The sequence below is a fragment of the Cellulophaga lytica DSM 7489 genome, assembly GCF_000190595.1.
In the GTDB taxonomy this organism is placed as follows: domain Bacteria; phylum Bacteroidota; class Bacteroidia; order Flavobacteriales; family Flavobacteriaceae; genus Cellulophaga; species Cellulophaga lytica.
In genome coordinates this window covers 115,344-173,014 of sequence record NC_015167.1, presented here as the reverse complement: position 1 = coordinate 173,014, position 57,671 = coordinate 115,344, and the positions used below count along the sequence as shown (strand labels likewise).

56 protein-coding genes and 1 riboswitch (2 of these 57 cut by a window edge) are annotated in these 57,671 nt (G+C 31.8%); of the genes, 30 read left to right on the top strand and 26 right to left on the bottom strand.

From position 1 onward, the window contains the following. Positions 1-747, top strand: the 3' portion of a protein-coding gene (gene mtaB, locus CELLY_RS00840; RefSeq protein WP_013619754.1) for a tRNA (N(6)-L-threonylcarbamoyladenosine(37)-C(2))-methylthiotransferase MtaB. 582 nt of this gene lie to the left of the window's left edge; the window shows 747 of its 1,329 coding nt (coding positions 583-1,329); its start codon lies beyond the left edge, outside the window; the stop codon is at positions 745-747. 88 nt (positions 748-835) lie between these two features. On the opposite strand, the gene CELLY_RS00835 is transcribed toward mtaB, so the two are convergent. Beyond that, positions 836-1,132, bottom strand: a complete 297-nt coding sequence (locus tag CELLY_RS00835; protein WP_013619753.1) for an N-acetyltransferase — start codon at positions 1,130-1,132, stop codon at positions 836-838. A gap of 199 nt (positions 1,133-1,331) precedes the next feature. Between CELLY_RS00835 and CELLY_RS00830 the strand changes: the two genes are divergently transcribed. Both CELLY_RS00830 and CELLY_RS00825 read left to right on the top strand, forming a co-directional pair. Further along, positions 1,332-1,964, top strand: a complete 633-nt coding sequence (locus tag CELLY_RS00830) for an alpha/beta hydrolase (protein ID WP_235183522.1) — start codon at positions 1,332-1,334, stop codon at positions 1,962-1,964. Positions 1,965-2,019: 55 nt separating this feature from the next. Further along, the gene (locus CELLY_RS00825) at positions 2,020-2,964 is read left to right on the top strand and encodes a lytic transglycosylase domain-containing protein (protein ID WP_013619751.1); all 945 of its coding nucleotides are present in this window, start codon (positions 2,020-2,022) and stop codon (positions 2,962-2,964) included. Positions 2,965-3,043: 79 nt separating this feature from the next. On the opposite strand, the gene CELLY_RS00820 is transcribed toward CELLY_RS00825, so the two are convergent. Next, positions 3,044-3,559 carry a membrane protein gene (locus tag CELLY_RS00820; protein WP_013619750.1) on the bottom strand — a complete coding sequence of 172 codons (516 nt, stop codon included), beginning with the start codon at positions 3,557-3,559 and terminating at the stop codon, positions 3,044-3,046. A gap of 7 nt (positions 3,560-3,566) precedes the next feature. Then, a complete protein-coding gene (locus CELLY_RS00815) occupies positions 3,567-4,454 on the bottom strand; it encodes a DUF6263 family protein (protein WP_013619749.1) in 888 nt (295 codons plus the stop codon). A gap of 166 nt (positions 4,455-4,620) precedes the next feature. On the opposite strand from CELLY_RS00815, the gene rpmH reads away from it, so the two are divergent. Both rpmH and carB read left to right on the top strand, forming a co-directional pair. Further along, complete coding sequence (rpmH, locus tag CELLY_RS00810; RefSeq protein ID WP_013619748.1) at positions 4,621-4,782, top strand: 50S ribosomal protein L34; 162 nt, start codon at positions 4,621-4,623, stop codon at positions 4,780-4,782. 117 nt (positions 4,783-4,899) lie between these two features. Beyond that, complete coding sequence (gene carB, locus CELLY_RS00805; RefSeq protein ID WP_013619747.1) at positions 4,900-7,752, top strand: carbamoyl-phosphate synthase large subunit; 2,853 nt, start codon at positions 4,900-4,902, stop codon at positions 7,750-7,752. Between the two features lie 143 nt (positions 7,753-7,895). On the opposite strand, the gene CELLY_RS00800 is transcribed toward carB, so the two are convergent. The 10 genes from CELLY_RS00800 to CELLY_RS00755 all read right to left on the bottom strand — a co-directional run bounded on the left by CELLY_RS00800 (position 7,896) and on the right by CELLY_RS00755 (position 17,339). After that, positions 7,896-8,525, bottom strand: a complete 630-nt coding sequence (locus CELLY_RS00800) for a DUF1266 domain-containing protein (RefSeq protein ID WP_013619746.1) — start codon at positions 8,523-8,525, stop codon at positions 7,896-7,898. 186 nt (positions 8,526-8,711) lie between these two features. Further along, positions 8,712-9,446: a LytR/AlgR family response regulator transcription factor gene (locus CELLY_RS00795; RefSeq protein ID WP_013619745.1), complete on the bottom strand. Its 735-nt coding sequence runs from the start codon at positions 9,444-9,446 to the stop codon at positions 8,712-8,714. Then, the gene (locus tag CELLY_RS16585; RefSeq protein WP_013619744.1) at positions 9,439-11,142 is read right to left on the bottom strand and encodes a tetratricopeptide repeat-containing sensor histidine kinase; all 1,704 of its coding nucleotides are present in this window, start codon (positions 11,140-11,142) and stop codon (positions 9,439-9,441) included. Before CELLY_RS16585 ends, CELLY_RS00795 begins: the two co-directional genes overlap by 8 nt. Positions 11,143-11,239: 97 nt before the next feature. After that, complete coding sequence (locus tag CELLY_RS00785; RefSeq protein ID WP_013619743.1) at positions 11,240-11,854, bottom strand: hypothetical protein; 615 nt, start codon at positions 11,852-11,854, stop codon at positions 11,240-11,242. A gap of 96 nt (positions 11,855-11,950) precedes the next feature. Beyond that, on the bottom strand, positions 11,951-12,496 hold the full coding sequence (locus CELLY_RS00780; protein ID WP_013619742.1) for an acyl-CoA thioesterase: 546 nt from the start codon (positions 12,494-12,496) through the stop codon (positions 11,951-11,953). Between the two features lie 3 nt (positions 12,497-12,499). Further along, positions 12,500-12,865, bottom strand: coding sequence for a hypothetical protein (locus tag CELLY_RS00775; RefSeq protein ID WP_013619741.1), 366 nt, complete (start codon positions 12,863-12,865; stop codon positions 12,500-12,502). 34 nt (positions 12,866-12,899) lie between these two features. Next, positions 12,900-14,231, bottom strand: a complete 1,332-nt coding sequence (locus CELLY_RS00770) for a DNA recombination protein RmuC (RefSeq protein WP_013619740.1) — start codon at positions 14,229-14,231, stop codon at positions 12,900-12,902. A 108-nt stretch (positions 14,232-14,339) separates the two neighbouring features. Beyond that, positions 14,340-15,038, bottom strand: coding sequence for an ABC transporter ATP-binding protein (locus CELLY_RS00765; protein ID WP_316931705.1), 699 nt, complete (start codon positions 15,036-15,038; stop codon positions 14,340-14,342). A 113-nt stretch (positions 15,039-15,151) separates the two neighbouring features. Then, on the bottom strand, positions 15,152-16,183 hold the full coding sequence (locus tag CELLY_RS00760; protein WP_013619738.1) for a FecCD family ABC transporter permease: 1,032 nt from the start codon (positions 16,181-16,183) through the stop codon (positions 15,152-15,154). Between the two features lies 1 nt (position 16,184). After that, the gene (locus tag CELLY_RS00755) at positions 16,185-17,339 is read right to left on the bottom strand and encodes an ABC transporter substrate-binding protein (RefSeq protein WP_013619737.1); all 1,155 of its coding nucleotides are present in this window, start codon (positions 17,337-17,339) and stop codon (positions 16,185-16,187) included. A gap of 68 nt (positions 17,340-17,407) precedes the next feature. Further along, a riboswitch (cobalamin riboswitch) is annotated at positions 17,408-17,615 on the top strand. A gap of 93 nt (positions 17,616-17,708) precedes the next feature. On the opposite strand from CELLY_RS00755, the gene CELLY_RS00750 reads away from it, so the two are divergent. Continuing rightward, the gene (locus CELLY_RS00750) at positions 17,709-19,574 is read left to right on the top strand and encodes a TonB-dependent receptor plug domain-containing protein (RefSeq protein ID WP_013619736.1); all 1,866 of its coding nucleotides are present in this window, start codon (positions 17,709-17,711) and stop codon (positions 19,572-19,574) included. A 78-nt stretch (positions 19,575-19,652) separates the two neighbouring features. Here CELLY_RS00750 and CELLY_RS00745 read toward each other — a convergent pair whose 3' ends face one another. After that, positions 19,653-21,176 (bottom strand): S41 family peptidase, encoded by a 1,524-nt coding sequence (locus tag CELLY_RS00745; RefSeq protein WP_013619735.1) that lies wholly within the window; start codon positions 21,174-21,176, stop codon positions 19,653-19,655. A 230-nt stretch (positions 21,177-21,406) separates the two neighbouring features. Between CELLY_RS00745 and CELLY_RS00740 the strand changes: the two genes are divergently transcribed. From CELLY_RS00740 to CELLY_RS17190, 6 genes are all read left to right on the top strand, one after another. Further along, positions 21,407-21,916, top strand: a complete 510-nt coding sequence (locus CELLY_RS00740) for an RNA polymerase sigma factor (protein ID WP_013619734.1) — start codon at positions 21,407-21,409, stop codon at positions 21,914-21,916. After that, positions 21,903-22,322 (top strand): hypothetical protein, encoded by a 420-nt coding sequence (locus CELLY_RS00735; RefSeq protein WP_013619733.1) that lies wholly within the window; start codon positions 21,903-21,905, stop codon positions 22,320-22,322. Before CELLY_RS00740 ends, CELLY_RS00735 begins: the two co-directional genes overlap by 14 nt. A gap of 9 nt (positions 22,323-22,331) precedes the next feature. After that, positions 22,332-22,865: a DUF4252 domain-containing protein gene (locus tag CELLY_RS00730; RefSeq protein WP_013619732.1), complete on the top strand. Its 534-nt coding sequence runs from the start codon at positions 22,332-22,334 to the stop codon at positions 22,863-22,865. Between the two features lie 66 nt (positions 22,866-22,931). Then, a complete protein-coding gene (locus CELLY_RS00725) occupies positions 22,932-23,477 on the top strand; it encodes a DUF4252 domain-containing protein (RefSeq protein ID WP_013619731.1) in 546 nt (181 codons plus the stop codon). Between the two features lie 162 nt (positions 23,478-23,639). Beyond that, positions 23,640-24,449: a mechanosensitive ion channel family protein gene (locus CELLY_RS00720; protein ID WP_013619730.1), complete on the top strand. Its 810-nt coding sequence runs from the start codon at positions 23,640-23,642 to the stop codon at positions 24,447-24,449. Between the two features lie 185 nt (positions 24,450-24,634). Beyond that, a complete protein-coding gene (locus tag CELLY_RS17190; protein ID WP_013619729.1) occupies positions 24,635-30,304 on the top strand; it encodes an endonuclease in 5,670 nt (1,889 codons plus the stop codon). 83 nt (positions 30,305-30,387) lie between these two features. On the opposite strand, the gene purB is transcribed toward CELLY_RS17190, so the two are convergent. Both purB and CELLY_RS00705 read right to left on the bottom strand, forming a co-directional pair. Continuing rightward, a complete protein-coding gene (gene purB, locus CELLY_RS00710; protein WP_013619728.1) occupies positions 30,388-31,731 on the bottom strand; it encodes an adenylosuccinate lyase in 1,344 nt (447 codons plus the stop codon). A gap of 120 nt (positions 31,732-31,851) precedes the next feature. Then, positions 31,852-32,415 carry a hypothetical protein gene (locus CELLY_RS00705; protein ID WP_013619727.1) on the bottom strand — a complete coding sequence of 188 codons (564 nt, stop codon included), beginning with the start codon at positions 32,413-32,415 and terminating at the stop codon, positions 31,852-31,854. Positions 32,416-32,450: 35 nt separating this feature from the next. On the opposite strand from CELLY_RS00705, the gene CELLY_RS00700 reads away from it, so the two are divergent. Then, the gene (locus tag CELLY_RS00700; RefSeq protein ID WP_013619726.1) at positions 32,451-32,924 is read left to right on the top strand and encodes a heme-binding domain-containing protein; all 474 of its coding nucleotides are present in this window, start codon (positions 32,451-32,453) and stop codon (positions 32,922-32,924) included. On the opposite strand, the gene CELLY_RS00695 is transcribed toward CELLY_RS00700, so the two are convergent. After that, a complete protein-coding gene (locus CELLY_RS00695; protein ID WP_013619725.1) occupies positions 32,887-33,579 on the bottom strand; it encodes an SIR2 family NAD-dependent protein deacylase in 693 nt (230 codons plus the stop codon). The genes CELLY_RS00700 and CELLY_RS00695 overlap by 38 nt on opposite strands. Positions 33,580-33,628: 49 nt before the next feature. Between CELLY_RS00695 and CELLY_RS00690 the strand changes: the two genes are divergently transcribed. Further along, complete coding sequence (locus tag CELLY_RS00690) at positions 33,629-34,288, top strand: TrmH family RNA methyltransferase (protein ID WP_013619724.1); 660 nt, start codon at positions 33,629-33,631, stop codon at positions 34,286-34,288. A 79-nt stretch (positions 34,289-34,367) separates the two neighbouring features. Next, on the top strand, positions 34,368-34,892 hold the full coding sequence (locus CELLY_RS00685; protein ID WP_013619723.1) for an SRPBCC family protein: 525 nt from the start codon (positions 34,368-34,370) through the stop codon (positions 34,890-34,892). 2 nt (positions 34,893-34,894) lie between these two features. On the opposite strand, the gene CELLY_RS00680 is transcribed toward CELLY_RS00685, so the two are convergent. Next, on the bottom strand, positions 34,895-35,551 hold the full coding sequence (locus CELLY_RS00680; protein WP_013619722.1) for a hypothetical protein: 657 nt from the start codon (positions 35,549-35,551) through the stop codon (positions 34,895-34,897). Between the two features lie 175 nt (positions 35,552-35,726). On the opposite strand from CELLY_RS00680, the gene CELLY_RS00675 reads away from it, so the two are divergent. From CELLY_RS00675 to CELLY_RS00665, 3 genes are all read left to right on the top strand, one after another. Further along, complete coding sequence (locus CELLY_RS00675; protein WP_013619721.1) at positions 35,727-36,605, top strand: PPK2 family polyphosphate kinase; 879 nt, start codon at positions 35,727-35,729, stop codon at positions 36,603-36,605. Between the two features lie 3 nt (positions 36,606-36,608). Further along, complete coding sequence (locus CELLY_RS00670; RefSeq protein WP_013619720.1) at positions 36,609-38,003, top strand: M28 family peptidase; 1,395 nt, start codon at positions 36,609-36,611, stop codon at positions 38,001-38,003. A 77-nt stretch (positions 38,004-38,080) separates the two neighbouring features. After that, positions 38,081-39,013 (top strand): peptidylprolyl isomerase, encoded by a 933-nt coding sequence (locus CELLY_RS00665; RefSeq protein ID WP_013619719.1) that lies wholly within the window; start codon positions 38,081-38,083, stop codon positions 39,011-39,013. 13 nt (positions 39,014-39,026) lie between these two features. Here the strand turns inward: CELLY_RS00665 and CELLY_RS17030 are convergent, their stop codons facing one another. Further along, entirely contained in the window at positions 39,027-39,167 is a 141-nt protein-coding gene (locus CELLY_RS17030) for a hypothetical protein (protein WP_156099824.1), read from the bottom strand. A 235-nt stretch (positions 39,168-39,402) separates the two neighbouring features. Here CELLY_RS17030 and CELLY_RS00660 point away from each other — a divergent pair, with 235 nt between their 5' ends. Continuing rightward, positions 39,403-39,948 (top strand): YfiT family bacillithiol transferase, encoded by a 546-nt coding sequence (locus CELLY_RS00660; RefSeq protein ID WP_013619718.1) that lies wholly within the window; start codon positions 39,403-39,405, stop codon positions 39,946-39,948. 1 nt (position 39,949) lies between these two features. On the opposite strand, the gene CELLY_RS00655 is transcribed toward CELLY_RS00660, so the two are convergent. Beyond that, entirely contained in the window at positions 39,950-40,504 is a 555-nt protein-coding gene (locus CELLY_RS00655) for a thioredoxin family protein (protein WP_013619717.1), read from the bottom strand. A 70-nt stretch (positions 40,505-40,574) separates the two neighbouring features. Between CELLY_RS00655 and CELLY_RS00650 the strand changes: the two genes are divergently transcribed. Further along, positions 40,575-40,913, top strand: coding sequence for a tRNA-binding protein (locus tag CELLY_RS00650; RefSeq protein WP_013619716.1), 339 nt, complete (start codon positions 40,575-40,577; stop codon positions 40,911-40,913). Positions 40,914-40,973: 60 nt separating this feature from the next. On the opposite strand, the gene CELLY_RS00645 is transcribed toward CELLY_RS00650, so the two are convergent. The 3 genes from CELLY_RS00645 to CELLY_RS00635 all read right to left on the bottom strand — a co-directional run bounded on the left by CELLY_RS00645 (position 40,974) and on the right by CELLY_RS00635 (position 45,777). Next, the gene (locus CELLY_RS00645; protein ID WP_013619715.1) at positions 40,974-43,490 is read right to left on the bottom strand and encodes a M14 family metallopeptidase; all 2,517 of its coding nucleotides are present in this window, start codon (positions 43,488-43,490) and stop codon (positions 40,974-40,976) included. A gap of 73 nt (positions 43,491-43,563) precedes the next feature. Continuing rightward, entirely contained in the window at positions 43,564-43,938 is a 375-nt protein-coding gene (locus tag CELLY_RS00640; RefSeq protein ID WP_013619714.1) for a PUR family DNA/RNA-binding protein, read from the bottom strand. Positions 43,939-44,019: 81 nt separating this feature from the next. After that, complete coding sequence (locus tag CELLY_RS00635; protein WP_013619713.1) at positions 44,020-45,777, bottom strand: ABC transporter ATP-binding protein; 1,758 nt, start codon at positions 45,775-45,777, stop codon at positions 44,020-44,022. A 171-nt stretch (positions 45,778-45,948) separates the two neighbouring features. On the opposite strand from CELLY_RS00635, the gene nusB reads away from it, so the two are divergent. The 3 genes from nusB to yajC are packed head-to-tail and all read left to right on the top strand — an operon-like array spanning position 45,949 to position 47,728. After that, positions 45,949-46,896 (top strand): transcription antitermination factor NusB, encoded by a 948-nt coding sequence (nusB, locus tag CELLY_RS00630; RefSeq protein ID WP_013619712.1) that lies wholly within the window; start codon positions 45,949-45,951, stop codon positions 46,894-46,896. Between the two features lie 45 nt (positions 46,897-46,941). Beyond that, the gene (locus tag CELLY_RS00625; protein ID WP_013619711.1) at positions 46,942-47,421 is read left to right on the top strand and encodes a DUF1573 domain-containing protein; all 480 of its coding nucleotides are present in this window, start codon (positions 46,942-46,944) and stop codon (positions 47,419-47,421) included. 4 nt (positions 47,422-47,425) lie between these two features. Continuing rightward, a complete protein-coding gene (gene yajC, locus CELLY_RS00620; RefSeq protein WP_013619710.1) occupies positions 47,426-47,728 on the top strand; it encodes a preprotein translocase subunit YajC in 303 nt (100 codons plus the stop codon). Positions 47,729-47,781: 53 nt separating this feature from the next. On the opposite strand, the gene CELLY_RS00615 is transcribed toward yajC, so the two are convergent. Further along, positions 47,782-48,390 (bottom strand): YdeI/OmpD-associated family protein, encoded by a 609-nt coding sequence (locus tag CELLY_RS00615; protein ID WP_013619709.1) that lies wholly within the window; start codon positions 48,388-48,390, stop codon positions 47,782-47,784. Between the two features lie 7 nt (positions 48,391-48,397). Then, positions 48,398-49,621 (bottom strand): peptidase T, encoded by a 1,224-nt coding sequence (gene pepT / locus CELLY_RS00610; protein WP_013619708.1) that lies wholly within the window; start codon positions 49,619-49,621, stop codon positions 48,398-48,400. A gap of 160 nt (positions 49,622-49,781) precedes the next feature. On the opposite strand from pepT, the gene CELLY_RS00605 reads away from it, so the two are divergent. Beyond that, positions 49,782-50,819, top strand: coding sequence for a quinone-dependent dihydroorotate dehydrogenase (locus CELLY_RS00605; RefSeq protein ID WP_013619707.1), 1,038 nt, complete (start codon positions 49,782-49,784; stop codon positions 50,817-50,819). Here the strand turns inward: CELLY_RS00605 and CELLY_RS00600 are convergent. Continuing rightward, on the bottom strand, positions 50,816-51,223 hold the full coding sequence (locus CELLY_RS00600) for a Dabb family protein (protein ID WP_013619706.1): 408 nt from the start codon (positions 51,221-51,223) through the stop codon (positions 50,816-50,818). The two genes, CELLY_RS00605 and CELLY_RS00600, sit on opposite strands and share 4 nt — an antisense overlap. A gap of 82 nt (positions 51,224-51,305) precedes the next feature. Between CELLY_RS00600 and CELLY_RS00595 the strand changes: the two genes are divergently transcribed. From CELLY_RS00595 to CELLY_RS00570, 6 genes are all read left to right on the top strand, one after another. Then, positions 51,306-51,932, top strand: coding sequence for a LysE family translocator (locus CELLY_RS00595; RefSeq protein WP_013619705.1), 627 nt, complete (start codon positions 51,306-51,308; stop codon positions 51,930-51,932). A gap of 31 nt (positions 51,933-51,963) precedes the next feature. Next, a complete protein-coding gene (locus CELLY_RS00590; protein ID WP_013619704.1) occupies positions 51,964-52,830 on the top strand; it encodes a hydroxymethylglutaryl-CoA lyase in 867 nt (288 codons plus the stop codon). A 127-nt stretch (positions 52,831-52,957) separates the two neighbouring features. Further along, complete coding sequence (locus tag CELLY_RS00585; RefSeq protein WP_013619703.1) at positions 52,958-54,166, top strand: DUF4856 domain-containing protein; 1,209 nt, start codon at positions 52,958-52,960, stop codon at positions 54,164-54,166. A 109-nt stretch (positions 54,167-54,275) separates the two neighbouring features. Next, the gene (locus tag CELLY_RS00580; RefSeq protein WP_013619702.1) at positions 54,276-55,397 is read left to right on the top strand and encodes an imelysin family protein; all 1,122 of its coding nucleotides are present in this window, start codon (positions 54,276-54,278) and stop codon (positions 55,395-55,397) included. Positions 55,398-55,460: 63 nt separating this feature from the next. After that, positions 55,461-56,840, top strand: a complete 1,380-nt coding sequence (locus CELLY_RS00575) for an HTTM domain-containing protein (protein ID WP_013619701.1) — start codon at positions 55,461-55,463, stop codon at positions 56,838-56,840. Next, positions 56,821-57,671, top strand: partial view of a TonB-dependent receptor domain-containing protein gene (locus CELLY_RS00570; protein ID WP_013619700.1) — the beginning only. 1,573 nt of this gene lie beyond the right edge of the window; only the first 851 of its 2,424 coding nucleotides appear in the window; the start codon lies at positions 56,821-56,823; its stop codon lies beyond the right edge, outside the window. Before CELLY_RS00575 ends, CELLY_RS00570 begins: the two co-directional genes overlap by 20 nt.

The following is a 57,671-nucleotide window of genomic DNA, read 5'->3' as shown; positions in this document are numbered from 1 at the left end:
GGTGTAAATATTGGCGATTATGGTAAAGGTGAGTTTGGAAACAAAAAACACCAACATACCTTTTTAGATTTGGTAAAGGCCTTGGATACTGTAGACGGTATACATAGACTTAGAATATCTTCAATAGAACCAAATTTATTAAAGAATGAGACTATAGATTTTGTGTCTAAAAGCAATTCTTTTGTTCCGCATTTTCATATTCCGTTACAGAGTGGTAGTGATACTATTTTAAAATTAATGCGCCGTAGATATTTAACCAATTTATACATAGATCGTGTAGCTAAAATTAAAGAAGTTATGCCGCACGCTTGTATTGGTGTAGATGTTATTGTTGGTTTTCCAGGAGAAACAGACGAGCATTTTTTAGAAACATATCACTTTTTAAATGAATTAAACATATCTTATTTACATGTTTTTACTTATTCTGAAAGAGATAATACGGTTGCTGCAGAAATGGATAATGTAGTGCCTAAAAACGTTAGGGCTAAGCGTAGTAAAATGTTAAGGGGTTTATCTGTTAAAAAGCGTAGAGCTTTTTATGAAAGTCAGCTTGGTAGCACCAGAACTGTTTTGTTTGAGAGCGAAAACAAAGAAGGTTATATTAATGGTTTTACAGAAAATTATGTAAAAGTAAAAGCGCCTTGGAACCCAGAGTTGGTAAATACGTTACATACAATAACGTTAACAGAAATAGACGAAGATGGTTTAGTACGTTTTGACTTTGTAAAAACTGAAGTTGTGGTGTAATTAAGAGAAGGAGTGAAGTACGTAATTATTAAAAAATAAAAAAAGGTGCTTTAAAGCAGAACAACTTTTAAAGCACCTTTTAATTTTTTTAGATACGTATACCAATAGGTAACATTTCTTTGTAGAGTCTTTTGTTTCTTCTTAAAAAGCTAGCAACATCTGGGCTAGTAGGTACTACTCGCATATTCTTTTCTTGAATATCGTTTAAAACAGCTTTAATAAAGTCTTCTTTAAATTCTGTTTCAATTATTTCCTCAGGAATAATTAGTTTTGTTAAAAACACTTTACGTTCTTGTGAAGAGTATTCTAATTTAGCTAAATGCCCATTAACTCTAGTTTCATACTGACGTAAAAAACTATTGTCCTTAATTTCTACTGCATTCATATAGTATATGGTTTTAAATTGAAGTTAAAATATGCGCTATTGTGTTCTAAAATAACGATATTTAGTATCGTGAAATCATTATATATTTTAAAAAATAAAATGATGACAACCTAACAAAGTTACGTTAAAAATACGTAAAAACCTAGTTTTCAATTTACTAAAGATTTAGTTGTTATAATATATGCTTAATGTTTACTTAATGCCCGGTATGGCGGCCAACCCATCAATATTTAAAAATATTAAATTACCAGAAGATACATTTCATCAGCATTTATTATCTTGGTTTATACCCAGTAAAGGGATGAGTTTAGAAGAGTACGCTATAAAAATGTGTACTAAAATTACTGAAACTAACGTTGTATTAATAGGTGTGTCTTTTGGAGGTGTTTTGGTGCAGGAGATGGCTAAGCACATAAAAGTTAATAAGGTCATAATTATATCTAGCGTAAAAACAAAGTATGAGCTTCCAAGGCGTATGCGTTTAGCAAAATATACTAAAGCCTATAAATTACTGCCAACAGGTTTGGTAACCAATATGGAAGTATTAGCAAAATATGCTTTTGGCGAGACAGTAACAAAGCGACTAGAATTATATGAAGAGTATTTATCTGTTAATGATAAGTATTATATAGATTGGTCTTTGGAGCAAATAATAAATTGGAATCAGGAAAAAAGTGATCCAAATTTAATACACATTCATGGAGATAGCGATCCTGTTTTTCCAATAAAACACATAAAAAACTGTGTGACAGTGCCAAAAGGAACTCATATAATGATAATAAATAGGTTTAAATGGTTTAATGAGCATTTGCCACAAATAATTTTAGAATAGAATAGGTATTTTAATACCTTTGATAACAATTGAATTTAAAAGAAATAGATAGAAGATGAAAGTAGTTAAAAGTATATTGATGTTTTTTGGAGTAGTTTTTGTTGCTGGTGCTTTAATGTTTGCAGTGCAAAGCAGTGCTGTAATACCACAAGAAACGGATGAAAACACAGAGGAGGTGTCTCCAGAAAACACATACAAAATTACATCTATAGAAATTCCGGAAGATTTAAATTTTGCAGGAGAACCTGTACCACTTACAGACCCTGAGGTTATGGAGCGTATAGATCGTGAGTTTTTGGTAAATACTTACTGGCAATCTAATGCTTTGTTATTAATGAAAAGAGCAAACAAATACTTTCCTATTATAGAACCAATTTTAGCTAAAAACGGAGTTCCGGATGATTTTAAATACCTAGCGGTTGCAGAAAGCGGATTGCAAAATGTAGTATCACCAGCAGGTGCAACTGGGTTTTGGCAAATTATGAGAGCTACTGGAAAAGAATACGGTTTAGAGGTTAATAGTAATGTAGATGAGCGTTACCATATACAAAAATCTACAGAGGTTGCTTGTAGGTACTTAAAAAAGTACAAAGAAAAATTTGGTAACTGGACGTTAGCTGCGGCTTCTTATAATGCAGGAGCAGGGGCTATAAATAAGTATTTAACGCAACAAAAAGTAGACTCTTATTACGATTTGCTTTTAGGGCAAGAAACAGGTAGATACCTTTTTAGAATTATGGCTATAAAAGAAATATTATCTGCACCAGAAAAATATGGTTTTGAAATTTCTGAAGAAGACATGTATAAAGCAGTACCTAGCTTTACGGTAGATTTAGATGTTCCTGTAGCTAATTTTGCAGATTTTGCTAATGAGTATGAGATTAACTACAAAATTTTAAAAAGACATAACCCTTGGTTAAGGGAGCCACATTTAAATAACAACTCTAGAAAAAAATATACTATAGAGATTCCTAATAAAGGATATTATAAAGTAGATTAAATTATTTATTATTAAATTAAAAAGCCCTTTAAACAATGTTTAAAGGGCTTTTTAATTTAATGTGTATTGTTAAAGTAAATTAGATTTTCTTCATTTGTTGCTTCATCATTTTTATTTGATCTGCAAGCATACCTTGTTTGTCTAACTTTTTAGCTTCGTTTAAAAGCATTGTAGCTTCTCTTTTACGTCTTTTTTGCATAGCAATACCTGCTAAGCTCAACTTAGCCATAGCAACGTCATAATCCATTGTTAAGCCTAATTTTAAAGCTTTTTTAAAGTACTTTTCTGCTTGTGTTAAATTTGTTTGCGAAAAAATAATACCATGCAAATAATTGTAATAGCCTTGTTGCTTAACAGTTAAAGCACTTTCTGGATTTTTTATTTTAGTTAACCATTTTTGAGTTCCAGCAAGATCTTGCTTTCTCATTCTTAAAAAGGCAAGTAAAATAATTTCATTTCTAAAATAAAGAAATACAAATACAAGAGAAAATAAGATAAGGGCAATACCATTACCTATGTTGCCTTCTATAAATTGATATACTGCGTATGCTATTATTAAGGCTGCTATACCTATTTTAATGTTTTTGTTGAACATATTGTTATTATTCTATTGTTTTATAAATAATTGTTGATGTAATTGTTGTTGGTATTTTTTGATCTCCTAGCATTGGTATTGTAGAGTTACCATCAGATGTGCCTGTAACTTCCATAGTGTTAATAAAACCAGTTTTAGCATTAGCTGTTACTTTAGTGGTTTGCGTACCTGTTAAACCCATATTAGCATTTGCATCTTTAACGGTCATTACAACATCTGCAGTACAGCTTAGAGTTGTTGTGTTGGCATCTTGCGCATCTAGTGTCCATTTGTTTTTGGTATTTAACTTTCCAGAGTATTCATTTTCCCAAGTATCACCAACAGCAACTTTGTTTGCAGCGTTAGGGTAAATGTATGTCATTTGTTTAAAGCTATTGGCTAAACCTTCTGTTCCGTATTCTTTTCCTAAAGAAGTTTTTATGGTAGCTAAAGTAGTTGCATCTGTAATACCAGAAGCATCCATCATTTTAGTTACTAATTTGTCTCCGCCATCAACATTTGTAATATTACCGTTACTAGCCAATGTGATTTTTACAGGAACATTTAAAATAGAATTAAACATTGTAGACTGTATGTCTCCTTCTTTAACTTCTTTAGCTTTTACATCCATTAAAACCCCTTGTAGGTTAGATGTCATTTTCATATTAAGATCTGTAAAAGACATTTCAATACTATAGGCACCATCTTTTTTTTCTAAAACTTTCATCTTATACTCGCCTGTAATATCATTGGTAAGCTCGTGAGACATACCTTGCATTTCTTGGGTAATAACTTGTTTAGCATTTTGTTGCACAATAAAAACATCGCCAACAGAAAGTTTGTACTCTAATTTAGTTTGTGCATTAATGCTTGTTAAACACAGTAAAACCGAAGCAAGGAAGAATAATTTTTTCATTTAAAAATAGTGTTATAAATTTGCAAACGCAAAAGTACTAAAAACAAACTAAAATATTTTATTAATTAGGTTTGCTATTGAAAAAACTCTTTGTATATTTGCGCCCAGCTTTTATAAAGCTAATTATTTAAGATTATATATTACACTATTATAAAGATATTCTATTATGCCGAAAAGAACGTTTCAACCATCAAAAAGAAAAAGAAAGAACAAACACGGTTTTAGAGAGCGTATGGCTTCTGTAAACGGAAGAAAAGTTCTAGCTAGAAGAAGAGCTAAAGGAAGAAAAAAACTTACTGTATCTTCTGAATTGAGACATAAGAAATAATGATTATATTTATCATAAAATAATTAAGGTGTTACTTTTTTAAAGTAACACCTTTTTTTTGACTATATCGTAGCAAAAAAAAACAAATTACACCCAACACAGTAAAAATTAGTTATAATGCCAAAAAGAGAAGACATTAAATCTATTTTAATAATAGGTTCTGGACCAATAGTTATAGGACAAGCGTGCGAGTTTGATTATTCTGGATCACAAGCACTGCGCTCTTTACGTGAAGATGGAATTGAAACAATCTTAATTAATAGCAACCCTGCTACAATTATGACAGATCCTACAATGGCGGATCATATTTATTTAAAGCCATTAAATACCAAATCTATTATAGAAATCTTAAAAAAGCACCCTAACATAGATGCTGTTTTGCCAACAATGGGTGGGCAAACAGCGTTAAACTTATGTATAGAAGCAGATGAAAAAGGAATTTGGGAAGATTTTAATGTAGAAATTATTGGTGTAGATATAGACGCCATTAATATTACAGAAGATCGTGAAAAGTTTAGAGAGTTAATGCTTAAAATTGGTGTTGGTATGGCGCCACAAGCAACAGCAACATCTTTTTTAAAGGGTAAAGAAATTGCTCAAGAATTTGGTTTTCCACTTGTAATTAGAGCTTCTTACACATTGGGTGGGGCAGGAGCATCTATCGTTTACAAACCAGAAGATTTTGATGAATTACTTAGTAGAGGGTTAGAAATTTCTCCTATACACGAGGTAATGATAGATAAAGCTTTATTAGGTTGGAAAGAATATGAACTAGAGCTTTTAAGAGATAAAAATGACAATGTTGTAATTATCTGTACTATAGAAAATATGGATCCAATGGGGATACATACAGGAGATAGTATTACGGTTGCACCAGCAATGACACTTTCTGATTCTACTTTTCAGAGAATGAGAGATATGGCAATTAAAATGATGCGTAGCATTGGTGATTTTGCCGGTGGATGTAACGTACAGTTTGCTGTTAGTCCAGATGAAAAAGAAGATATTATAGCCATAGAAATTAACCCTAGAGTATCTAGATCTTCTGCATTAGCTTCTAAAGCTACTGGTTATCCTATAGCAAAAATAGCGTCTAAATTAGCTATTGGTTACCATTTAGATGAGTTAGATAATCAAATTACAAAATCTACTTCTGCTTTATTTGAGCCAACTTTAGATTATGTAATTGTAAAAATACCACGTTGGAACTTTGATAAGTTTGAGGGGTCTGACAGAACTTTAGGTTTACAGATGAAGTCTGTAGGTGAGGTTATGGGTATAGGACGTTCTTTTCAAGAAGCATTGCATAAAGCAACACAGTCTTTAGAAATTAAACGTAATGGTTTAGGTGCAGATGGTAAAGGTTACACTAACTACGATCAAATTATACAAAAACTAACTGTACCAAGTTGGGATAGAGTTTTTGTAATTTATGATGCTATACAATTGGGTATACCGTTAAGCAGAATTCATGAGATAACTAAAATAGATATGTGGTTCCTACGTCAGTATGAAGAATTACATAATTTAGAAAAAGAGATTTCTAAATATACAGTAGAAAGCTTACCACGTGAGTTATTATTAGAAGCTAAACAAAAAGGTTTTGCAGACAGGCAAATAGCGCATATGCTAGACTGCTATGAGAGTGAAGTTCATAAAAAGCGTTCTGCCCAAGGTATAAACAGAGTATTTAAATTGGTAGATACTTGTGCAGCAGAATTTAAAGCTATGACACCGTATTACTATTCTACTTTTGAAGCAGAAATAGAAACTGCAGACGGTAAACGCTATGTACAAAATGATAGTGTTGTTACCGATAAAAAGAAAATTGTAGTATTAGGTTCTGGACCAAACAGAATAGGACAAGGTATAGAGTTTGATTATTGTTGTGTGCACGGTGTTTTAGCAGCGTCTGAATGTGGATACGAGACTATTATGATTAACTGTAACCCAGAAACGGTTTCTACAGATTTTGATACGGCAGATAAGTTATATTTTGAACCTGTTTTTTGGGAACATATTTATGATATTATTCAGCATGAAAAACCAGAAGGTGTAATTGTACAACTAGGTGGGCAAACAGCATTAAAACTTGCTGAAAAACTATCTAAATACGGTATAAAAATTATAGGTACTAGTTTTGAGTCTTTAGATTTAGCTGAAGATAGAGGTAATTTTTCTAAAATGTTATTAGAGAATAATATACCTTTTCCTAAATATGGTATTGCAGAAACGGCAGATGAGGCATTAACACTTGCAGATGAGTTAGATTTTCCTTTGTTAGTTAGACCTTCTTATGTATTAGGAGGGCAAGGGATGAAAATTGTAATTAACAAGCAAGAGCTAGAAGAGCACGTTGTAGACTTATTACGTAAAATACCTAATAACAAATTATTATTAGATCATTATTTAGATGGAGCAATAGAGGCAGAAGCAGATGCAATTTGTGATGGAGAAGATGTTTACATAATTGGTATTATGGAGCATATAGAGCCTTGTGGTGTGCACTCTGGTGATTCTAACGCAACATTGCCTCCTTTTAACTTAGGAGAGTTTGTAATGCAGCAAATTAAAGATCATACTAAAAAAATAGCCTTAGCATTAAATACAGTAGGTTTAATAAACATACAATTTGCTATTAAAGATGATATGGTTTATATTATTGAAGCAAACCCAAGAGCCTCTAGAACAGTACCTTTTATAGCAAAAGCCTACAAAGAGCCTTACGTAAATTATGCAACTAAGGTAATGCTAGGAGAGAAAAAAGTAAAAGACTTTAATTTTAATCCACAGTTAGAAGGTTTTGCTATTAAACAACCAGTATTCTCATTTAATAAATTCCCTAATGTAAATAAAAACTTAGGACCAGAAATGAAGAGTACAGGAGAAAGTATTTTGTTTATAGATAGTTTAAAAGATGATGATTTTTATAACTTATATGCAAGACGTAAAATGTATTTAAGCAAATAAAAATATTACATACAGTAAAAAATCCCTATTAGAACATTTTCTAATAGGGATTTTTTTATGGAATAAAAAGAAACCCCAAGAGGGAGAGAAAAATTCTCTTCCCTAAGTGGGGTTAGTGTAACGTGATTGTAACTGTTTGTTTTTTAATTGTGTAAAGGAAGTATGTTGTAGATTGATTTTTCTCCTTTTGTTATTGTTTTAGCCAGTTTTTGAAAATTTTCTTTCTCAAGATCATCAGGGTTCCATGCGTTACGTCCTTTTTCAAAATCACTATAATAAGTATCCCAGTCTTTGTATTTTTCCTTAGCTAGTGTTAATGTATTAGCCAAAATACTTAAGCATTCTTCTTTGGTTAAATAATCTGCAGCATACCCCATACTTACATTATTTGCAATTCTGGCATAATCCCATGATTTGTACTTGTATTCTCTAGTTTTAAGTTCTTCTGTAGTTTTTAATAAAGACTCTTTAGAATTAATGTCCCAAGCACTTTCTAGTATTCTTATAGCACCAGAGCTGTCAGACTTATCAAAAGGGAAAACAAAAATTTCACTATAAGCAGAAACCAATTCACTGTTACTAGTGTAACCTGCATTAGTCATCATAGTTTCTACATCACTTAAGCCGCCATAACCGTTAATAAAGTATATGCCTCCAAGCATAAAACTACTTAAGGTATCATCTTTTAAGTTCTTAGAGTCTGAGCAAGAAACGGTACTTAAAACTGCAATAAAACATAAAGAAAGCAATTTTAAGGATTTCATTATTTTCATAATTATAGGTTTTTATTAATATAATAGTGTTCTTTTATTATATGGGCTAAGGTATAACCTAGTTGTAAGCTTTATTAGAGCGGATGTATATCTGCTTTAAGTTAATATATATTCGTCTATAAACGTTATTGTTTTTGTGTGGTTTATTTTTATTTACGTGTAGTTCTGGTATATATTGTAGTAGTACTATTGGTTAAGTAAGCGCTCTACAAAATCGTTTTTACGTCGTGCAGAAACGGGTATTTTTTCACCAGATTTTAGAAAAATATAACCGTTTTTATCATACTTGTCTACAAAACTTAAGTTTACAACATAGGATTGATGCGTACGCATAAAGTTTTTTTCTGGAAACTGATTTTCAAATTCTTTTATAGGTTTAGATGCTATGTAAGATTTGCCATCATTTAAATAAAAAGTAGTGTAACCTTTGTCTGATTTGCAATGTGTTAAAAATTTAAATTCTATTACCTGTAGTCCTTCTTGTAAGCGTAAAACTAGTTTTTCTTTTTTTCGGTCTATCATTTCAGACTTTACAACTTGCAATTGTTCTTGCGCAACTTCAATTTTGGTCTCTATAGCTTTATCAATAGCAGCCTCTAGCTCTTCAATATCTACAGGTTTTAAAATGTAATCTACAGCTCCGTTTTTTAGAGCCTGTAAGGCATATTGCTCATAGGCAGTAATAAAAATTACATTATATTTTAAATTGGTAGTTTGTTCTAAAAAATCAAAGGCGTTGCCATCTAGTAAATTAATATCTAAAAAAATTAAATCTGGTTTACAAGCATTGGCAACAACCACAGCTTCTTTTACAGACTCACATTCACCTAGTATTGATATTTCTTTATTTAAGGACGTTATCATTGCTAATAGTCCTTTTCTAATATATAATTCGTCTTCTACAATTAAAGCTTTAAGCATCTTCTTGTTCTATTTTATATGGTAAAGTAAGTGTTACAATTGTACCTTGTTCATTAAACTCAGACCTGTCTTGTATAGTTAAACCAGTTTCTACATGCAGCTCTTTAGACATTATTTTTAATCGTTCTGCTGTAATTTGTGTAGAAACAGATTTTTTAGATTTTTTGCCGCTTTTAGACGCATAAATACCAAGGCCATTATCTTTTATGATGCAAATAAGTTTGTTATCTGTAAAGTTAATTTGATGTTCAATTTCTGCGTTTTCAAAATTAGTATTAAATCCGTGTTCAATAGCGTTTTCTACAAAGGGCTGCATTAGCATTGGAGGCACAGAAATACTAGATGTATCTATATTTTCATCAACTTTTAATAGATATTTAAAGCTATTTTCTCTACTCATATTTTGTAAGTCTATATAATTTTGTAGAGCTTGTAGTTCTTCTTTTAAAGGCACAAGTTTTTCTCTTGAGTTTTCTAAAATTATACGTAGTAGTTTAGAGAATTTTGATAAATAAATTATGGCTTTTTTATCTTCCTTATTTAAAATCATTCCCTGTATTACAGACAAGCTGTTAAATATAAAATGAGGAGTCATTTGTGAACGCAGCAGTCGTTGTTCTGTTTGTATTTGTACGTGTGCAGTTATAATGTTACGGTATTTAAAAATAAATAATACAGCCAGTAGTATTACAATAAGTACAACAAGTAAAAAAGCACCCCAAATTTTCTGTTTTTCAGCAAGAGCTAGCCTGTTATCTATAATTTTAACTTGCTTTTTTAAGGTAGTTTCTCTGCTATTTGCAAACTCTAATTGTTTTGATGATGTTTCTAAAGCCTTTATTTTTTCACTTATTTTTTGCTTAAAAATAGCTTCATTTACAGCTTCAATAGTATCTATATATTCTGCAGCCTCATCTAGTTTTTGCTGATTTTTATAGAGTAAAAAGTAGTTGCTATAAATATTTTTTTTATTGTAAAGTGTAGCGTTTTCATTTTTTGCTAAAGAACTAATAGCAGAATCTAAATAAATTTTAGCTTTTTTGTATTTCTCTTGTTTTAAATAGGCAAAACCAATGTTAGAATAGTTTACATTATTATTTCTGTTAGAAATTTGCATTGTTTTTTTTAAGTATGTAATTGCCTCATCCCATTTTTCTAACCCCATTAAAGTTAAAGCATAGTTGTTTGTAAAAAGAGGAAGTTTTCTGTACTTAGGTAGTGTAATTTTGTTGTAAGTTTCATGTGCTTTTTTGTACTCATAATTATGGTAGTACATCATTCCCCATTTAAAACAAAGCTTTTGAAATTCAATAGAATCTTTTTTTCTAAAAACAGGAGCTACTTTTTCACAATATTCAATACCTTTAGAAATATCATTAAGATCTATAAGGTTTTCTGCCATTAGGTTAAAAGCTCTAACCAGGTTGGTTGTATCTTTTAAGCGCATAGCTTCCTCTGTCATTTTATTAGAAAAAACCAATCCGTTAGAGTATTGCCTGGTTCTACCGTAGGATTTAGTTATATAAAATAACTCTTCTAAACTTAATTCTTTTAATTCACTTTTTTTGGTAAGTGTATCAATAACAGCCTCAAAATCTCTAGCCTCAAAAAGTTCTTTTGGAGATTGTTGAGCTTTTAAACCCGTGTATATAAGGGAGCACAACAAAAATGTGATAATAAACTTTAACTTCTTCATAAATAGGTAGGCTATTACTTTTTCTTTAAGTGATAAAAATAGAATTAATTTTTAGATACCTTTAGATTAATTATGGTGTTTTTGGTTTGGTGTTTAATTAATTATAAACTTCTTGGTCTATAACACTTTTTTTATAAGCTTTAAAAGCAAAAAAGATAAATACTAGCGTAATTAGACTACCTAGAATAAGACTGTTTGTAGCTCCTAAAGACTCAGAAATTGATAGAAGTATTCTTTTTAAACCTCTTCTAGAGCCAGATACAGTTACATTTTCACCAGCTTCTAGTTTTAGTGCACTATCATATAAAGCAAAAGTTAATAATGCAGCTACCAAACTGTATAAGGAAGGTTTTATCCAAGCTTTGGTTTTTTTCTGAACTTTGTTTTTAGAAAAGTTTGTTTTAGATACTAGTGTGTTTAATATACTTTGGTATTCTTCATCTGTCTTAAAATCTAAGTACGCTTTTTCATTTTTACCCTTTTCTGTAAAAAATACCTGAAAACCTAAATCTTCCTTAAACGGAACTATTTTTTGAATAGCAGTATACTCAAAAGTATGTTGTGTATTAAGTAATCCTTTTTTATCAGAATCTAATTCGATATTAAAAGCCTCAAGCGTTTTATAATCCTCATCAGACAATCTAACTTTAGAGTCTGTAAGTAGAATGTTTTTAATGTATGTAGCCTTTGTATTAATTATAAACTGTTGCATTAACCTAAATTTTTCAATTTAAGTTAAATGTATTGTTTACTACCTACTTACAATAGTACCAGTATATATTTGGAGGGTTTTAATATATATATGTAATTACTTTATAGCAATTTTTACGTTTTCTTTTTCTAAAGAATCTAAAAAATCTTCTACTTTAAAGTTTGATGACTCAAACGTGTTACTTCTTTTAAAGGCTTGTTCTTTACGTCTAATACTACGCGCAAACCTACGTATGCCTTGTTTGTCTTCTACCAATAAGCCAGGTACAACAAGACTTTTACCGTGTGCATCCTTAGCAACCATTGTAAAGTATGATGAGTTACAATGTTTTTTTACACCTGTAGTAATATTTTCAGATTCAACCCTTACGCCAACAACCATAGATGTTCTTCCTGTATAGTTTATAGATGCTTTTAAGGTTACCAGTTCACCAACTTCTATAGGATTTAAAAAGTCTACCCTGTTTACAGATGCAGTTACACAGTAGCTCCTAGAGTGTTTAGATGCGCAAGCAAATGCAATTTGGTCCATTAGGTTTAAAATGTAGCCACCATGTACTTTACCACCAAAATTAGAGTGAGATGGTAACATTAATTCTGTAATAGAAACTTTAGATTCACTTGCTGTTTTAAATGTACTCATAATTTAATTTCTTATGTGTGGAGATTGTTCTTTAGTAACCTCTGTAATAAAATATTTAGTATCTCCTAACCAAGCAAAAGTAGCATAACGCTCTACATAAGTAACCTTTACGTAGTTACCTTGGTAATCTTTAAGCTTTTCTATAATATCCTTGTCTTTGTCTAAAACCGAAAAAGAAAATATTTGTGCGCCAGAAATACCTTGACTAATTTCTCCTTCCCAAGTTTTAATAACCACACCTTTATGACTAAATTTAATAAGTTCTCCAGACCTATAACCTTCACTAATTGGTACGTAGTAAATAAATGCATAAATAGCAGTAAATACTGCAACAATAATTAATAATGTAATTGCTAAAGCTTTTTTCATTAGTAGTAGTTATATGGTTGTTAATTGTTTAGTTTTAATTGTCGTTATGGTTGTCTATAGCACGTTTTAAAATAGGTTCTGGAATAGATTTTTTAGCTTTTGCACCCATTTTTTTCAATTTTTCTATAGATGTAATAATGTTTCCACGGCCTTCTACCAACTTGTTCATAGCCCCTTTATATTCATTTTTAGCTTCATCCATTTTTTTACCAACCTTGGTTAAGTCGCCAACAAACCCCTCAAACTTATCATATAACGCGCCAGCTTGCCTAGCAATTTCTATGGCATTACGTTGTTGTTTCTCATTATTCCACATAGTATCTATAGTACGTAAAGTTGCTAGTAAAGTAGCAGGTGTAACAATAACTATGTTTTGCTCAAAAGCCTTATTATATAAATTGTTGTCATTGTTTATTGCAACAGCAAAAGCAGGCTCTATAGGTACAAAAAGCAACACAAAATCCGGACTCTCCATTTCGTATAAATCTTCATACTTTTTGGCAGACAATTGGTCTACGTGCTTACGTAAAGATACTATATGTTCCTTTAAAAATTGTTCTTTTTCTGTTTCATCATCAGCATTTACAAAACGCTCATAGGCAGTTAATGATACTTTAGAATCTACCACCATTTTTTTGTTATCAGGTAAATTTATAATAACATCTGGCAGTACTCTAGAGCCATCTTCTCTGGTAAAACTCTGTTGTACACTGTATTCTCTGTCTTTTTCTAAGCCAGATTTTTCTAATACACGTTCTAATACCAATTCTCCCCAATTCCCTTGCATTTTACTATCGCCTTTTAAAGCTTTGGTTAAGTTTTCTGCCTCTTGGGTAATTTTAAGGTTTTGACTTTGTAGGTTTAATAGCTGTTCTTTTAAGGCAGAATGTATACTGATGTTTTCTTTTTGACTTTCATCAACTTTTTTCTCGAACAACAGAATTTTTTCTTGCAATGGATGCAAAATGTTTTTAATATTTATTTGATTTTGTTCTGTAAACTTAGTACTCTTTTCATCTAAAATTTTATTTGCTAAGTTTTCAAATTCTTTTGTAAATTTTTCCTGAAGCTGTTCTACCTCTTGCTTTTGCTCTGTATTTTTAAGCTGAAGATTTTCTATGTCTGCTTGGTACCTAGTAATTTGGTTTCCTAAGTGCTCTTTTTCTTCACGCAATGCATTTTTTTCATCCTCTAAAGACAAAATTTTATTTTCTAAAGCAGTAAGGTTTTGGTTTAAAATAGATTCTCTTTCTAATATAGCACTTTGGCTAGATTTAGTTTTTAGGTTCTGAATGTAATTTCCTAAAAAATAACCAGCAACAAGGCATATTACAGCAACTAAAAAGTAAATTAAAAAATCGGTCATAATGTAAATAGTGTCTATAAAAAAGTAAAGATAAACGTTTTGTTTGTTGTTTTCTTTAAAGCCTAATAGAAGTAATTAACATCTAATAAATAATATTATATTTTATGCTTAAACAACCTTAAAGCTAGCACTTTTTGCATCAAAAATAATAGTGTCTTTAGGGAAAAGGGCATCAAATTTATTAGTGGCTATTAAGTTTTGTGGTGTGCCAAAATGACTTTCGTTTTTATCTAGAATTAAAATTTTATCACACAATTGTAAAGCAACTTCAATTTCATGAGTGGTAAACAAAATAGTTTTTTGGGTTTTGTGGGCTATGTTTTTTAATAGTTTTAAAATAGTTGCCTTGTGGTACAAATCTAGGTGAGATGTTGGTTCGTCTAACAAAATAATAGAAGTGTCTTGTGCCAAGGCCCTTGCAATCATTACTTTTTGTAATTGTCCGTCACTAAGTTCGTAACATTTTTTATGTTGTAACTCTTCAATTTGCACCAAAGAAATGGCTTCTGTAATTTTATCTTTATCTGTAGTTGTAAGCGTACCAATCCAATTGGTGTATGGCTGTCTTCCTAGGGCAATAACTTCTAAAACAGTTAAGTTTTTAGAAGCTATTTTTTCTGTTAACACAACACTTATTTTAGCAGCTAATTGTCCTGGTTTGTAGTCGTTAATTTCAATAGCATCAATACTAATAGTACCACTAAGTTTTGGTTGCACATTACCCAAAGTACGCAGTAAAGTAGATTTTCCTATACCGTTTACGCCAACAATAGCCGTTAACTCTCCTTTTTGTAAAGCAAAATTAATATCCTTAGAAATAACATTTTGTTGTTTTTTAGAGCTGTAACCAACACTTAGGTTTGTTACTTGTAGGGCTATATGTTGTTGTTCTTTTTTGATGTTTTTTACAATTTATAAATTTAAAATACCATTTTCTTTTTACGTACTAAAAGCCATATTACTACAGGAGCACCAATAATAGAGGTAATAGCGTTTATAGGTAATACATAGGCGCTAGATGGTAATTGTGCAATAGTATCGCACAGGAGCATTAAAATAGCACCGTATAACAGTACTGCGGGTATTAGTATTTTGTGGTTTGTAGTATTAAATACTTGTCTGGTTAAATGTGGAACAGCCAAACCTATAAAAGCAATAGGACCTGCAAAAGCAGTAATACCACCAGCTAATAAACCTGTAGCTGCAATAATTAAAAAACGTTGTTTTTTAATGTGTACTCCCAAACTGCGTGCATAATTTTCGCCTAATAAAAAAGCATTTAAAGATTTTATGGTAAAAACACTTATAAAAATTCCTATACCAACTATTGTTCCTAGCAAACCTAATTGGGACCACGATAAATTACCAAGACTACCAAAAGACCAATAAATATACTGTTGTAGTTGCTCTGCGTCTGTAAAGTATGATAATACACTAACAATAGCAGCAGTAATGCTACCAAACATTAAGCCAATTATTAAAAGAGCCATAGTGTCTTTTACTTTAGCAGCAACAACAAGTACAGATAATAATACTAAAAAACTACCAGTGCTAGACGCTATAGCTAAAGTTACATTATTTACAACGCCAAATGTAAAAACACCAGATAATACTGAGGCTCCCATAATTAAAATAGCAGCACCTAAACTTGCACCAGAACTAATACCTAAAACAAAAGGTCCCGCAAGCGGATTCCTAAAAAGTGTTTGCATTAATAAGCCACTTAAAGCCAAGCCACTACCTGTAAGTATAGCAGTTAAAGCTTTTGGTATTCTATAATTTTTAATAATATACCTCCAAGATTCTTTTTCTAAATCTCCACCAAAAATTACACTTAATGTATCTGTAAATGGTATGGTTACAGAGCCCAAACTTATACTAACACAAAAGCATATTACCAGTATTGCTAGTAATACTATAAAAGCTAAAGTATATTTTTTTTGATTTGGCACGTTATTGTAAAGGTTTAAAAAATGTAGTTTGGTAATTAGGCAAAACCTCAGGATGAAAAATAGAAATAAGGTCTTTTAAAACCAAATCTGGTCTGTTGGGAGCAAGCTCAAAAAACAATACTCCGCCAGTTTCTCCTTTAACTAACGTAATGGTATATATTTTTTTATTCTTATACGCATCAAACTGGGTGTAATGCTGGCTAGACTCTGCAACTTCTTTATAACTAGAGTTGCTAGATGGTGATATCCAAAAATCGGCTTTGCCAGCTTTATCAAAAACACTTTCTATACTTAAACCAACACCACCAGTTTCTTGCAAATCACTCCATAAATAATTAGCGTTTGCATCTTTTAAAAATTGAGCCATCCAGCTTTTTCCGCCAGCTACGTGCCATAAATCTTTATATAAACCGCCAGTTAAAACGCTAGGTCTATTGGTTGCTTTTTTAGCTAAAGCTTTAGCATTATTATAATCTGTTTCAATAGTTTTAAAAATTGAATCGGCTTTAGCCTCAGCGTTAAAAAACGGAGCAAAAAACTTAATCCATTCTGCTTTGCCAAGTGGCGTTTCTTCTGTCCAATCACCATTAAAAACAACAGGAATATTAGAGCGTTGTAAGGTGCTGTATGTTTTATTGTTATTGTCTATGCCAAAACCAACTACCACATCAGGATTTAAAGCAATAACCATTTCTGTGTTTAAAGATTCGTTTACGCCTAATTCTTCAATTTTACCTTCATTAATCAATGTTCTGGCATTAGTAGAAGAAATATAGTCTGTGTTAGGAAAACCTACTAATTTATCTAAAACACCAAGAGATTCTAATGTAGGTATATGCGTAGTAGATGTAGCCACTAGTTTTTTAATAGGAACGGTTACAATAGCATCATAATCGTTTTTATTTAAGGTAATTGTTGCTGCCTTATCTTTAGGAATTAAAGCATAAGTAAAAGCAGATTCTGCATTTGGCCAAGGAGATGTGATTTTTAAAATTGTAATACCATTTGCTTGCTTAGTTATGCTAAAACCTTTGGCATAATTAAGCTTTATGTTACTTTCTTTTTGTGTGGTGTTAGGTAAAGGTTTTTGAGCCTTTTCTTTACAAGCAGCTAATAGTATAAAACAACTTAAAAATATGGATTTTAAAATTTTCATTGGCTATAAATTAAAGTCCAAAAGTAGTGTAATTTAAATTTGAATAAAAAAATTGAGTAAAAAGGATTACTTTTGCGCCGAATTTTGGTTCTGCTATGTAGCGTAGTAAGATTAAAAGGGAATTTGGTTAAAATCCAAAACTGTTCCCGCAACTGTAAGCTTAGTTTACCAAGGGTAAATGCTTTTTGTAACTACAGATCCACTGTCTAATATTAATGATGGGAAGGAAAGCAAAAAGACGCAAGTCAGGAGACCTGCCATATTCAAAACAACTAATGTTAAACTTTCGGGATAAAAGTTTACGTATGGGTACAGACATACGCAGAAATTAATATAATTTCTACTCCCGTTTTATTAATGAAACACAAAATGAACAAAAAAATTATTGGTTTATGTGCGGCTGTATTGGCTAGTGCAACTGTTGTAGCACAACAAGAACAAGAAAAAGTAAAGGTTCAAAAATTAAATGAAGTTGTAGTTAGTGATTCTCGCTTTGAACTTAAAAGAGAAAACTCTGGTAAAACAGTGATAAAAATTACAGCGGAAGAGTTAGAAAGAAGTCAAGGTAAAACAGTAGCAGAAATTATAAACACAAAAAGCGGATTTTCCATTGCTGGTAGTACTAGCAGGCAAGGTACTGTTTTGGGTGTGTTTGCTCGTGGTGGTAGAGGAAGGCAAGTGTTAATTATTATAGATGGTGTACGTGTATCAGATCCATCTTCAGTAGGTCAAGAGTACGATTTAAGATTACTTACAGCAGCAAGCATAGAGTCTATAGAGATTATTAAGGGAGCAGCTAGTACACTATATGGTACAAATGCAGCTACTGCGGTAATTAATATAACAACAAAAAAAGCTGCAAAAGATGCTATCTCTGGTAATTTTCAAGCAAGTGTTGGTACAAATCAAACAGCGGCTAACCAGAATTTTGATGTAAATGAGTTCGCTAACAGTGCACGTGTAAGTGGTACTTTAGATAAGTTTACATATAAAGTTGGTTTCTCTAACAGGTATTCAGACGGTTTATCTGCCATTGTTACTCCAGAAAATGAAAAAGATGATTTCTCTAACTACAGTACAGATGTCAATTTAGGATACACTTTTTCTGATAAATTTTCTGTAAATGTATATGGAAACCAAACAAAAAATAGTGGTGAGTACGATGAGTCTTTTGGGATGCTAGATGCTCCGTACTCTTTTACAAGTGATCAAAAAAGAGCTGGCTTGTCATCTACTTATAAATATAATAAAGGTTCTGTTGTGATAAATGGAGCTTACAGTGAGTACAGCTCAGAAAACAAATCTGCTTTTCCTAGTGCTTACGAGGGTAAGAACATAGTGGTTGATGTGTATAATAAATACAATTTTAATGATACTTTTTATACTGTTTTAGGTGTAAATTACATTAATGATGAAACGGAATATGCAGAGATACAAGATTTTTCTATTGTAGATCCTTATGCAAATGTAGTATATGTGTCAGATTTTGGTTTAAACTTAAACCTTGGTGCTCGTTTAAATAATCACTCTGAGTATGGCTCTAATTTTGTTTACAATTTTAATCCATCTTATGTTATTAAAAATACAAATGGTTATGTTAAATTGATGGGGTCTTATGCAACATCATACATTACTCCAAGCTTAAACCAGTTATTTGGTAATTTTGGTGCCAATCCAGACCTAGATCCAGAGGAAGACCGCACAATAGAAGGTGGTTTAGAGTATGCTGCAAATGACAAATTAAGAATTAGTGCTTTATATTTTAATAGAAAAGAAGAAAATTTTGTTTTTTACGGAGCAACAGGTTATGACAATGCAGAAAATACAATTGAAGCAAAAGGTGTAGAAGTAGAGTTAGACTATACGCCAGTTAACGCTTTAAATATTGGAGCAAATTATACATTTACAGAAAGAGAAGGAGATGCAGGTATACGTTTACCAAAACATAAGGTAAATGCATTTGCAAACTACAATTTTTCAGACCGTACAAATGCATCTTTAAATTACACAATGGTAGGTAATAGATCAGATTCTGATTTTGCAACTTTCCCGGCTACTAATGTAAACTTACACGCTTATACGCTTTTAGATTTATACATCTCACATACACTTATAAATAATAAATTAACTGTATTTGCTAATGCAAGTAACTTGTTAAATGAAGAGTATACAGAGATATTAGGTTTTACAACAAAAGGAGCTAACGTAAGGTTGGGTTTAAACTTAACTTTATAAAGTTATAGTGCAATATATAAAAAAAGAGCTTGCTGTTTAGCAAGCTCTTTTATTTTTAAAGCAATGATAAAACCTAAACTATTTACTAGTAGGCTTAATATCATTTGGCATAATATACATTTCAGAACTAAATTTAGGGAATTTAACACCTTCTGTAACATTGGTAACGTTTGCATCTTTTTGTAAGTCGAACTTACCAGCAGTACCAAGCATATCATCTAAAGCAGCACGTAATAATACTTCATTAGTATCACCAAAAGGTTTTATATTTTTGTAGTATTCATATTCTTTAACTTCTACATCAGGTACAAAACCATCACCATAATCATTTTCTCCTAATTTATTAAATATCTGAAAAACAATTGGCTGCATACCAACAGTGTGTTTTGTACTTCTGTTATCAGTATCTGTATATGGTTCTGTGTTAGAATTACCTGGTGCATCTACAACAGTAATAGAACCTTCATTTTTACCAGTTGTTTTTTCTCCAATAACCTTAACATTAATGTAAGGTCTTAATCCATTTATAATCATTTCACTAGCAGAAGCTGTTCTTTCTGTGCCTAAAACATAAAGTCTAGTTATGCCTGTTAACCTATTCATATCAGTTGCTCCAGAATATGCTCCTGTTGTTTTGTCATATAAAAAAACATCTTCAAAAAACGGATAAACACTGCTATTGTTGGCATCTCTTTTTGCGTTGTATTTTAACTCGGCAAAAACTTCACCACTAACTGTATTTGTTTCTGCAGTAGCTTCACCATAAATCATACTAGCCAATAAAGCAGAAGATAAAACAGAGCCACCACCATTGTATCTAAAATCTAAAATAAGTTCATTAACCCCAGCAGCTTTTAATTCTCCAAAAGCATCGTTTAATTCTCCGTTGTAGGTTCCACGGAAACCTTCGTAAACAAGGTATCCAATTTTACGGCCTCCTTCTTCTATAACGCTTGTATGGTGAACAGGGTTTATAGATAAAGTTGCAGCTGTAAGTGATTTTTCTTCAGTTTGTGTTAAAGCATCTGTTTCCGAAACGGTTGCTAAACCTAACATTACACTTTCTTGAGTGTATAGTTTATTAACAATAAGATAATTATCAATAGTCATTACCTCACCATCAACTTTAGAGATGATATCACCTCTTTTTAATCCAGCTGCTTCTGCAGGTGAACCTGCAGCAACAGAGCCTATAACTTGTACAACATTATCAGTTGCACCAACTCTTACTAAAGGCCCTCTAGTAATACCGTAAGTAGTACTAATACCATTAAAACTCGCTAGCTGCTCATCTACATCCTCTATAAACCAAGAGAAATCATCTTTTTCAGTATATTTTAAAGCATTAAAAACATCTTCAGGGCTACTAAACCCATTTAAATAGGAATAAAAGGCATCTTGGTCATCGTCTTTAGTGTCTGCTAAAGCGGTAACATCTGGTTGCCAATAATACCAATGGTTTAATCCTTTCCAGATAAATTCGTTTATTTCATTGTTAAGTGTTACTGCTTGTGGTGTTTCTCCGCCGCCATCATCATCATTTTTATCACAGGATGTTAAAAATAAAAACAACCCAGATAATAGAATTACTGTTTTTTTCATAATAGTTATTTATTTAGTGTAAGAACATAGCTAGTCGCAACTATTGTTCCATAATTTTACACATATATTAAGTATGTGTTACATACGTTATATATAGTGTGTCGGTTTACAATGCTGTAAATTACTGACAACTTTTACAAAAAAAAATTTTTTTGTAACAAAAATCATTCTATGTCGTCTTGCTTATATAAACCTAGTAATAGTGTTTGTAACAACAACTAAACTAAAAAATGAAACAATCAGAATTTCTAAATGTGGTAATGCCTTTTAAGGATAAACTGTTTAGACTAGCCAAAAGATTACTAGTCTCTACAGAGGAGGCAGAGGATGCCACCCAGGAAATACTGTTAAAATTGTGGTCTAAAAATGACCGTATGAAGGGATACGCAAATGTTGAAGCTTTTGCTATGACAATGACAAAAAACTTTTGTTTAGACAGGTTAAAATCTAAACAAGCTAGTAATTTAAAATTGGTGCATAGTAATTATACAGACAGTAATGCATCTTTACAACGACAAGTAGAAGCGCAAGACAGTGTTAATTGGGTAGAGAAAATAATGGAGAGTTTGCCAGAACAACAAAAAATGGCACTGCAACTAAGAGATGTAGAGCAGTACAGTTTTGAAGAAATTGGCAAATTACTAGAGATGACACCTGCAGCAGTTAGAGTTGCATTGTCAAGAGCAAGAAAAACAGTGAGACAAAAATTAATGGAAAAACATAATTATGGAATTGCATAATATAGAAAAATTATTAGAAAAGTATTTTGAAGCTACCACTACGGTTGCCGAAGAAGAAACATTAAAAGCCTATTTTTTACAGGGTGATGTTGCTCCGCATTTACAAGAGTACACAACAATGTTTACTTATTTTTCTAACGCCAAAGAAGAAACTTTTACTAAGCAGGTACCATTAAAACCTAGAAAAAGAAATTATAAATGGTTATCCGTAGCAGCAGTAGCAGTTTTAGTATTAGGCATATATTTTGGTAATGATTATCGTGAGCAAAAAGAAGCTGAATACGTTTTACAAGAAACTGAAAAAGCATTTAGCCTTATAGCTCAAAACTTAAACAAAGGCACCGAAAAACTGGTTTACCTTAACAAATTTGAAGAAGCAACAAACAAGATTTACAAAACAAATTAAAATTAAATTATGAAAAAATTATTAATCATAGCAGTACTTACTGCGCTACCATTTACAGGATTTTCACAGTCAATTTTTGACAAGTTCGAGGATTTAGATAACGTATCATCTGTTATTGTAAATAAAAGTATGTTTAATCTACTAACTAAGATAGATGTAGACGTAGACGATAAAGACACACAAGACTTTATAGATATAGGAAAAAGTATAAGCAGCTTAAAAGTTTTTATTACTGAAGATAAAGCTATTGGAGCAGATATGCTTACCACAATGAAATCTTACTTAAAAACAGCATCTTTAGAAGAGCTAATGCGTGTAAAAGATAAAGATGCTAATATTAAATTTTATATTAAAAGTGGTAAAGATGAAGACCACGTAAGCGAACTTTTAATGTTTGTAAGTGATGTAAAAGGCGCTAAAATTGACAATCGTAAAATAGAAACTGTTTTAGTATCTATTACAGGAGATATAGATTTAAACAAAATAGGTTCATTAACAAGTAAAATGGGCTTGCCAGAACAATTAAACGAAGTTAAAAAGTAACAACACATATTTCTATCAAGGTTAATAACTAACCTTGATAGTTATTAATAAATAAAAATCATCAATATGAAAAACGGAATAAAATACATAACAGCAGCATTAATTTTGTTGGTTACGTTAGGCTCTTGCTCTTCTAGTCAAAGCCTGCAAGAGTATTACGTAGATAGCAGCGAAAATGATAATTTTTTATCTTTTGATGTTCCTACAAGTATATTAAATATAGCATCTGCAAATTTATCTCCAGAGGAAAAAAAAGCAGTAGAGTCTATAAAAAAAGTGAACGTTTTGGCATTTAATAAAACTACAGATAATGTAGATTCTTATAAAGTAGAAAAAACAAAAGTAAATGCTATTTTAGGGAATAAAAAATACACGCAGTTAATGAAAATTAACTCTAAAATGGCAAAAGGTGTAGTTAAATTTACTGGTGAAGAAGATGCTATAGACGAGGTAATTGTTTATGGTTATAAAGATGATAAAGGTTTTGCATTAATCCGTGTTATAGGAGATGATATGAACCCTGCATACTTAGGTAAATTTATAAGTGCAATGGAAAAATCTGACGTAGATGAAGGAGCACTAAAAAAGATAGGAGATCTAATAGGAAGCTAGTTTTCTAGATTTTTATTTGTTACAAGCCTGTTTAACTATGTTAAGCAGGCTTTTTTTGTTATGAAATGGTAAAATGTTAACAACTGTTAATGTGTTTTAAATTTTTTATAAAATACATTTTATATATTGTACCCAACATTAACTATTTAAACATTAACAATTATGGAGAATCCAGAAAAATGGATGAATTTGGCAATCGAGAAAATAATGGATTATGGCCCAAAAATTATTATGGCTATAATTATTTATCTTGTTGGAGCGTGGCTTATTAAAAAACTTATTGGAGTTGCAAGAAAAGTAATGGCAAAAGGCAATTATGATGAGTCATTACAAAAGTTTTTATTAAACCTTGTAAACTGGGGATTAAAAATATTTTTAATCATTACAGTTATTTCTACTTTAGGAGTAGAGACTACAAGTTTAGCAGCTGTTATTGCAGCCGCAGGTTTAGCTATTGGTTTAGCATTACAAGGCTCTTTAGGTAACTTTGCAGGAGGCGTTTTAATTATGATTTTTAAACCTTACAAAATTGGAGACTTAGTAGAGGCTCAAGGCGTATTAGGTTCTGTAAAAGAAATTGAAATTTTTACAACTAAATTAATTACACCACAAAACAAATTAGCAATAGTACCTAACGGTGCAATGGCAAATGGTAACATTATTAATTATACAGCAGAAGGTAAAATGAGAGTAGATACTACTGTTGGTATTGGTTATGGAGAAGATATGAAAAAAGCAAAACAAGTGCTTTTAGAAATGTTACAAGCCAACCCTAAAGTATTAAAAGACCCTGCACCATCTGTAAATGTAGAAGAGTTAGCAGATAGTTCTGTAAACTTAGCGGTGCGTCCTTTTTGTAAGCCAGAAGATTATTGGGATGTTTATTTTGCAACCATTGAAGGTTCTAAATTAGCGTTAGACAATGCTAAAATTGAAATTCCTTATCCACACGAGGTACAAATTAATAAATAAGACAACCTGTTTTTTTATATAAAGACCGCTATATGCGGTCTTTTTTTTGTTCAATTTTAAACAAACAAAAACAGTACATAACGTTATCAACAATTAATAGTAATCGTTAATAATAAGTTAATATTAGACAAGTAATTATAATATCTTTTAAATGTAGTTTTATCGCCAACAAACCTATATAAAAAATGATGAAAAATTACCTTAAAGTATTAATTTCCATTGGAATGCTGCTTTTAACGGCCATAGGCTATTGTCAAGTGCCAGCATACTACAACGGAACAGATGTTACACAAACAGGTGGTAACTTAAAAACCGACTTATCTAACTTGGTTACAACAACACAAACAACTGTACTAAGTTATACACCAGGCGTTTGGGACGCTTTAAAACAAACAGATTTAGATCCGGCAAACTCTAATAATGTATTGTTAATTTATGGTTATAATGATGCAGATGGCAATACAACAACAGACCGTACCAGAAGTAAAAATAACAATGGTGGTGGTGTTGGCGATTGGAACAGAGAACATGTTTTTCCAAAATCATTAGGAAATCCAAACTTAGGAACATCTGGTCCGGGATCAGATGCACACCATTTAAGATCATCAGATGTACAGTTTAACTCATTACGTAACAATCACCCATTTGGTGATGGTAGTGGTAATGCAGGTTTAATGAGTGGTAATGTTTGGTATCCTGGAGATGAGTGGAAAGGAGATGTAGCCAGAATGATAATGTATATGTACATACGTTATGGCAACCAATGTTTACCTACAGCAGTAGGTACAGGCGCAACTACGTATAGTGGAGATGTTCCAGATATTTTTTTACAATGGAATGCAGAAGATCCTGTGTCTCAAGTAGAAATTAATAGAAATGTATTGTTAGAAGGAATTCAAGGAAACAGAAACCCTTTTATAGACAATCCTGCTTTTGCAACTGCTATTTGGGGAGGACCACAAGCAGAAAACAGATTTAATAATACAAGTTCAGATACAGAAGCTCCAACTGCACCTTTAAATTTAAGTGCAGCAAATACAACAGAAACAGAAACACTTTTAAGTTGGGACGCAGCTACAGATAATGTAGGTGTTACAGCGTACCAAATTTTTAACGGTACTACTTTAGCAGGTGTTGTTAGCGGAACATCATACCTAGTAACAAACTTAACAGCAGAAACTACGTATACTTTTACTATAAAAGCATTAGATGCAGCAGGTAATATGTCTGCAAATAGCAATACAGTAACAATAACAACTTTAGAGGATACCATAGTTACACCACCAGCAGGAGATTATATTATTTCTCAAGGGTATGAGAGTACTGCTACAGATAACTGGAACTATACAGTATCTCCAAACAATTGTAATGATGGTGGTAGTGATGTTTGGGATGTGGTAACAAGTGTAGGATCTATAAGTACCGCAAATACAGGAACAAATTTCTTTGGAATTAGAGATTTAGAGGGGAATTGTGGTACAGCAGATGGTGGCACATTAACTTTTGACGCTGTAGATATATCTACTTATACAGATGTGAGTTTATCATTTGCAGTAAATGTTGTTGGTTATGATGTTACCAATGGAGATACAATTAGCTATGAGATTTTTCACGATGGTACTTCACAAGGAGTACAAGTTATAACTGTTGGCAGTCCTTACAGCACTGCAGATTGGGAGCAAATTACAACTGCTGTTCCTAACACGGTTTCCTCAGTAAGTTTAAGGTTATTTGTTAAACAAAACGGAGGTAGTGATTACGCTGGTTTTGATGACGTTCGTTTAGAAGGAACTTCTTCTTCTACACCGGTAACTCCATCAATATTAATAAATGAAATTGATGCAGATACACCTGGTACAGATACACAAGAATTTGTAGAATTGTTTGATGGAGGAGCAGGAAATACTCCTTTAGATGGTCTTGTTATGGTGCTTTATAATGGCTCTAACAACCAAAGTTATGCTGCGTATGATTTAGATGGCTATACAACAGATGCAAATGGCTATTTTGTAATTGGTAATGTAGATGTACCAAATGTAAGTTTAGTTATACCAAGTAATGGGTTGCAAAATGGTGCAGATGCTGTTGTTATATACACTGGTGATGCTTCAGATTTTCCAAACGGTTCTAGTGTAACTACAGATAATATAGTTGATGCTGTTGTGTATGATACTAACGATAGTGATGATTTAGAATTATTAGTGTTGTTAAACGCTGGTGAAGCTCAGGTTAATGAAGGCGGAGCAGGAGATAAGGACAATCATTCTTCACAACGTATTTTAAACGGAGCAGGAGGCGCACAAAATACATCTACATTTGCACAAGAAACACCAACACCAGGTGCTGCAAACGGAGAGGTTGTAGTTGTGCCACCAACAGAGGCTACAATACTAATTAATGAGTTAGACGCAGATACAGCTGGTACAGACACACAAGAGTTTGTAGAATTGTTTGATGGCGGAGCAGGTAATACTGCTTTAGATGGTAAAGTGTTGGTTTTTTACAACGGCTCTAATAACCAGAGTTATGCGGCTTATGATTTAGACGGATATAGCACAGATGCAAATGGTTATTTTGTAATAGGAAATGCAGATGTACCAAATGTAAATATTATAATACCAAGTAATGGTTTGCAAAACGGAGCAGATGCTGTTGCTTTGTATACAGGTGATGCTGCAGATTTTCCAAATAATTCTGCAATAAACACAACAAATCTTTTAGATGCTTTAGTGTATGATACTAATGATAGTGATGATGCTGAATTGTTGGTATTGTTAAATGCAGGAGAAGCACAAATTAACGAAGGTGGAGCAGGAGATAAAGATGCACATTCTTTGCAACGTTATACTAATGGTTCTGGCGCAGCGTTAAGCACTGCTAATTATGTACAGGCTTTGCCAACACCAGGTGCATCTAACACAAATGCTACAGAACCAATTACTTTGGTAATTAATGAAGTAGATGCAGATACAGCAGGTACAGATACGCAAGAATTTGTAGAATTGTTTGATGGCGGTAAAGGTAACACGGCTTTAGATGGTTTTGTTTTAGTACACTATAATGGCTCTAACAACCAAAGTTATGCAGCGTATGATTTAGATGGATACACAACCAATGCAGAAGGTTATTTTGTAATGGGTAATGTAGATGTGCCAAATGTAAGCTTAGTAATACCAAGTAATGGTTTGCAAAACGGAGCAGATGCAGTGGCTTTGTACACTGGTAATGCATCAGATTTTCAGAATGTAGCTGTAACAACTAATGGTTTAATAGATGCTTTGGTGTATGACACTAATGATAGTGATGCTACAGAATTATTAGCTCTTTTAAATGTAGGAGAGGCACAAATTAACGAAGATGAATTAGGTAATAAAGACGGGCATTCTTTACAGCGTTTTCCAAACGGACAAGGAGGAGCAAGAAATACAGCAACGTATACACAAGCTATTCCTTCTCCAGGAACAGAAAACGGAGCTGTTATACCACCGCCAGCAACTATTAGTATTGCAGAGGCAAGAAATGTAGCAGACGGAGAAGTGGTTACTGTAACGGGAGTATTAACTGTTGCAGATGCTTTTGCTGGTTCTGCTTACATACAAGATGCTACAGGAGCAATTGCTATTTTTGATGAGTTGGTACACGGAGAAGGTGTTTTTATGGTAGGTGATTCTATTACTGTAACAGGTACAAGATCTGCTTTTAATGATCAATTACAAATAGCAACGGTTACCAATGTAGAAAACAATGGAGCACCAACAAACGCAATTACACCAGTAACAGTTACTTTAAGTGAGTTGGTAAATCATCCGGCAGAATTGGTACGTATTATTAATCCTGCTTTTCCTAAACCAGGAGATATATTGTTTGGAAATTCTAACTACACTATTACAGATGCATCTGGTAATGGATCACTTCGTATAGATAATGATGTAGAAGCAATAGTTGGTTTAGGTCAGCCTAATACTTGTACAGAAATTACAGGTGTAGTTGGTCGTTTTTATGAAACATACCAATTGTTACCAAGATCTTCAGAAGATATGCCTTGCGCAGGGGAGTATGTACCACCAACAATTCCGGTAGAAATAGGAAAAGACAAAACGTTAGATGTGGTAGCCTGGAATATAGAGTGGTTTGGAGATGAAGCAAACTCGCCAGCAGCTGGTAGCCCAATGTCTGATGCCATACAAAAAGATAGTACAAAAGCTATAATTGCAAAGTTAGATGCAGATATTTATGCTGTAGAAGAAATTGCAGATGAGACTTTATTTGCTCAAATGGTTAGTGAACTTCCTGGGTATGATTATGTACTTTCACCAGCGGTATCTTACCCTAATGACCCTGGAGTTAGTCAAAAACTAGGATTTATATACAATACAGCAACTGTAAATGTGGTAAATACTAAGGTGTTGTTGCAAACAATTCACCCAATGTATAACGGAGGAGACGACTCTGCCTTGATTAATTATCCTAGTGCAACAGATCGTTTTTATGCAAGTGGTCGTTTACCATTTTTAATGACAGCAGACGTAACTATTAATGGTGCAACAGAACAAATAAATGTTGTTGCCTTGCACGCAAGAGCAAATAGTGGTACAGATGCACAAGGCAGGTATGATATGCGTAAGTATGATGTTGAGGTATTAAAAGATACTTTAGATGTGCAATACGCAGACAAAAAACTTATTTTGTTGGGTGATTATAATGATGATGTAGATACAACAGTTGCAGATATTACAACGACTACAACGTCTAGTTTTAATGCTTATGCTACAGATGAGGTTAACTATAACATAGTTTCAAAAACATTAAGTGACCAAGATTTTAGATCGTATGTTTTTAGAGAAAATATGATAGACCATATTACAATAACAAACGAGTTAAATGACAATTATATAGCAGAATCTGCTCGTGTACATTATGAGTTTTATGATAGTGACTATCCAAACACAGTATCAGACCACTTTCCGGTATCTGCACGTTTTCAGTTAAAAGGTTTAGAGTTGGTAAGTATATCTACAACAGATGTTACTTGTAGTACGGCTTTAGATGGTACAGCTACAGTAGTTGTAGAAGGTGGCGCAAAACCATATGCTTATGAGTGGAGTAATGGCGATACTACAGAAACTGCTACAAGCTTAGAGGCTGGTACACATAGCGTAATTATTACAGATGCTTTAGGCAATGAGGTTACGGAAGAATTTATAATAACAGCTCCAGAGGCAATAAACATTTCTGTTTCTGATAACACTAAGGTTTACTTAGGCTATGACTCTTGTACAACTTTAAGTGTAACTACAGTAGAAGGTGGTGTTGCTCCTTATAGTTATGAGTGGAGTAATGGTGAAACTACACAAGACATTAAAGCGTGTCCAGAGGCTACAACAACATATACCGTTACTGTAACAGATGCTAATGGTTGTTTTACAACAGCAAACGTTACTGTAGATGTAGAAGATGTTAGGTGTGGTAACGCGTACAGACCAGGAGTTGAGGTTTGTTACAAAGGAAAATCGTATTGTATGTCTAAATGGGCAGCAGCAGTTTTTGTAAAGTATTACGGTGCAACATTAGGTGCTTGTGATGCACAAGATCAGGTGTCTATTACAAATTTAAGACTGTATCCAAATCCGTTTAGAAATTATTTAAATATTCAATTAAATAGTAATTTAGATACAAATGCAGATTTTGTTATCTATAATTTTTATGGAAGAAAAGTATTTAGTTCAAAAGAGCAGTTAACAGCTGGTAAGTCTAACTTAACGTATAACTTAAGTTATTTAAGACGCGGAAAATACTTTTTAAAAGTAAGAGTAAATGGTGTAACGCAAAAAGCAAGACTGCTTATTAAGCGTTAAGCTAATAATAAAACAAATAAAAAACCCATCAATTTAATTATTGATGGGTTTTTGCTTTTTACAAGCTATAAAATAAACAGTTACTAAATACCAGTATAGTTACTTGGTGTAATAGCTTTTAGTTCAGTTTTAATAGCATCAGATACTTCTAAAGTATCAATAAAATTAGCTATAGATTTCTGATTAATTTTTTCGTTTGTTCTAGTTAAACCTTTTAATGCTTCATAAGGGTTAGGGTAAGCCTCACGACGTAAAATAGTTTGTATTGCCTCTGCAACAACAGCCCAGTTATTTTCTAAATCTTGTTCAAACTTTTCTTTATTAAGTAATAGTTTGTTTAATCCTTTTAATGTAGAGCTAAAAGCAATAATAGTATGTGCAAAAGGTACACCAGCGTTTCTAAGTACTGTACTATCTGTTAAATCTCTCTGTAATCTAGAAATAGGTAATTTAGCAGATAAGTGCTCAAAAATGGCGTTAGCTATACCTAAGTTTCCTTCAGAGTTTTCAAAATCTATAGGGTTAACTTTATGTGGCATAGCAGAAGAGCCAACTTCGCCAGCTTTAATTTTTTGTTTAAAGTAATCCATAGACACGTATGTCCAAAAATCCCTATCTAAATCTATAATAATAGTATTTATACGCTTAAGCGTATCAAACAAAGCAGCCATATGGTCATAATGCTCAATTTGCGTAGTAGGGAAAGAGTGCTGTAAGTCTAACTTTTCTTGAACAAATTTTTGTCCAAATGATTTCCAATCAATGTTAGGGTAAGCAACTTTATGTGCATTAAAATTGCCAGTTGCACCACCAAATTTAGCGGCACTTGGTATATCATTTAATAAATTAAATTGTTCTTTTAAACGAACAACAAAAACATCTATTTCTTTACCTAAACGTGTAGGAGAAGCTGGTTGTCCGTGAGTTCTGGCAAGCATAGATACTTCTGCCCACTCTTTAACCAATTCTTCTAGTTTTTCTACAACATCAAAATACATAGGAACGTAAACCTCGTTCATAGCTTCTTTTATAGAAAGCGGTATAGCAGTGTTGTTAATGTCTTGTGATGTTAAACCAAAGTGTATAAATTCTTTATAGTCTTGCAAACCTAATTTGTCAAACTCCTTTTTAATAAAATACTCAACAGCTTTTACATCGTGGTTTGTAACTTTTTCTATTTCTTTAATTGCTTGCGCATCTTCAGTAGTAAAGTTTTGGTAAATAGCACGTAAGTTTTCAAACAATGCAGTATCAAAATCTTTTAATTGCGGTAACGGAATTTCGCATAATGCAATAAAGTATTCAATTTCAACTCTAACTCTGTATTTTATCAAAGCTTCTTCAGAAAAAAAAGAACCTAGAGCATCTACTTTGTTTCTGTATCTACCATCTATAGGAGAAATGGCATTTAATTGGTTTAAAGACATCTGTTTTTGTGTTGATTTTTAAAAGCTGCAAAGGTAGTTAAAAGTATGTTTATATGCCTATTAGTTAGCTTGTTTTATGTGCTGTTTTTTAAGAAATAGAATTAATAAAAAGTTAAATTTTTATGCAATTTTATCTAATGTTAATCTAGCTCTTGCCTTATATGCAGCAGTGCCGTAAGGGTAATTTTTTTCTAATATGCTACGTAGCTCTGGATGTATCCAAGCATACTTTTTGCCTAATGCATAGAGACTTGTCATAGAATACGCCTGTGTAGCTACTTTATGGTTGCCAATAAGCCAATCAAAACAAACGGTAGTAATTAGCTCTAAATGTTTTTCTTTTAAGTTTTTCTGAACTTGGTTTTCTTGTTTAGAGAAATATTGAAGCATTAAAATTTCGCAAATTTTAGCACAAGGTCTAATGCTAGACTCTATGGTTAACAACTTTAGTCCGTTTAAAAATTTATCAATTACAGGAAAAATAATACTATTATTTTCTTTAAAAGCAAACTCTAATACCCAAGCTGCTTTACAAGAGATAGGGTCATTTACAGTAAGTACAATGTCTAGTAAGTTAGGAACTAAACCTTGTTCTTGTAAAATAACATTAGCTATTTGTTGTCTTTTTTCTCTAGAGTGGTTAACGCTACTTTGTAGCCACAAATGTAATTCTGTTTTTGTCACAAAAAGTTGTATTTTGCTTATACTAAATTGTAAAGATGAAAATACTAAAAAAAATACTACTAGCTTTATTAATTATTTTAATAGCAATGCAATTTTACAGGCCAGAAAAAAATAACGCAGAAACCGATTTAAAAACTGCCTTTTTAACAGAAACAAATCCTTCTAAGGAAGTTAAAAAAATATTAGAAACTAGCTGTTATGATTGTCATAGTAACACAACTGCGTATCCTTGGTATAACAATATAGCACCGGTATCATACTGGTTGGCAGACCACGTTAAAGATGGTAAAAAACATTTAAATTTTTCTGAATGGGAAAATTATTCAGTTAAGAAAAAAGATCATAAGCTTGATGAGGTAATGGAAACCGTAGAAAGTGGAGAAATGCCATTAAAGGAATATACGTGGACCCACAAAACGGCAAATTTAAGCAGTACACAAAAGGAAGCGCTAATAGAATGGGTAAAAAATACTAGAGCATTGTATCAATTAAATCTTTTACAAGAGTAGGCAAACCATTAACGGCAGTTTTATTTATAATTGTAAGGTTATTAAAATCACTTTGCTTAATACTAGGGTTAGGGTCTATAAAGTAAATAGGAGTGCCATTAGTAACATAATGTACCAAACTAGCAGCTGGGTATACTTGCATAGAGGTGCCAATAATTATTAAAACATCTGCTGTTTCAGTTATTTTTGCAGCTTTTTCTAATAAAGGTACTTCTTCACCAAACCAAACAATATGCGGTCTTAGTTGGTTTTTACTTTTAGATAAATCTCCTAAGTTTAAGTCTTTTGTCCATTCTAATACCTCGGTTTCATTTTGGGTACAACGTGCTTTTAAAAGTTCACCGTGTAAATGAACCACATTTTTGTTTCCTGCGCGCTCGTGTAAATCATCTACATTTTGGGTAATTACAGTTACATTAAAGTGCTCTTGTAATTTTGTAATAGCTAAATGTGCTTTATTAGGTTTTACAGTTAATAATTGCTTTCTTCTTTGGTTATAAAAATCCAATACAAGCTCTGGGTCTGCAGCAAAACCTTGCGGAGAAGCTACTTGCATAACATCATGACCTTCCCATAAGCCATCTGCGTCTCTAAATGTTTTTATGCCGCTTTCTGCACTAATTCCGGCTCCAGTAAGGAGAACAATATTTTTCATTCGCACTAGTTTTTTATAAAATTAAACTTTTCTTTTTATATTGGTCTTTATGACAGACACTAAACTATTAACTTATTTAGAAAACATAATAAGTGAAGAACGTAAAACGCGTTTTTTAGATATTTTAAAAGACAGAACTAATTATATTACCGTTGCTATAGAAGATGTTTTTCAAATGCATAATACTAGTGCAGTTATTAGAAGCTGTGATGCTTTTGGTGTACAAACTGCTCATTTAATAGAAAGTAAATACAGTGAGCCTTTAGATAAAAATATAGCAATGGGAGCCCAACAATGGGTAACTACGCCAAGGTATAATACAACAACAGAGTGTATAGATACGCTGCGTAAAGATGGTTATAAAATTATAGCAACCTCTCCGCATACAGATTCTTATTTACTAGATGATTTTAAGATAGATGATAAAATAGCGTTGTTTTTTGGTACAGAAAAAAGTGGTTTAAGTCAAGAAGTACTAGACAAAGCAGATGGTTATGTAAAAATACCAATGGTTGGTTTTAGCGAGAGTTTAAACATATCTGTTTCTGCAGCAATATTATTACAACACTTAACCACAGAATTAAAAAAAACAACTAAAAATTGGCAACTTACAGCCGAGGAAATATTAGCTATTAGACTAGATTGGACTAAAAAATCTATAAAAAGTATAGATGATATTTTAGAGCGTTATTATAAGGAAAACACATAGCTATAACAGAAGTATTACTTACATAAAGTTTTATTATTTTTTTGTAAATTTAAGAACCAACCAAACCTCAAAAAAAATGATGATAGCTGTTTATATACTAGCAAGCTTAGTAGTACTTGTTGTAATTTTAGCTGTAGTAGCTCCCAAGAGTTTTAATGTGTATAGGTCTATAGATATCACCAAATCTAAAGACGAAGTTTTTAACTATGTTTTGCTTGTTAAAAATCAAGAAATTTGGTCTCCTTGGGCTAAAAAAGATCCTAATATGGCTCGTAAATATACCGGTACAGACGGTACAGTAGGCTTTACTAGCTATTGGAACGGAAATAAAGAAGTAGGTGAAGGCGAGCAAGAAATTACCAATATCATTAACGGAGAACGTATAGATGGTGAGTTAAGGTTTTTTAAACCTTTTAAATCCACATCAGACTGTTACTTTAAATTTTATGACTTAGAAAATAACACTACAAGAGTAACTTGGGGTTTTTCTGGTAAAAACACATTTCCTATGAGTATTATGATGCTTTTTATGAATATGGATAAAGCTGTTGGCAAAGATTTTGAAGAAGGTTTGCTGGCATTAAAATTAGCATTAGAAAACTAAAGTTATTTTGCTTTAGCACAATCTTCAAGCTTCTTCATAGTTTTTTTTGCAATTTCTATACTTCGTAAATGATAGTATTTTTTAGCTTCAGTTAATGACTCATCCATTAGTTTAAGTTCATTTTTTTCGTAAATAGCCAAAGCAGTAGCATAAGCTTCTTTACAGTTGTCTTTTTCTACTGTCATTGCTAACATAGACTTTTCTAAAGGTATCAGAATACTATCTACAGTAGCATATACTTTTGCGTTTTCTGCACTAATTTTTTTATCAGTATTGCTAGTTGTTTTTTTACTGTAGGTAGCAATTTTATCTATACCAGAACTAATACTTTTTCTAGCATCTTCTAACATTAACTTAGCTGTAGATAAAGATGTACTGTGTGTAATATCTTTAAGTAAGTTTAGGCCTTCTGTAATTTCTTTATTAGCAGTAGAACAACCACAATCTTTTAATTGCTTGTCTAATTTTTGTACTATTTTAATAGCCTTGTATGTATGAAATTTAACTGTGTTTATATCCTGAGATTTCTCAGCATTTTTAGTCTGTTTTAAAGCAAATTCTAAGTTAGAGTTTACCAAATCGCACGCGGTATTGGTAACAAAAGAAAACAACAATAAAGCTGCTAATAGTAGGGATGTATTTTTAAGTTTTTGTATCATTTTTAAGGTTTTGGGGCACCCTTAAGTACAGATTCTGTTGCAATATAGTTAGTAATGTTATCATAACCTTTTATTATCGTTAAAGCGGCAAAAAATCCTATTGATGTGCTATAAAACAAGGAAACATCAATAAAATATAGTATATTCAAGCTCTTAAAAAATAAAATAGAATAAAGTGCGTAACGTAGATATAAAAAAATATAAGGTTTTAGAAAATGTACAATTGTCTAGCAAACCAACATTAGAAACTTTTAATGAATCTGATAAGAAATTAAAAAAGGAATTAGAAAAAATTAGAGAGGAATTAGGTGATTTTCAAGACACGTTATATGCTCACGGAAAATATAGTGTTTTAATTTGCTTACAAGGTATGGACACTGCTGGGAAAGACAGTCTAATTCGAGAGATTTTTAAAGATTTTAATGCTCGTGGTGTTGTGGTGCACAGTTTTAAAGTACCAACAGAATTAGAGCGTAAGCATGATTATTTATGGAGGCACTATATAGCATTACCAGCAAAAGGAAAATTTGGAGTGTTTAATAGAACACATTATGAAAATGTTTTGGTAACGCGTGTTCACCCAGAATATATAATGGGAGAACATATACCGGGTATACTCAGTGTAGATGATATAGATGATGCTTTTTGGGCAAAAAGGTTTGAACAGATTAATAATTTTGAAAAGCATATAGCAGAAAATGGCACTTTAATTTATAAGTTTTATTTACACTTATCTAAAGAAGAACAACGCCAAAGGTTATTACGTAGATTAGATTTAAAAGAGAAAAACTGGAAATTTTCTCCGGGAGACTTAAAAGAACGTAAACTTTGGGATACTTACCAAGAGTGTTATGAAGATGCTATTAATAAAACGTCTAAAAAGCACGCTCCTTGGTATGTGGTACCTGCAGACAATAAAAAGGGAGCCAGAGTAATTGTAGCATCAATTTTATTGCAAGAATTAAAAAAGTATAAAGACATAAAAGAGCCAGAGTTAGATGATGAAATTAAGGCAAACTTAGAAATGTATAAAAACCAATTAGAATCAGAATAAAAGATGAAAAAAATAACTGTAATATTCCTATTAGTTTGCACAACTATTTTTGCGCAAACAGCTGATGAAAAACAACTTAGATCAATTTATGACGCTGCATTAACAGATGGTATGGCCTACAATTGGTTAGACCATTTATCTAATCAAATTGGTGGGCGTTTATCTGGCTCTGTAGAGGCACAACAAGCTGTAGATTATACCAAAAAAGAATTAGAAAAGTTAGGAGTAGATCGTGTGTATTTACAACCAGTAATGGTGCCAAGATGGGTGCGTGGTTTACCAGAGTATGCAAACATTTTATCTGAAGACGGAACAACTACAAGTGTGCCTATTTGTGCATTAGGAGGTTCTGTTGCAACTTCTGCCTTAGGGTTAAAAGCTAATGTAATAGAAGTAAAGAGTATTAAGGAGTTAGAAGAGTTAGGTAAAGAAAAAATAGAAGGTAAAATTGTATTTTTTAACAGACCAATGAACCCTAAAGACATTGTAACTTTTACTGCTTATGGTGGGTGTGTAGATCAGCGTTACTCAGGGGCTGCAGAGGCTGGTAAGTTTGGTGCAGTAGGTGTAATTGTTAGGTCTGTTAATTTACGTTTAGATGATTATCCGCACACAGGCTCTATGAGTTATGGAGATACTCCTGTAAAAAATAGAATTCCTGCTGCGGCAATTAGTACAAATGGAGCAGAGTTATTAGCTACAGCTTTAAAGTTAAACCCAAACACAAAATTCTTTTTTAAGCAAAATTGCAAACAGTATGATGATGTACAGTCATACAACGTTATTGCAGAGATAAAAGGAAGTACTTACCCAAATGAGATTATAGTAGTAGGTGGCCATCTAGATTCTTGGGATTTAGGAGACGGGTCTCATGATGATGGAGCAGGTGTAGTACAAAGTATGGATGTATTACGTTTAATTAAAGCATCTGGTTACAAGCCTAAAAGAACTATAAGAGCTGTGCTTTTTATGAATGAAGAAAACGGTTTAAGAGGAGGTAATAAATATGCACAGGTGGCTAAAAGTAAAAATGAAAATCACATTTTTGCTTTAGAGAGTGATGCCGGAGGTTTTTCTCCTAGAGGTTTTTCTTTTGATTGCTCTACAGAAAATTTTGAACAAGTAGAAAGCTGGAGAAATTTATTTAAACCATATTTAATTCATTTGTTTGAAAAAGGTGGTAGTGGAGCAGATGTTGGTCCATTAAAAAAAGATAATATAGTTTTGGCAGGTTTAAGACCAGATTCTCAACGTTATTTTGATCACCATCATGCTGCCAATGATACTTTTGAACACGTAAATAAAAGAGAGTTAGAATTAGGGGCAGCTACAATGACAAGTTTGGTGTATTTGTTTGATAAATACGGTATTGTAACCTCAAAAAAGATAAAAGGATAATAACAAATTCTTAAACGCATTGGGTTTTGTGAACAAAAAACAATGACTATCTTTGCGGCTCATAAAAAATAAGCGATATGCAAGACGGAATTTACGCAAAATTCAATACTACTAAAGGAGAGATTTTAGTAAAATTAACGCACGATAAAACACCAGGTACAGTTGGTAACTTTGTTGCCTTAGCAGAAGGTAATTTAGAGAACTCTGTAAAACCACAAGGAACACCATATTATAACGGATTAAAATTTCATAGAGTTATTCCAGATTTTATGATTCAGGGTGGATGTCCTTTAGGAACTGGTACAGGTGATGCTGGTTATAAGTTTGATGATGAATTTCATCCAGAGTTAACACATTCTGGCCCTGGAGTTTTATCTATGGCAAACGCTGGTCCTGGAACAAACGGTAGCCAGTTTTTTATAACACACATTGCTACACCTTGGTTAGACAATAAGCACACGGTATTTGGACACGTAGAGAGTGGACAAGATGTTGTTGATGCTGTAGCACAAGGAGATACTATTGAGACTTTAGAAATTGTAAGAGTTGGTGAAGAAGCAGAAAAGTGGAATGCTGTTGAAGCTTTTAGAACTTTTGAAGGATCTAGAGAAAAAAGATTAGCAGAAGAAAAAGCAAAGGCAGAAGCACAAATGGAAAAATTAGCTGCTGGTTTTGATGCAACTGAGTCTGGTTTACGTTACAAAATTATTCAAAAAGGTAATGGAGTTAAAGCAGAAAGTGGTAAAACTGTTTCTGTACACTATGAAGGATCTTTAGTTAGCGGTCAGGTTTTTGATTCGTCATACAAAAGAAACCAACCAATAGATTTTCAACTAGGAGTAGGACAAGTAATTCCTGGTTGGGATGAAGGTATTGCATTATTACAAGTAGGAGACAAGGCTCGTTTTGTAATTCCTTCTAACTTAGCATACGGTAGTGCAGGTGCAGGTGGTGTTATACCACCAAATGCAACACTAATTTTTGATGTAGAATTAATGGATGTAAAATAGTTTGTAAAAACTACTAAGCATAATTTTTTTTAAGACCTCTCTTTTCTAAAGAGAGGTTTTTTCGTTTAGAGAAAAAACTACCATTTACACTTACAGTAAGTAAAATAATATTTACAGCAATTAGTACAGACAAAATAAGAAAAAAAGTAATCATATTTATATAGGTTAAATGTGTTTAAATTAAGGTTCTACTTACATAACAATTATGTTAACAAAAACCCTACCAACTTTTTTCATATAACTATGGGGGCACTAAATTATATGCGCTTTTACCTTCTAGACTCTTATTTGTTAAAAGGGTTGCGTTAAAAGTTAATTAAATTATAAATTTTATGTACTTTAGTGCTTAACTGTAAGTAAATTAGATATTTAAAATAGCATTTGTTGGTATGAAAAGTAATACGTTAAAATCATTGCAATATCCTATAGGTGATTTTATTTGTCCAGAAGAAATAACTAAAGAACAAATTAAAAAGTGGATTAAAACGTTGGAGTCTTTTCCTGTAAAACTCACCAACATTGTTTTAAATTTAAATAATGAGCAGCTAAATACACCTTATAGACCAAATGGGTGGACTGTAATACAATTGGTGCATCATATAGCAGATAGTCATCATAATAGTTATACTCGTTTTAAATGGGCGCTTACAGAAGAAGCTCCTATAATAAAAGCTTATGAAGAAAAAGATTGGGCCAATTTGGTAGATGCCTCTACATCGCCAGTTATATTATCTTTAAATTACATAACTGCGTTACACGCAAAATTGGTTTATTTACTAAAGGGATTAACAGATGAACAGTTAAACAGGTATTTTATTCACCCCTCAGGGGAAACCAAAGTTACAGTAGCAGAAAATATAGGTAGTTATGCATGGCATAGCAATCACCATTATGCACACATAAAAAACTTATGTGAAAGAGAAGGTTGGCTTTAAATTACTTCCATTTAATATTACAACCTATGCTTGGTTTTTGCTCAGGATTCACAATTTTACCTTGTTCTAAAGCATCTAATGCACTTTTTAAGTCTTTTCCGGTCACAGGTATGCCATTTCCTGGTCTAGAGTCATCTAGTTGTCCACGATAAACAAGTTTTAAATCAGAATCAAAAACATAAAAATCTGGTGTGCAAGCAGCATCATATGCTTTTGCAATATCTTGCTTTTCATCATACAAATAAGGAAAGCTATAGTTGTTTTCTTTTGCAAATTTAGTCATTAACTCTGGTGCATCTTGTGGGTAGTTAATAACATCATTACTAGAAATAGCAATAAATGAAAACCCTTTATTTTTGTAAAAATCTGCAATTTTTACAAGCTCTGGATTTACGTGAATTACAAAAGGACAATGGTTACAAATAAATGCTATTATTGTGCCCTTATCACCTTTGTGGTTTTCTAAACTTACCATAGTGTTTGTAGTAGTATCTAAAAGGGTAAAAGAAGGAGCAACGGTTCCTAAGGGTAACATATTACTTGGTGTACGTGCCATTATTTTGTTATTTAAATTTAGTTGTAAAATTAACTATATCTTTGAGAGTGTAAAGGTAAAAATAATAGATATGAAACAGCAAATTACGTGGTCAGATTTTTCTAAGGTAGATATGCGTGTTGGCACTATTGTAGCGGTTAATGATTTTCCGGAGGCACGTAACCCTGCATACCAATTAAAAATAAATTTTGGTGAAGAAATAGGAATTTTAAAAACGTCTGCTCAAATAACAAAGCGTTACACAAAAGAACAATTGTTAGAAAGGCAAATTGTTGCAGTGGTAAATTTTCCAAAAAAGCAAATTGCTAATTTTATGAGTGAGTGTTTAGTTATGGGGGCAGTAGAAGATAAAGATGTTATTTTATTAAGTCCGGAAGCTAAAGTGCCAAATGGATTAAAAATAGGCTAGTAAAAAACAATAAAACCTGAGTTAAAAACTCAGGTTTTAAATATTTACTTTATGTTTTAATTACATTATTTTACCAAAGTAAATGGCATTCATAAGTAATTTGTTTGTGCCAAACCAAAATGCTCTAAAATTGGTATTGTCTGTAAATAAAATAACTTGCCCTTTGCCATAACCTTGAGTTTTAAATGGTACACTGTTTTTTAATACAGCTAAATTCTCTTCAGAAATATAACCACTTAACAATGGGTTACTAGTATATTGTATTGGGTTGTTGTAGCTGTTTTTGTCTGGCGTTATATATATATTGGTATTTCTAAATAATGGTAATTTATCATTTTTATACCCATAATTAATAGGATGAGAACGATCTAATTTGGCTTCAAAAATAGCACCACCAGTAACTTGTGCACCTCTAAAATCTCTACGTTTATCAAAAGGAATATTTTTGGCAACAATTGCAGAGTCTTTTTTAAAGTTAATTTTCATAATTTCATTAGAGTTTAGCCAGTAAGCAGCATTTCTGTATGCAATTAAAGTACCGCCAGCTTTAACCCAATCTTTAATTTTTGCAACAGAGTTTTTATCTAAAGCATTACCGTAAATACTAGGAACAATTAGTGCTGTATACCTGCTTAAATCAACTCTAGAAAAGTAGTCTGTGTCTAACTTAGTAATTTTCATATTGTAGCGCTGATCAAATAAATGCCAAATTTCACCAGCATCTGCATAGGTTACTCCATTACCTACTAGCAAGCCTACTTGTTGTTTTTTAATAGGATCAAACTCATTACTACCTAAATCTATACCTTTGGTTAAACCAGTACCCACAGCAGTTACTTTTAAATTGTTTTCTTCTGCTATTTGAAGCATAAACTGTTGTAATTCTGCTTTGTTAAGACGTTGATTTTGTACCGGAACCATAATAGTTCCATAATCATAACTTTTACCCTCTACCGTAAAAGGCTCTTTACCAACTTTAGCTCTAAGTCCAGCTTCTAAAATAGTATTTAGTGCTCTGGGGCTATAGTACTCATTCCACTCAAATAAATAAGCATAATTACTGCTGCCAGTTAGGCTACCCGTTAAGGGTTTAAGTACTTTAACTTCTTCACCCAAATTACTTAGACTAGTAGTTTCTGAGTAATCTAAATTAAATGCTAAAGGAAATGTCCAAGCAGAAATATCATAAAATAAGCTATCTGTAAAAGTTGTTCTTTTCTCGAACATAGCATTTATAAGTTGATAGTTTTTCTGATTCATAGGAACAACATAACTAGCTCCTTTTTTGTATTTCTTACCATTTAAACTTACATCGTTTTTAAGTTGATTAAATTTTATTTTATGTCTACTTAAAATTTCTGCTAAGTGCCAAGTTTTAGAGGCATCTTTATTATCGCCAAAAATTATAGCCTTTGTTTTACTTTTAGCAGCGTTAGATTTTGCATTTTTATAAAACTGCTGTTGGTAGTTTAAAATTTTAGAGCGCATATTGTAAGCAGCTTCTATAGTAGATAATGCTGCCGTAAACTGGTTTCTTACAGTAAAAGGGAAGGTAAGTATACCATTTTCACTTTCTTGAACGTGACCACGAGAGCTACCTTGCTCAAATAAAATACCAATACTACCATTAACATCTGGGAAAGTAGAACCTTTACCATAGTAGTAATCATCATAATTTTCTTCAGAATAATATAAAGATCCTATCTTGTCAAAAGCTTTAGCATGATATGTGCCAATTTCTGCTGTTAACTCTTGGTTTACACTAGGGGTTAAAGGGTGTACTCTTGTAGGTTCTCCAGGTTGAAAAAAGAATGTAGAGTTTGTACCCATTTCATGGTGGTCTGTTAAAATATTAGGCAACCATTTATGAAACGTATTAATTCTTGCTTTGCTTTCAGGTAGCTGCACAGGTAACCAATCACGGTTCATATCAAACCAATAATGATTTGTACGTCCGTTAGGCCAAGTTTCATGGTATTCTCTATCATTACCATCTGGGTTTAAATTTTTACTTTTATTGCTGTTTGCCCAATGTGCAAAGCGTTGTATACCATCTGGATTAAAAGCAGGGTCCATTAGTATAACCATATTGTTTAACATCTTTTCTATTTCTGCTCCTTGTGCAGCAGCTAAATAATAGGCGTAAGCTAAGCCTGCATTTGCACCACTAGGCTCATTACCGTGAATAGAAAAACCTTGGTAAACTACTATGGGCTGGTTACTAGTGTCTACATTAGTACTTGTGTTTGCAATATGCGTTTGTCTAATACTTTCTATATTAGTCTGATTTTTAGCAGAAGTAATAGTAAGTAATAATATTGGTCTGCCCTCATAAGTTTCTCCTCTGTTTTCTATAGAAATACGGTCACTAGCTTTGGCTAGTGCTTTCATATAAAATTGTAATTTATCATGAGATACGTGCCACTCACCAACTTCATGGCCTATAACATCTATAGGCTTAGGAATATTTGGGTTATAAGTTACATTTTGTGGTAAATAATAATTTAAATCTAGTTTTTCTTGTGCTTGTATAAATTGAAACATTAGAAAAGCTAGTAAAAAAAATCTTTTTTTCATAGGTAAGTTAGTTTTTGAAAATAAAAAAAGCGACTCTTTTTAGAGTCGCTTAAAGATACATTTTTTTTATAATTTAAATGTCGTCAAAGCTTACGTTAGTAAAGCTATTTGTAGTTGCAGTTTCTTGTACTGCATTAGTGCGTTCTTCTTTTTTAAAGTCTTTTTGGTGCCTGTCAGAAATTACTTCTTCACCTTTTTCTTTAATAATGTAGTCCATCATTTCGTTTAAAATCTCTTTAAAAGGAGTAAAATCTTCTTTATATAAATAGATTTTATGCTTTTTGTAATGGAAAGATCCATCATCATGTGTAAATTTTTTACTCTCAGTAACTGTTAAATAATAGTCTCCTGCCTTAGTGCTTCTCACATCAAAAAAATAAGTCCGTCTACCGGCTCTTAATACTTTTGAATAAATCTCTTCCTGATCCATTAATTCTTTTTCACTCATTGTTATAGTTATCTCGTTAGTGTAATGTTATCATAGTATACTTCAAAAATGAAAAAAAAATAACTAATTGACAACATTTTTCTAACTTTCTTTCTCTGAGAGTTGACTATTATAAAGAGCTTTGTAATAGCCATCTATCTCAAATAATGAGTTATGTGTACCTTCTTGAACTACTTTTCCGTTATCTAAAATAATAATTTTGTCTGCATTTTTGGCAGAAGATACTCTGTGACTTACTATAAGAGTTGTTTTGTTTTTAGAAGCAGATTTTAGGTTGTTAAGTATCTTTTCTTCAGTTTCTGTATCTACTGCAGAAAGGCAATCATCAAACAAGTAAATTTTAGGATCTTTTAATAGTGCTCTTGCAATAGATACACGTTGTTTTTGCCCTCCACTTAAGGTAATACCTCTTTCTCCTAAAACAGTGTCATATTTTTCTTTAAAGTTCATAATATTTTTATGAACCACTGCTTTTTTAGCAACAGCTATAATTTCTTCATCAGTAGCATCTTCTTTACCAAATTTGATATTGTCCTTAATAGAGTCAGAAAATAAAAAAGCATCCTGTGGTACAGCACCAATGTTTTGTCTTAGGCAATCTAAATTAACTTCTTTAATAGGAGTATTATCTATAGCAATATTACCAGAGGAAACATCATATAATCTTGCAATTAAATCTAGTATGGTAGATTTTCCGCTACCAGTTTTACCAATTATAGCTACAGTTTCTCCAGGGTTTATGGTAAAAGATACATTTTTTAAAGCTGTAATATTAGTATCATCATAGGTAAAACTTACGTTTTTAAACTCTATTTTACCATTAATCTCCATAGGAGTAGTAACAGTATTTTTAATCTCTGGTTCTTCTTGTAAAAACTCGTTTATACGCTCTTGTGATGCTTCTGCTCTTTGTATAATAGAGGTTAACCAGCCTACAATTGCAACAGGCCACGTAAGCATATTTACATAAATAATAAACTCTGCAATTAATCCAATACTCTCTATTTGTCCGTTTAAGTACTGCTTGCCGCCAACATAAATAACAATAATATTACTTATACCAATTAATAGTACCATTAATGGAAAAAACCACGCATTAATACGAACAAGAGACATACTTTTATCTTTACCTTCATTAGCTAAAGACACTAATTGACTGTTAGTTTTTTCTTCAATACCGTAAGCTTTTATTACAGATATTCCAGAAAAAGATTCTTGTGCAAACGTAGAAAGCTTACTTAAAAACTGTTGTACTACAGTACTACGTTTGTGTATAACTTTACTAATGTTATAAATTAATACAGATAATATAGGTAATGGTATAAGCGTATAAAGAGCTAGAGTGGGAGCTTTAGAATACATTATGGGTATAATACAAGCAAATAATGTAAAAGTATTCATCCCGTACATTAAAGCTGGTCCGCAATACATTCTAACCTGACTAACATCTTCGCTAATCCTGTTCATTAAATCACCTGTTCGGTTTTTTTTGTAAAAGTTTAAACTTAACTTTTGGTAGTGGTCATAAACCTCATTTTTTAAGTCGTACTCTATGTGTCTAGATACATTAATTATGGTTTGCCTCATTAAAAAGGTAAAAAAACCAGATAAAAGGGCAGCACCTAAAATAATAAGAATATAATCTAGCAGGTGTCCTTTAACCACATCAATAGGTACGTTTCCTTGAGAAATAAATTCTTTTACTACGTTAATAGATTTGTTTACGTAAGGCGGCATTACTAATGAAAATACTCGCGCAACAACTGTTATAATAATACCTATGGTAAGTTTAAGCCAATATTTTTTAAAGTATTTATTAATGTGTTTTAACTCTTTCATTTACTTTTTAAGGATAGTGGTGTTGTACTAAGTTAGCAAAGATAGGTTTTTAAGCATAATCATATGTTATCATTATCATAAGATAAAAACTTGTTACAATTAGTACTTTTGAAAAATATAATAGTACTTTTGCAAAATATAATTTTTTAACAAATTAAAAGTTCTTTTTCAATGCTAACAAGAAGGCATATTAGGGTTAAAGTAATGCAGTGCATATACGCCCTTACTCATTCACAAGATGATACACTAGAAAAACAAGTAAAGTTTTTAAAGTATAGTGTAGATAGTATGTACACACTGTACTTATTAATGTTAAGTTTGTTGGTAGAACTGCAAAAAAGAGCAGAAGAGCAAGCAGACATTGCAGCAAAAAGTTATTTAGGAAATGTTTCTGATGCATATCCTGATCGTAAAAAATTTGTAAATAATAGAGTTTTACTACAAATAGCAGACAATAAATTACTACTTGAAGAATTGTCTAGCAGAAAATTAAATGATTGGTATTTAAACGAAGAATACATAAGATTAATTTATAAAGAAGTTGTAGAAAGTGAATATTACACAACATATATGACTAGCAAAACTAGTAGTTATGAAGAAGATAAAAACTTACTTGCAGATCTTTATAAAAATGTAATAGCACCTAACGAAAAAATTTACGACTATTTTGAAGACGATAAATTAACGTGGGTTGATGATATACCTATCATAAATACATTTGTTTTAAAGCTAATTAAAAAAGCAAAGCCAGATGCTACAGAATCTTACTTTTTGCCAGAGCTTTTAAAAGAAGATGATGATATGGTGTATGCAAAGCAATTGCTAACCAAAACATTGTTAAATGATGCGGAATATGTTAAAGAAATTGTTGGTAAAACACCTAATTGGGATAAAGACCGTATAGCAGATATTGATGGTATTTTGCTTAAAATGGCAATTTGCGAACTTTTAAATTTTCCTTCTATTCCAGAGAAAGTAACTATAAATGAGTTTCTTGAGATAGCAAAAGAATACTCTACGCCAAAAAGTAGCATTTTTATAAATGGTATTTTAGACAAGCTTGTACGTGAGTATAAAAGTGAAGGAAAGTTAAAAAAAATAGGTAGAGGATTATTATAAAAAATATTCATTAATTTTGTGTGAAACAAATTAAAAATAAGAATTATGAAAAAAATTATTTTACTATTTGGAGCTGCTGTTTTTGCTATGTCTTTTACAGCTTGTAAAGACAACGCTTCTAATAAAATAATTATGGCTAATGTAGATAGCGCAGCAGAAAGAGACAACAATGCTAAAGACTTGCCTGTAATGACTTTTGATAGAACTGAGTTTGATTTTGGTACTATTGAGCAAGGAACACCACAACAAACAGTTTTTACATTTACAAATACAGGAAAAGCACCATTAATTATTACTGATGCAAAAAGTACTTGCGGTTGTACCATTCCAGAATACCCAAAAAACAAAGCAATTGCTCCAGGAGAATCTGGTGAGTTGTTAGTTAAATTTAATGGTTCTGGTCAAAACCAGGTAACTAAAGCAGTAACAGTAACAGCAAATACAGCTAAAGGAAGAGAAACTTTACGTATTAAGGCATTTGTAAACCCTAAAAATGGTGCAGCAGCATCAGTACCTTTAAAATAATAAAATGCAACAAATATTAGATCAGTACCCATTTCTACCAATGGTAGGAATATTTATAGTAGCATATTTTTTTATGATACGACCGCAAATGAAACGTTCTAAAGACGAAAAGAAATTTGCAGAACAATTAAAAAAAGGAGATAAGGTTATTACCAAAAGCGGTATGCACGGTAAAATCTTTGATTTAAATGATAAAGATATGTCTTGTGTAATTGAGACAATGGCTGGTAAAATTAAGTTTTCTAGATCTGCTATTTCTATGGAAATGAGCAAAAAATTAAATGAACCAGTAGCAGAAAAAAAGTAAACTCTTAGAGTTACTCACATAAAAAAGCATCAATTTACAAATTGATGCTTTTTTTATTTTCTATACTTATCATGTAAACCTATGCCATCCTGTATTAGTGTAATGCATTTTGCTAATCTGTTTAGCTTTGTAGCATCTCTTTTGGCCTCATTTATATAAGTAATAAATTCCTTTTGTTTGTAGGGTGTAAAGGAATTAAACTTACGCTTAAGGTCTATGTTTTTATCTAAAGCACCAGTTAATATTTCAGGTATTTTTACATCTGTATTTTTAGTAAAAGTAACTTCAATACCTTTTTTCTGATTCTCTATAGCTTCTAAAATATAATCTGTAACGGTTTCTTTGTTTATATCATTAACAGCTAAAAATTTCCAATGCCGCATAGCTTTAGTTTTTCCTTCTTGGGCATTTAATAATACTTTTTTAGGGTCTTTAAGCAAAGCACCATTATAGAACCAAATTCCAAAATGATGCTTAAAAGCCAAAATACCAATAACATTTTTGTTGTTTATAGTATAAACAGGAGCTCCCCATTTATAAGTTTCTGTGAGTTCTGTGTTTAAAGCAATTTTTCTTAAAAAGGCAATACCTTGCTTAAAAGGCTGTTCTTTATTAAAATAAGCATCAACTTTTATTTTAGCATCTGTATTGTTAGAACTCATTTATAGTTTATTTAGTAGCAGTAAGTTCACAAATTTTTACTATAACTTCTACAGCTTTTTCCATACTTTCTACAGGTACATACTCATATTTTCCGTGAAAATTATGCCCACCAGCAAAAATATTAGGACAAGGTAAGCCCATATAACTTAGTTGTGAGCCATCTGTGCCACCACGTATAGGTTTTATAATAGGAGTTATATTTAATGCCTCCATTGCTTCTTTGGCGGTTTCTACAATATGGTAAACAGGCATAACCTTTTCTTTCATATTGTAGTACTGGTCTTTAATAGAAAGCTCAATGCAGTTATTGTATTTTTCATTTAGCCTAAATACTATGGTCTCTAAGGCTTTTTTTCGGTCTTCAAAAGAACTTCTTTCATGATCACGAATAATTAGGCCTAATTCAGCATTTTCTATCTCTCCTTTAATAGTATGTATATGGTAAAAACCTTCTCTGCCAGATGTATGTTCAGGCACCTCTTTGTTAGGTAAAGCAGCCATAATTTCTTGCGCAATACCAATAGCATTAATCATTTTTCCTTTAGCGTAACCTGGGTGTACACTTTTACCTTGTATTGTAATGTGTGCACCTGCAGCATTAAAGTTTTCGTATTCTAACTCACCAATTTGGCTACCATCCATAGTATATGCCCATTCTGCACCAAATTTATCAACATCAAATTTATGTGCACCACGACCAATTTCCTCATCAGGAGTAAAGCCAATTCTAATTTTACCGTGTTTAATCTCTGGGTGTGCAATTAAAAATTCCATTGCGGTAACAATTTCAGTTATACCAGCTTTGTCATCTGCACCTAAAAGTGTAGTACCATCTGTGGTAACAAGAGTTTGGCCTTTATATTGTAATAAATCTTCAAAATAATCTGGAGATAAAATAATGTTTTCTTCTGCATTTAATACAATGTCTTTACCATCATAATTTCTTATAATTTGCGGATTTACATTAGTTCCAGAAAAATCTGGTGTAGTATCAAAATGAGCAATAAAACCAATTGTAGGTACTTCTTTATCAATATTACTTGGTAATGTAGCCATTATGTATGCATTGTCATCTATGGTAACATCTTCCAATCCTATGTCTTTAAGTTCTGCAACAAGCTTGTTGGCTAAATCCCATTGTTTAGCTGTACTTGGTGTTGTATTAGAGCTTGCATCGCTTTGCGTATCTATTTTTACATAACCTAAAAATCTATCTAATATGTCTTGCATAAGTATTTAATTTACTCAAAAGTACAGTTTATTTAGATTTTTTAAGACAATTGGCTCTTAGTATTTAGTTATAAAAATTGTAAAAACTGTTAATAAAAACCAATTGTAAAATAGTTCTACATCTAGGTAGTTTGTATTTTTGCCAAAATTTTAAAATTCTATGTACAAAGCTATTATTAGGCCGTTGTTTTTTTTGATGGATCCAGAAAAGGTGCATCATTTATCATTTTCATTAATCAAGTTTTTTTCTAAAATAGGTTTTGGAGGTTTATTTAGAGCAATGTATGTAGTAGATGATAAACGATTAGAGAAAGAAGTTTTTGGGATAAAATTTAAAAACCCTGTTGGTTTGGCAGCAGGTTTTGATAAAGATGCTAAACTTTTTAAAGAGCTGTCTAACTTTGGATTTGGTTTTATTGAAATAGGAACATTAACACCTAAGCCACAAACTGGTAACCCTAAAAAACGTTTGTTTAGATTAAAAGCAGATAGCGCAGTTGTTAACCGTATGGGATTTAATAACGGAGGAGTGTTAGAGGCAGTAGAGCGTTTAAAGGCGCAACACAATGTGTTAATTGGTGGTAATATTGGTAAAAATAAAATTACACCTAATGATGGTGCTGTTGAAGATTATTTAATTTGCTTTGAAGCATTATACCCACACGTAGATTATTTTGTTGTAAATGTAAGTTCACCAAACACACCTGGCTTAAGAGAATTACAAGACAAAGAACCGTTAACCAATTTGTTAAATGCTTTAGTTACTGAAAATAAAAAGTATGTTACGCAAAAAGGAGTAAAAGCTAAACCAATTTTACTTAAAATTGCACCAGATTTAACAAATGAGCAATTGTTAGATATTATAGACATTGTAGCAATAACAAAAATAAACGGAGTTATAGCAACTAACACAACCATAGAACGTAACAACTTAAAATCACCAGAAAGTATTACTAAAGAAAACGGAGGTTTAAGTGGTAAGCCGTTAACTAACAGAAGTACTGAGGTTATTAGATTTTTAGCAGAAAAAAGCAATAAAGCGTTTCCTATTATTGGAGTAGGAGGTATACACTCTGAAAAAGACGCGTTAGAAAAAATAAATGCAGGAGCAGATTTAATACAAATTTACACCGGTTTTATATATGAAGGTCCTAGATTAATAAAAAGAATAAATAAAGCAATTTTAGCTAACACTTAATTGCTCCAATAATCTAATACAAATACGTCTTCTAACACAGGTGTAAGTAAAGATACAAACGCTTTATGGTCTGGGTGCGGTAAGTAAATTGCGCGGTCTTCTTCATTTTTGAAAGTTACAAAAAAGCAATGTGTAAACCCTTTGCTTAAACCTTCTGGACTATTGTTTAATCCCCACTCATAATCCATTATTTGTGCTATTTTAGAGGGTAAAGCACTAAAGGCTTTTTCTATAGTTTTAATTTGTTGTTTTGTTGCTTCTGGTTTAAATTTAAAAATAACCACGTGTCTTAATACGCTGTCTTTAGCTGTAGTCATAGAAGTTTTTAAGTTTTTATTTGTGCTAATGTTTGCGTAACTAGTTAAACATAAACACATAAAAAGTAATAAAAATATATTTTTCATTATTGGTATTTTGTTTAAAGATAACCATAAGATAGATAACTACTTTTTAAATTTGTATTTTTCATACTTTAAAAAAAATGTTTTGAATTTAGATATACTCTTGGCCTTTATTTCTGCCACTACTTTGCTAGCTTTTTTTCCGGGACCAGATAATATTTATGTGCTAACACAAAGCCTTGTTAATGGTAAAAAGTATGGTTTAGCAACTGTTGCGGGTTTAATTTCTGGTTGTTTGGTACATACAACACTTTTAGCTTTTGGTGTATCTGCACTAATAAAAGCTAATGATTATTTGTTTTTAGGAATTAAAATATTTGGAGCCTTGTACCTATTTTATATTGCCTATAAGGTTTTTAAGAGTGATGGAAGCCTTATTTTAGGGGGAGATAACGCGCCAAAAAAAAGCTTATTTTCGCTTTTTAAACAAGGGTTTATAATGAATGTTTTAAATCCAAAAGTGGCATTGTTTTTTTTAGCTTTTTTTCCTGGTTTTTTATTTAGTAATACACTTAATACTATTGTACAGTTTTATGTGTTAGGAGTACTTTTTATGGTAGTTTCCTTTGTGGTATTTAGTATTATAGCCATTTTAGCGGGGTCTATATCTAGTTATATTATTAAAAATGAAAAAGTTGGATATATTTTTAAATGGTTGCAAATTGTAGTTTTTGTAGGCTTAGGAATTTATATTCTTTTATCGGATAAATAGTAGTAATTTTGAAAAAGTCAACAATTAATTTATGTCTGCTAAAGTAAAAATTACAGAGTGCCCAAGAGATGCAATGCAAGGAATAAAAGAATTTATTCCAACAGAGTTAAAAGTTAAATACATACAGTCTTTATTAGATTGTGGTTTTGATACTATAGACTTTGGCAGTTTTGTATCACCTAAAGCAATACCACAAATGGTAGATACGGCAGAGGTTTTAGCAAACTTAGATTTATCTAGAACTCAGAGTAAACTACTTTCTATAGTAGCAAATGTACGTGGCGCCCAAGATGCTAGTAAGCATAAAGAAATAAACTATTTAGGTTACCCTTTTTCTATTTCAGAAAACTTTCAGATGCGTAATACACATAAAACAATTGCGCAATCTGTAGAAACACTAAAGCAAATATTAGATATTGCTAATACTGCAAATAAAGAGGTTGTTACATACATTTCTATGGGTTTTGGTAACCCTTATGGAGATCCTTGGAATGTAGAGATAGTAGGTGAATGGACAGAGAAATTGGCAAAAATGGGTGTTAATATTATTTCATTGTCAGATACAGTAGGCTCTTCTACACCAGATGTTATAGATTATTTATTCTCTAATTTAATTCCAAAATACCCAAAAGTAAAATTTGGAGCACATTTACATACTACACCAACCAAATGGCAAGAGAAGGTTGCGGCGGCTTATAACGCAGGTTGTGTTAGGTTTGATGGCGCAATACAAGGTTTTGGAGGCTGTCCTATGGCAAAAGACGATTTAACAGGTAATATGCCCACAGAAAAAATGTTATCTTATTTTACTGCAGAAAAGGTAGATACTAATGTAAATTGGATGGTTTTTGAAGCTGCATACAATAAAGCAACAGAATTATTTTCTAAATATCATTAATTAGTTCAGGTGTAATCATCTGTTAATTAAAAATTTAACACCATTATCTTTATTTGTTCTAAATAAATATTGTTTTATATGTTTCTATTAGAGATATTTGCAAAAAAATATTTTAATAATAGTACTTATGAAAGTAAATAAATTATTTGCAGGCTTATTTTTAACAAGCGTTATTTTTACATCTTGTTCTTCAGATGATAATGGTGATGGTAACGATAATCCAAATGTTGTTGTTCCTGCTACTTATGTCTTTGAAAATAATGGGGAGAGTTCTGTGGATTTTGGAGGTCAAACTACTAGAATACAAATGGCAGAAGAATTTATATCTGCTCTTTTAGATAATACAAGCACAGAAGAAAAATTAGATGCTATGTTTGCTCATGAAGAAAACAATAACGATTTTTCTAATGCAGATTTAAACAGCTCTAACAAAAGTGTACGTAGTAAAATTGCAGCATCTGCAGATTATTTTTCAACTAATACTACAGCATCTATAGCTATAAAAGAAAATTTTGATTTGTGGATTAGTGCTCAAGTAACAGAGGTTTTTCCTAAATGGGATGATGATGCTGTTGCAGGTAGTGCCGGTAAAATTCAGCAAATAGGTGGTGGATCTACAAGATACGTAAACGGTAAAGGTTTAGAGTATAACCAAGCAATTGCTAAATCTATAATAGGAGGTTTAATGGTAGATCAAATGTTAAACAACTACTTAAGCATTGCTGTTTTAGATGAAGGTACTAACGCAGCAGATAATGATGCGGGTACTTTAGTAGATGGTAAAAACTATACAAATATGGAACATAAGTGGGATGAAGCTTATGGATATTTATATGGTAATGAAGATACTCCTGCTACGCCAGAATTAGGAAAAGACAGTTTTTTAAATAAATATTTAGCAAGTGTAGAAGCTGATTCAGATTTTACAGGTATTGCTAATGATATTTATGAGGCATTTAAATTAGGAAGAGCGGCAATTGTAGCAAAAGATTACGAGCTTAGAGATGAGCAAGCACAAATTATTAGAGAAAAAGTTTCTAAAGTAGTAGCAGTACGTAGCGTTTATTACCTACAATCTGGTAAAGAAGTGTTAGAAAGTGATAAGGCTTCTGCTTTTCACAGTTTATCTGAAGCTTTAGGTTTTATAAACAGTCTACGTTTTACTAGAGATACTGTTACAGATTCTCCTGTATTAGATGCAGCTACTATTGATGGCTATATGGATACATTAATGGCAGGTAATGGCTTTTGGGATGTTACACCAGCAACATTAGATCAGATTTCTAATGAAATTGCTACAGCATATGGTTTTACTACAGAAGAAACAGTAAACTAAAAGTTTTTAACTAGGAGCATTTTTTAAAAAAGTAGTCGTAAATAGTCATTTTATGACTACTTTTTTCTTATTTTTGCCCTTTATTTAGAATAAATAAAATTAAGGATAAATGAAGAGAGTGATTTTTGTTTTTATAGCTGCATTAACGGTTTATGCTTGTAGCTCATCAGATGATAGTTCTGATACCGTTAATAATGGTAAAGACGACTTTAATAGGGGAGGACTGTTAACCAATGTTGCAGATAAAATAATTATACCATCTTACGAAGATTTATCTACTAAGTTAAATGACTTACAAGAAGAAAAGGATAATTTTATAGCATCTCCTTCAGAAATTAATTTAATTGCGTTAAGAGACAAATGGCTATCTGCTTATAAAGTTTGGCAATCTGTAGAAATGTACAACATAGGAAAAGCAGAAGAAATTAACTATGCTTTTCAAATGAATGTTTATCCTACGTCTATAGATGATATAGAGAGTAATGTAGGTTCGGGAACTTATGACTTAACGCACCCTAATAATAATGATGCTGTTGGTTTTCCTGCTTTAGATTACTTATTATTTGGCTTAGCAGAAACTAATGCGGATATTGTAGAAAAGTACACCAATACAACATCTGGAGCTGGATACAAAACTTATTTGTCAGACTTGGTAAACCAAATGAATATATTAACCGAGACTGTATTAACCGATTGGAAATCTGGTTATAGAGAAACTTTTATTGCTAGTACAGAGAACACAGCAACAAGTGCTTTTAATAAGTTAGCTAACGATTTTGTTTTTTATTTTGAAAAAGGATTACGCGCTAACAAAGTAGGTATTCCTGCAGGAGTTTTTTCTACTACACCTTTACCTTCTAAAGTAGAAGCATTTTATAGTGATAAAAACTCAAAAGATTTATTAGTTGCTGCTGTACAAAATATTCAAGATTTTTTTAATGGCAAAGCTTATAACTCTACCACTACCGGAACAGGTTTTGCAGATTATTTAGATTATTTAAATGATATTACACAAGGTGAAGATTTAAACGCTATTATTAACGGTAAAATTAATGATGCTAGCGCCAAGGTGTTAGAATTAGATGCTAGCTTATCTAACCAAGTAGATGTAGATAATGTTAAAATGACAGAGGCTTATGATGCTCTACAAAAAGTAGTTGTTTTAATTAAAGTAGATATGTTGCAAGCATTTAGTGTAAATGTAGACTATACAGATGCAGATGGAGATTAATATACTAAAGAACTAATAATTAAAGATTCTCTAAAGTATTAGAGAATCTTTTTTTGTATAAAAATGACAGCTAATTTTAAAACATACTTAAGTAAAACAAGCCATATAGCGCCTTTGGTGGTATTTAGAGTTTGTTTTGGTGTTTTAATGTTTTTAAGTATTCTAAGGTTTTGGTCTAAAGGGTGGATCTATGAACTATACATTAAGCCTAAATTTCATTTTACATATTATAATTTTGAATGGATTAAGCCAATAGGAAACTACACTTATGTTTTCTTTATAATTTGCGCTATAACAGCAATATTAGTAGCAATTGGTTACAAATACAGGTTAGCAATCTTTTTATTTTTTTTAAGCTTTACTTATATAGAGTTAATGGATAAGACTACTTACTTAAACCATTATTACTTTGTAGGTATACTAAGTTTTTTAATGATTTTTTTACCTGCAAATGCGTACTTCTCTGTAGATTCTTACCTAAGAAAAAAAACATATAGTTACGTGCCAAGCTATACTATAGATAGTGTAAAACTACTATTAGGTATAGTATATTTTTATGCGGGATTAGCAAAAATAAATTCCGATTGGCTATTTAGAGCTATGCCTCTAAAAATATGGTTACCTTCTAAGTATGATGTTCCTTTTATAGGTAACTCTATTTTACAGCAAGAATGGGTTCATTACTTTATGAGCTGGTCTGGTATGTTGTATGATTTGTTAATACCGTTTTTACTACTTTATAAGAGAACTAGAATTTTAGCATTTATAGCTGTAGTTATTTTTCATTTATTAACAAGAGTTCTGTTTCCTATAGGTATGTTTCCTTATATAATGATAGTGAGTAGTCTTATCTTTTTTAGTGACAACTTTCATATTAAAATTATCAATCATATAAGAAAAGTAAGTTATAAATTGCCTATCACTATAACTAAAAATACAGCTGCGGTAAAAGATCAAAATATATACTCTATCAATAAAAAGAGATTAATATTAGGCTTTTTAGCTGTGTTTTTTACTATTCAGTTATTACTACCATTTAGGTATTTGTTGTATCCTGGAGAGCTTTTCTGGACAGAAGAAGGATATCGTTTTTCTTGGCGTGTAATGCTTATGGAAAAAATGGGCTATGCAAATTTTAAAATTGTAGATGGTAAAACTAAAAAGCAATTTTATGTAAATAACGCAGACTTTTTAACCCCTTTTCAAGAAAAACAAATGAGCACTCAGCCAGATTTTATAGTGCAATATGCACATTATTTGGGAGATCATTTTAAAAAACAAAAACATAAAAATGTTCAGGTTTTTGTAGAGAGTTATGTAGCGCTTAATGGAAGGTTAAGTAAGCCGTACATAGACCCAAGTATAGACCTTTACAAAGAAAAAGATTTATTAAAACACAAAACGTGGATTTTACCATTTAACGATGAAATTAAAGGATTTTAAAATAGTATTACTACTTATATTTTGTAACGCATCTCTTTATGCTCAGTATAAAGTTTCGGGAACCGTTACATCTAAAGAAAATAACGTACCTATAGGTGGTGTAGAAATTTATAATAAAGCCAAGGGTAAGGTTTCTGTTACCAATAATAAAGGCTACTATGAGTTTATTACAGACGAGAAACAATTAGAAATTGTATTTTTTTCTTATGAGTATAACATAGAAGAAGAAATAGTAAATGTGGTAGGTAATACTGTATTAAATAAACAATTATCTGCTGTAGAAATAGAATTAACAGAAGTAGAAGTTGTAGCCAGAAAAGCTCAAATTTTTAATTTAAAACGGTTAGAAGATGTTGTAGGTACGTCTATCTATGCAGGTAAAAAAACAGAGGTTGTTTTGGTAAGTGAATCTGTAGCAAATTTAGCCTCTAATAATGCAAGGCAAATATATAGTCAAGTTGTAGGATTAAATATTTTTCAAAATGATGATGCTGGCCTACAGTTAAACATAGGAGGGAGGGGCTTAGATCCAAACAGAACATCTAACTTTAATACACGTCAAAACGGATATGATATTAGTGCAGATGTTTTAGGGTATCCAGAAAGCTATTACACTCCGCCTGCAGAAGCTTTAGAAGAAATACAAATTATTAGAGGTGCAGCGTCTTTACAATACGGAACTCAGTTTGGAGGACTAGTTAATTTTGTAACTAAGAAGCCAAATTCAACTAAAGAAATAGAAGTTTTAACAAGAAACACTGTTGGTAGTAATAATTTGTATACCAATTATACAAGTGTAAGTGGTACAAAAAATAAATTTAGCTATTATGC

Excerpts from the sequence above, each read along its gene's own strand:
- CELLY_RS00820 (WP_013619750.1), bottom strand. The coding sequence starts at position 3,559 with ATGTTCAACAAAAACATTAAAATAGGTATAGCAGCCTTAATAATAGCA.
- CELLY_RS00590 (WP_013619704.1), top strand. The coding sequence starts at position 51,964 with ATGTCTGCTAAAGTAAAAATTACAGAGTGCCCAAGAGATGCAATGCAA.
- purB (WP_013619728.1), bottom strand. The coding sequence starts at position 31,731 with ATGTCTTTAAACCAATTAAATGCCATTTCTCCTATAGATGGTAGATAC.
- CELLY_RS16585 (WP_013619744.1), bottom strand. The coding sequence starts at position 11,142 with ATGAAGAAGTTAAAGTTTATTATCACATTTTTGTTGTGCTCCCTTATA.
- CELLY_RS00775 (WP_013619741.1), bottom strand. The coding sequence starts at position 12,865 with ATGAAAAAAGCTTTAGCAATTACATTATTAATTATTGTTGCAGTATTT.
- CELLY_RS00825 (WP_013619751.1), top strand. The coding sequence starts at position 2,020 with ATGAAAGTAGTTAAAAGTATATTGATGTTTTTTGGAGTAGTTTTTGTT.
- CELLY_RS00585 (WP_013619703.1), top strand. The coding sequence starts at position 52,958 with ATGAAAGTAAATAAATTATTTGCAGGCTTATTTTTAACAAGCGTTATT.
- CELLY_RS00660 (WP_013619718.1), top strand. The coding sequence starts at position 39,403 with ATGAAAAGTAATACGTTAAAATCATTGCAATATCCTATAGGTGATTTT.
- CELLY_RS00815 (WP_013619749.1), bottom strand. The coding sequence starts at position 4,454 with ATGAAAAAATTATTCTTCCTTGCTTCGGTTTTACTGTGTTTAACAAGC.
- CELLY_RS00670 (WP_013619720.1), top strand. The coding sequence starts at position 36,609 with ATGAAAAAAATAACTGTAATATTCCTATTAGTTTGCACAACTATTTTT.
- CELLY_RS00650 (WP_013619716.1), top strand. The coding sequence starts at position 40,575 with ATGAAACAGCAAATTACGTGGTCAGATTTTTCTAAGGTAGATATGCGT.
- pepT (WP_013619708.1), bottom strand. The coding sequence starts at position 49,621 with ATGCAAGACATATTAGATAGATTTTTAGGTTATGTAAAAATAGATACG.
- CELLY_RS00785 (WP_013619743.1), bottom strand. The coding sequence starts at position 11,854 with ATGCAACAGTTTATAATTAATACAAAGGCTACATACATTAAAAACATT.
- CELLY_RS00665 (WP_013619719.1), top strand. The coding sequence starts at position 38,081 with ATGCAAGACGGAATTTACGCAAAATTCAATACTACTAAAGGAGAGATT.
- CELLY_RS17030 (WP_156099824.1), bottom strand. The coding sequence starts at position 39,167 with ATGATTACTTTTTTTCTTATTTTGTCTGTACTAATTGCTGTAAATATT.
- CELLY_RS00720 (WP_013619730.1), top strand. The coding sequence starts at position 23,640 with ATGGAGAATCCAGAAAAATGGATGAATTTGGCAATCGAGAAAATAATG.
- CELLY_RS00755 (WP_013619737.1), bottom strand. The coding sequence starts at position 17,339 with ATGAAAATTTTAAAATCCATATTTTTAAGTTGTTTTATACTATTAGCT.
- CELLY_RS00625 (WP_013619711.1), top strand. The coding sequence starts at position 46,942 with ATGAAAAAAATTATTTTACTATTTGGAGCTGCTGTTTTTGCTATGTCT.
- nusB (WP_013619712.1), top strand. The coding sequence starts at position 45,949 with ATGCTAACAAGAAGGCATATTAGGGTTAAAGTAATGCAGTGCATATAC.
- CELLY_RS00635 (WP_013619713.1), bottom strand. The coding sequence starts at position 45,777 with ATGAAAGAGTTAAAACACATTAATAAATACTTTAAAAAATATTGGCTT.
- CELLY_RS00605 (WP_013619707.1), top strand. The coding sequence starts at position 49,782 with ATGTACAAAGCTATTATTAGGCCGTTGTTTTTTTTGATGGATCCAGAA.
- CELLY_RS00770 (WP_013619740.1), bottom strand. The coding sequence starts at position 14,231 with ATGACCGATTTTTTAATTTACTTTTTAGTTGCTGTAATATGCCTTGTT.
- CELLY_RS00645 (WP_013619715.1), bottom strand. The coding sequence starts at position 43,490 with ATGAAAAAAAGATTTTTTTTACTAGCTTTTCTAATGTTTCAATTTATA.
- CELLY_RS00695 (WP_013619725.1), bottom strand. The coding sequence starts at position 33,579 with ATGAAAAATATTGTTCTCCTTACTGGAGCCGGAATTAGTGCAGAAAGC.
- CELLY_RS00575 (WP_013619701.1), top strand. The coding sequence starts at position 55,461 with ATGACAGCTAATTTTAAAACATACTTAAGTAAAACAAGCCATATAGCG.
- CELLY_RS00690 (WP_013619724.1), top strand. The coding sequence starts at position 33,629 with ATGACAGACACTAAACTATTAACTTATTTAGAAAACATAATAAGTGAA.
- CELLY_RS00750 (WP_013619736.1), top strand. The coding sequence starts at position 17,709 with ATGAACAAAAAAATTATTGGTTTATGTGCGGCTGTATTGGCTAGTGCA.
- CELLY_RS00680 (WP_013619722.1), bottom strand. The coding sequence starts at position 35,551 with ATGATACAAAAACTTAAAAATACATCCCTACTATTAGCAGCTTTATTG.
- CELLY_RS00600 (WP_013619706.1), bottom strand. The coding sequence starts at position 51,223 with ATGAAAAATATATTTTTATTACTTTTTATGTGTTTATGTTTAACTAGT.
- CELLY_RS00780 (WP_013619742.1), bottom strand. The coding sequence starts at position 12,496 with ATGAGTACATTTAAAACAGCAAGTGAATCTAAAGTTTCTATTACAGAA.
- CELLY_RS00655 (WP_013619717.1), bottom strand. The coding sequence starts at position 40,504 with ATGGCACGTACACCAAGTAATATGTTACCCTTAGGAACCGTTGCTCCT.
- rpmH (WP_013619748.1), top strand. The coding sequence starts at position 4,621 with ATGCCGAAAAGAACGTTTCAACCATCAAAAAGAAAAAGAAAGAACAAA.
- CELLY_RS00735 (WP_013619733.1), top strand. The coding sequence starts at position 21,903 with ATGGAATTGCATAATATAGAAAAATTATTAGAAAAGTATTTTGAAGCT.
- CELLY_RS00615 (WP_013619709.1), bottom strand. The coding sequence starts at position 48,390 with ATGAGTTCTAACAATACAGATGCTAAAATAAAAGTTGATGCTTATTTT.
- CELLY_RS00700 (WP_013619726.1), top strand. The coding sequence starts at position 32,451 with ATGAAAATACTAAAAAAAATACTACTAGCTTTATTAATTATTTTAATA.
- CELLY_RS00640 (WP_013619714.1), bottom strand. The coding sequence starts at position 43,938 with ATGAGTGAAAAAGAATTAATGGATCAGGAAGAGATTTATTCAAAAGTA.
- CELLY_RS17190 (WP_013619729.1), top strand. The coding sequence starts at position 24,635 with ATGATGAAAAATTACCTTAAAGTATTAATTTCCATTGGAATGCTGCTT.
- CELLY_RS00685 (WP_013619723.1), top strand. The coding sequence starts at position 34,368 with ATGATAGCTGTTTATATACTAGCAAGCTTAGTAGTACTTGTTGTAATT.
- yajC (WP_013619710.1), top strand. The coding sequence starts at position 47,426 with ATGCAACAAATATTAGATCAGTACCCATTTCTACCAATGGTAGGAATA.
- CELLY_RS00740 (WP_013619734.1), top strand. The coding sequence starts at position 21,407 with ATGAAACAATCAGAATTTCTAAATGTGGTAATGCCTTTTAAGGATAAA.
- CELLY_RS00580 (WP_013619702.1), top strand. The coding sequence starts at position 54,276 with ATGAAGAGAGTGATTTTTGTTTTTATAGCTGCATTAACGGTTTATGCT.
- CELLY_RS00730 (WP_013619732.1), top strand. The coding sequence starts at position 22,332 with ATGAAAAAATTATTAATCATAGCAGTACTTACTGCGCTACCATTTACA.
- CELLY_RS00725 (WP_013619731.1), top strand. The coding sequence starts at position 22,932 with ATGAAAAACGGAATAAAATACATAACAGCAGCATTAATTTTGTTGGTT.
- CELLY_RS00745 (WP_013619735.1), bottom strand. The coding sequence starts at position 21,176 with ATGAAAAAAACAGTAATTCTATTATCTGGGTTGTTTTTATTTTTAACA.
- CELLY_RS00795 (WP_013619745.1), bottom strand. The coding sequence starts at position 9,446 with ATGCTTAAAGCTTTAATTGTAGAAGACGAATTATATATTAGAAAAGGA.
- carB (WP_013619747.1), top strand. The coding sequence starts at position 4,900 with ATGCCAAAAAGAGAAGACATTAAATCTATTTTAATAATAGGTTCTGGA.
- CELLY_RS00800 (WP_013619746.1), bottom strand. The coding sequence starts at position 8,525 with ATGAAAATAATGAAATCCTTAAAATTGCTTTCTTTATGTTTTATTGCA.
- CELLY_RS00835 (WP_013619753.1), bottom strand. The coding sequence starts at position 1,132 with ATGAATGCAGTAGAAATTAAGGACAATAGTTTTTTACGTCAGTATGAA.
- CELLY_RS00830 (WP_235183522.1), top strand. The coding sequence starts at position 1,332 with ATGCCCGGTATGGCGGCCAACCCATCAATATTTAAAAATATTAAATTA.